The sequence below is a fragment of the Pseudoalteromonas luteoviolacea genome, from assembly GCF_001696455.1.
Classification (GTDB): Bacteria; Pseudomonadota; Gammaproteobacteria; order Enterobacterales; family Alteromonadaceae; genus Pseudoalteromonas; species Pseudoalteromonas luteoviolacea_C.
The window spans coordinates 14735-72405 of the sequence record NZ_MAUJ01000003.1; the positions used below are offsets into that span (position 1 = coordinate 14735).

General features: G+C 41.8%; 53 protein-coding genes and 1 pseudogene (1 of these 54 cut by a window edge). 20 read left to right on the forward strand and 34 right to left on the reverse strand.

Going from position 1 to position 57671, the window contains the following annotated elements:
- The 10 genes from A7985_RS10920 to A7985_RS10965 form a co-directional block, all read right to left on the reverse strand.
- The coding region (locus tag A7985_RS10920) for an Ig-like domain-containing protein (RefSeq protein ID WP_176716728.1) at positions 1-6187 on the reverse strand (6187 nt) is incomplete at its 3' end.
- Positions 6187-7371: a TIGR03032 family protein gene (locus A7985_RS10925; protein WP_081310520.1), complete on the reverse strand. Its 1185-nt coding sequence runs from the start codon at positions 7369-7371 to the stop codon at positions 6187-6189. The genes A7985_RS10920 and A7985_RS10925, both read right to left, overlap by 1 nt.
- Before the next feature lie 58 nt (positions 7372-7429).
- On the reverse strand, positions 7430-8503 hold the full coding sequence (locus A7985_RS10930) for a S8 family peptidase (protein WP_176716729.1): 1074 nt from the start codon (positions 8501-8503) through the stop codon (positions 7430-7432).
- A gap of 90 nt (positions 8504-8593) precedes the next feature.
- Positions 8594-9142, reverse strand: a complete 549-nt coding sequence (locus tag A7985_RS10935) for a phage tail protein (protein ID WP_065790514.1) — start codon at positions 9140-9142, stop codon at positions 8594-8596.
- Between the two features lie 13 nt (positions 9143-9155).
- The gene (locus tag A7985_RS10940; protein ID WP_065790515.1) at positions 9156-9683 is read right to left on the reverse strand and encodes a phage tail protein; all 528 of its coding nucleotides are present in this window, start codon (positions 9681-9683) and stop codon (positions 9156-9158) included.
- 15 nt (positions 9684-9698) lie between these two features.
- The gene (locus tag A7985_RS10945; RefSeq protein WP_063371382.1) at positions 9699-10247 is read right to left on the reverse strand and encodes a phage tail protein; all 549 of its coding nucleotides are present in this window, start codon (positions 10245-10247) and stop codon (positions 9699-9701) included.
- Positions 10248-10276: 29 nt separating this feature from the next.
- Positions 10277-10582, reverse strand: coding sequence for a DUF6916 family protein (locus tag A7985_RS10950; RefSeq protein ID WP_065790516.1), 306 nt, complete (start codon positions 10580-10582; stop codon positions 10277-10279).
- Positions 10583-10642: 60 nt separating this feature from the next.
- Complete coding sequence (locus tag A7985_RS10955; RefSeq protein WP_176716730.1) at positions 10643-11155, reverse strand: GNAT family N-acetyltransferase; 513 nt, start codon at positions 11153-11155, stop codon at positions 10643-10645.
- Between the two features lie 42 nt (positions 11156-11197).
- Complete coding sequence (locus tag A7985_RS10960) at positions 11198-11812, reverse strand: aspartyl/asparaginyl beta-hydroxylase domain-containing protein (protein ID WP_065790517.1); 615 nt, start codon at positions 11810-11812, stop codon at positions 11198-11200.
- Positions 11812-12537 (reverse strand): hypothetical protein, encoded by a 726-nt coding sequence (locus tag A7985_RS10965; protein WP_065790518.1) that lies wholly within the window; start codon positions 12535-12537, stop codon positions 11812-11814. Before A7985_RS10965 ends, A7985_RS10960 begins: the two co-directional genes overlap by 1 nt.
- Positions 12538-13091: 554 nt before the next feature.
- Between A7985_RS10965 and A7985_RS10970 the strand changes: the two genes are divergently transcribed.
- The 7 genes from A7985_RS10970 to A7985_RS11000 all read left to right on the forward strand — a co-directional run bounded on the left by A7985_RS10970 (position 13092) and on the right by A7985_RS11000 (position 23348).
- Positions 13092-16937 (forward strand): TOMM system kinase/cyclase fusion protein, encoded by a 3846-nt coding sequence (locus tag A7985_RS10970; protein WP_081310521.1) that lies wholly within the window; start codon positions 13092-13094, stop codon positions 16935-16937.
- Entirely contained in the window at positions 16938-17177 is a 240-nt protein-coding gene (locus tag A7985_RS10975; protein ID WP_063379090.1) for a hypothetical protein, read from the forward strand.
- 35 nt (positions 17178-17212) lie between these two features.
- Complete coding sequence (locus tag A7985_RS10980; protein ID WP_065790519.1) at positions 17213-18169, forward strand: hypothetical protein; 957 nt, start codon at positions 17213-17215, stop codon at positions 18167-18169.
- Positions 18166-19728, forward strand: coding sequence for a hypothetical protein (locus tag A7985_RS10985; RefSeq protein WP_065790520.1), 1563 nt, complete (start codon positions 18166-18168; stop codon positions 19726-19728). Before A7985_RS10980 ends, A7985_RS10985 begins: the two co-directional genes overlap by 4 nt.
- 788 nt (positions 19729-20516) lie before the next feature.
- A complete protein-coding gene (locus A7985_RS10990; RefSeq protein WP_065790521.1) occupies positions 20517-21194 on the forward strand; it encodes a hypothetical protein in 678 nt (225 codons plus the stop codon).
- Entirely contained in the window at positions 21178-22617 is a 1440-nt protein-coding gene (locus tag A7985_RS10995; protein WP_065790522.1) for a hypothetical protein, read from the forward strand. Before A7985_RS10990 ends, A7985_RS10995 begins: the two co-directional genes overlap by 17 nt.
- Before the next feature lie 125 nt (positions 22618-22742).
- Complete coding sequence (locus tag A7985_RS11000; RefSeq protein WP_065790523.1) at positions 22743-23348, forward strand: hypothetical protein; 606 nt, start codon at positions 22743-22745, stop codon at positions 23346-23348.
- Here the strand turns inward: A7985_RS11000 and A7985_RS11005 are convergent.
- Complete coding sequence (locus A7985_RS11005) at positions 23345-24226, reverse strand: LysR family transcriptional regulator (protein WP_065790524.1); 882 nt, start codon at positions 24224-24226, stop codon at positions 23345-23347. The two genes, A7985_RS11000 and A7985_RS11005, sit on opposite strands and share 4 nt — an antisense overlap.
- A 105-nt stretch (positions 24227-24331) precedes the next feature.
- Between A7985_RS11005 and A7985_RS11010 the strand changes: the two genes are divergently transcribed.
- The 3 genes from A7985_RS11010 (at position 24332) to A7985_RS11020 (ending at position 28174) form a co-directional block, all read left to right on the forward strand.
- On the forward strand, positions 24332-25534 hold the full coding sequence (locus tag A7985_RS11010) for an MFS transporter (RefSeq protein WP_065790525.1): 1203 nt from the start codon (positions 24332-24334) through the stop codon (positions 25532-25534).
- Positions 25510-26040 carry a GNAT family N-acetyltransferase gene (locus tag A7985_RS11015; RefSeq protein ID WP_065790526.1) on the forward strand — a complete coding sequence of 177 codons (531 nt, stop codon included), beginning with the start codon at positions 25510-25512 and terminating at the stop codon, positions 26038-26040. Before A7985_RS11010 ends, A7985_RS11015 begins: the two co-directional genes overlap by 25 nt.
- Before the next feature lie 181 nt (positions 26041-26221).
- The gene (locus tag A7985_RS11020) at positions 26222-28174 is read left to right on the forward strand and encodes a methyl-accepting chemotaxis protein (protein ID WP_065790527.1); all 1953 of its coding nucleotides are present in this window, start codon (positions 26222-26224) and stop codon (positions 28172-28174) included.
- A gap of 298 nt (positions 28175-28472) precedes the next feature.
- Here the strand turns inward: A7985_RS11020 and A7985_RS11025 are convergent, their stop codons facing one another.
- The 4 genes from A7985_RS11025 to A7985_RS11040 form a co-directional block, all read right to left on the reverse strand.
- A complete protein-coding gene (locus tag A7985_RS11025; protein WP_141685330.1) occupies positions 28473-28937 on the reverse strand; it encodes a hypothetical protein in 465 nt (154 codons plus the stop codon).
- 112 nt (positions 28938-29049) lie between these two features.
- The gene (locus A7985_RS11030; protein ID WP_065790529.1) at positions 29050-29571 is read right to left on the reverse strand and encodes a hypothetical protein; all 522 of its coding nucleotides are present in this window, start codon (positions 29569-29571) and stop codon (positions 29050-29052) included.
- 268 nt (positions 29572-29839) lie between these two features.
- Entirely contained in the window at positions 29840-30211 is a 372-nt protein-coding gene (locus A7985_RS11035; protein WP_065790530.1) for a hypothetical protein, read from the reverse strand.
- Positions 30212-30418: 207 nt separating this feature from the next.
- On the reverse strand, positions 30419-30883 hold the full coding sequence (locus tag A7985_RS11040) for a hypothetical protein (RefSeq protein ID WP_065790531.1): 465 nt from the start codon (positions 30881-30883) through the stop codon (positions 30419-30421).
- Positions 30884-32030: 1147 nt separating this feature from the next.
- Here A7985_RS11040 and A7985_RS11045 point away from each other — a divergent pair.
- Entirely contained in the window at positions 32031-32489 is a 459-nt protein-coding gene (locus A7985_RS11045; RefSeq protein ID WP_065790532.1) for a MarR family winged helix-turn-helix transcriptional regulator, read from the forward strand.
- 289 nt (positions 32490-32778) lie between these two features.
- On the opposite strand, the gene A7985_RS11050 is transcribed toward A7985_RS11045, so the two are convergent.
- The 4 genes from A7985_RS11050 to A7985_RS11065 form a co-directional block, all read right to left on the reverse strand.
- Positions 32779-33828 carry a hypothetical protein gene (locus A7985_RS11050; RefSeq protein WP_141685331.1) on the reverse strand — a complete coding sequence of 350 codons (1050 nt, stop codon included), beginning with the start codon at positions 33826-33828 and terminating at the stop codon, positions 32779-32781.
- 6 nt (positions 33829-33834) lie between these two features.
- Positions 33835-34890 (reverse strand): hypothetical protein, encoded by a 1056-nt coding sequence (locus A7985_RS11055; RefSeq protein ID WP_065790534.1) that lies wholly within the window; start codon positions 34888-34890, stop codon positions 33835-33837.
- 291 nt (positions 34891-35181) lie between these two features.
- A complete protein-coding gene (locus tag A7985_RS11060; protein WP_065790535.1) occupies positions 35182-36225 on the reverse strand; it encodes a diguanylate cyclase in 1044 nt (347 codons plus the stop codon).
- A gap of 271 nt (positions 36226-36496) precedes the next feature.
- Positions 36497-37249 carry a helix-turn-helix domain-containing protein gene (locus A7985_RS11065; RefSeq protein ID WP_065790536.1) on the reverse strand — a complete coding sequence of 251 codons (753 nt, stop codon included), beginning with the start codon at positions 37247-37249 and terminating at the stop codon, positions 36497-36499.
- A 114-nt stretch (positions 37250-37363) separates the two neighbouring features.
- Here A7985_RS11065 and A7985_RS11070 point away from each other — a divergent pair, with 114 nt between their 5' ends.
- From A7985_RS11070 to yiaA, 3 genes are read left to right on the forward strand one after another with little or no spacing between them, the layout of a single operon-like run.
- On the forward strand, positions 37364-37711 hold the full coding sequence (locus A7985_RS11070) for a hypothetical protein (protein ID WP_065790537.1): 348 nt from the start codon (positions 37364-37366) through the stop codon (positions 37709-37711).
- 12 nt (positions 37712-37723) lie between these two features.
- Positions 37724-38539 carry a DUF2145 domain-containing protein gene (locus A7985_RS11075; RefSeq protein WP_065790538.1) on the forward strand — a complete coding sequence of 272 codons (816 nt, stop codon included), beginning with the start codon at positions 37724-37726 and terminating at the stop codon, positions 38537-38539.
- Position 38540: 1 nt separating this feature from the next.
- The gene (yiaA, locus tag A7985_RS11080) at positions 38541-39002 is read left to right on the forward strand and encodes an inner membrane protein YiaA (protein ID WP_065790539.1); all 462 of its coding nucleotides are present in this window, start codon (positions 38541-38543) and stop codon (positions 39000-39002) included.
- 35 nt (positions 39003-39037) lie between these two features.
- On the opposite strand, the gene A7985_RS27165 is transcribed toward yiaA, so the two are convergent.
- The 4 genes from A7985_RS27165 to A7985_RS11095 form a co-directional block, all read right to left on the reverse strand.
- On the reverse strand, positions 39038-39262 hold the full coding sequence (locus A7985_RS27165; protein ID WP_370671165.1) for a DUF6557 family protein: 225 nt from the start codon (positions 39260-39262) through the stop codon (positions 39038-39040).
- A complete protein-coding gene (locus tag A7985_RS11085) occupies positions 39175-39501 on the reverse strand; it encodes a hypothetical protein (RefSeq protein ID WP_065790540.1) in 327 nt (108 codons plus the stop codon). Before A7985_RS11085 ends, A7985_RS27165 begins: the two co-directional genes overlap by 88 nt.
- 43 nt (positions 39502-39544) lie before the next feature.
- On the reverse strand, positions 39545-39982 hold the full coding sequence (locus A7985_RS11090) for a GNAT family N-acetyltransferase (protein ID WP_081310523.1): 438 nt from the start codon (positions 39980-39982) through the stop codon (positions 39545-39547).
- 513 nt (positions 39983-40495) lie between these two features.
- On the reverse strand, positions 40496-41476 hold the full coding sequence (locus A7985_RS11095; protein ID WP_065790542.1) for a helix-turn-helix domain-containing protein: 981 nt from the start codon (positions 41474-41476) through the stop codon (positions 40496-40498).
- Between the two features lie 179 nt (positions 41477-41655).
- Here A7985_RS11095 and A7985_RS11100 point away from each other — a divergent pair, with 179 nt between their 5' ends.
- The gene (locus A7985_RS11100) at positions 41656-42822 is read left to right on the forward strand and encodes a serine hydrolase domain-containing protein (RefSeq protein WP_065790543.1); all 1167 of its coding nucleotides are present in this window, start codon (positions 41656-41658) and stop codon (positions 42820-42822) included.
- 328 nt (positions 42823-43150) lie between these two features.
- On the opposite strand, the gene A7985_RS11105 is transcribed toward A7985_RS11100, so the two are convergent.
- Positions 43151-43630: a nuclear transport factor 2 family protein gene (locus tag A7985_RS11105; protein WP_065790544.1), complete on the reverse strand. Its 480-nt coding sequence runs from the start codon at positions 43628-43630 to the stop codon at positions 43151-43153.
- A 130-nt stretch (positions 43631-43760) separates the two neighbouring features.
- On the opposite strand from A7985_RS11105, the gene A7985_RS11110 reads away from it, so the two are divergent.
- A complete protein-coding gene (locus A7985_RS11110; RefSeq protein ID WP_081310525.1) occupies positions 43761-44159 on the forward strand; it encodes a winged helix-turn-helix transcriptional regulator in 399 nt (132 codons plus the stop codon).
- A gap of 10 nt (positions 44160-44169) precedes the next feature.
- Here A7985_RS11110 and A7985_RS11115 read toward each other — a convergent pair whose 3' ends face one another.
- Both A7985_RS11115 and A7985_RS11120 read right to left on the reverse strand, forming a co-directional pair.
- Positions 44170-45237 (reverse strand): Kelch repeat-containing protein, encoded by a 1068-nt coding sequence (locus A7985_RS11115; RefSeq protein ID WP_065790545.1) that lies wholly within the window; start codon positions 45235-45237, stop codon positions 44170-44172.
- A gap of 215 nt (positions 45238-45452) precedes the next feature.
- Positions 45453-45838 (reverse strand): annotated as a pseudogene (locus A7985_RS11120) (thiol-disulfide oxidoreductase DCC family protein).
- A 251-nt stretch (positions 45839-46089) separates the two neighbouring features.
- On the opposite strand from A7985_RS11120, the gene arsH reads away from it, so the two are divergent.
- Together arsH and sigZ are read left to right on the forward strand one after the other, a co-directional pair.
- Positions 46090-46833, forward strand: coding sequence for an arsenical resistance protein ArsH (gene arsH, locus A7985_RS11125; RefSeq protein ID WP_065790546.1), 744 nt, complete (start codon positions 46090-46092; stop codon positions 46831-46833).
- A gap of 47 nt (positions 46834-46880) precedes the next feature.
- Positions 46881-47495: an RNA polymerase sigma factor SigZ gene (sigZ, locus tag A7985_RS11130; RefSeq protein ID WP_065790547.1), complete on the forward strand. Its 615-nt coding sequence runs from the start codon at positions 46881-46883 to the stop codon at positions 47493-47495.
- A 172-nt stretch (positions 47496-47667) separates the two neighbouring features.
- On the opposite strand, the gene A7985_RS11135 is transcribed toward sigZ, so the two are convergent.
- The gene (locus A7985_RS11135) at positions 47668-47961 is read right to left on the reverse strand and encodes an ArsR/SmtB family transcription factor (RefSeq protein WP_065790548.1); all 294 of its coding nucleotides are present in this window, start codon (positions 47959-47961) and stop codon (positions 47668-47670) included.
- Positions 47962-48066: 105 nt separating this feature from the next.
- Here A7985_RS11135 and A7985_RS11140 point away from each other — a divergent pair, with 105 nt between their 5' ends.
- Positions 48067-48981 (forward strand): permease, encoded by a 915-nt coding sequence (locus tag A7985_RS11140; RefSeq protein WP_065790549.1) that lies wholly within the window; start codon positions 48067-48069, stop codon positions 48979-48981.
- A 475-nt stretch (positions 48982-49456) separates the two neighbouring features.
- Here A7985_RS11140 and A7985_RS26470 read toward each other — a convergent pair whose 3' ends face one another.
- Both A7985_RS26470 and A7985_RS11145 read right to left on the reverse strand, forming a co-directional pair.
- A complete protein-coding gene (locus A7985_RS26470; protein ID WP_176716731.1) occupies positions 49457-49624 on the reverse strand; it encodes a hypothetical protein in 168 nt (55 codons plus the stop codon).
- A 56-nt stretch (positions 49625-49680) separates the two neighbouring features.
- Positions 49681-49878, reverse strand: a complete 198-nt coding sequence (locus A7985_RS11145) for a hypothetical protein (RefSeq protein ID WP_065790550.1) — start codon at positions 49876-49878, stop codon at positions 49681-49683.
- A 373-nt stretch (positions 49879-50251) separates the two neighbouring features.
- On the opposite strand from A7985_RS11145, the gene A7985_RS11150 reads away from it, so the two are divergent.
- The gene (locus A7985_RS11150) at positions 50252-51445 is read left to right on the forward strand and encodes a CobW family GTP-binding protein (protein WP_218061290.1); all 1194 of its coding nucleotides are present in this window, start codon (positions 50252-50254) and stop codon (positions 51443-51445) included.
- A 98-nt stretch (positions 51446-51543) separates the two neighbouring features.
- On the opposite strand, the gene A7985_RS11155 is transcribed toward A7985_RS11150, so the two are convergent.
- From A7985_RS11155 to A7985_RS11175, 5 genes are all read right to left on the reverse strand, one after another.
- Positions 51544-52827, reverse strand: a complete 1284-nt coding sequence (locus tag A7985_RS11155; protein ID WP_065790552.1) for a sensor histidine kinase — start codon at positions 52825-52827, stop codon at positions 51544-51546.
- A complete protein-coding gene (locus A7985_RS11160; protein ID WP_065790553.1) occupies positions 52824-54149 on the reverse strand; it encodes a sigma-54-dependent transcriptional regulator in 1326 nt (441 codons plus the stop codon). The genes A7985_RS11155 and A7985_RS11160 overlap by 4 nt, the downstream gene beginning before the upstream one ends.
- Positions 54150-54227: 78 nt before the next feature.
- Positions 54228-56660: an ABC transporter permease gene (locus tag A7985_RS11165; protein WP_065790554.1), complete on the reverse strand. Its 2433-nt coding sequence runs from the start codon at positions 56658-56660 to the stop codon at positions 54228-54230.
- The gene (locus A7985_RS11170; protein ID WP_065790555.1) at positions 56657-57391 is read right to left on the reverse strand and encodes an ABC transporter ATP-binding protein; all 735 of its coding nucleotides are present in this window, start codon (positions 57389-57391) and stop codon (positions 56657-56659) included. Before A7985_RS11170 ends, A7985_RS11165 begins: the two co-directional genes overlap by 4 nt.
- A gap of 14 nt (positions 57392-57405) precedes the next feature.
- Positions 57406-57671, reverse strand: the 3' end of a protein-coding gene (locus A7985_RS11175) for an efflux RND transporter periplasmic adaptor subunit (RefSeq protein ID WP_065790556.1). 991 nt of this gene lie beyond the right edge of the window; the window shows 266 of its 1257 coding nt (coding positions 992-1257); its start codon lies beyond the right edge, outside the window; the stop codon is at positions 57406-57408.

A 57671-nucleotide genomic window follows, 5' to 3' on the forward strand; every position in this document is an offset into this window, starting at 1 on the left:
GCCCACTGGGCGCTGCAGTATCTAACGTGCTATTGGCTGTCGCCGCCGTTGCCGCATTGCCTGCGGTATCCGTTAAAATCACAGATAAGGTCAAAGTGCCATCATTCAGGGCACTGAGATCTAAATTGGTGAGTTGCTGGCCTGCCGATGTCACCGTCCCGTTGCCAGTGACATTGGTGCCGCCATTGCTGCTCGAAATGGTATAGCTGTAGGTTGCCCCCACTTCTGCGCTACTAAAGGTAAAGGATGCCGCGCCTTTTTCAGTGTTCGAATACAAAGTATCGCCAAACGAAACACTGTGACCGCTTGGCGCTTTGGTGTCGACTGTAATGGGCAGTTGTGTCGCGGCGGTATTGTTGTTGCCCGCTGCATCGGTGAAGGTATCTGCTGCAATATCCAGTGTCGCGTTAGCCTCTGAATTCGCCGTAGGTGTAAATAACACGCTGTACTGTGTACTCGATGTGGCACTGAAGTTACTCAGTGTACCGCCGCTCACGATGATATCGGACGATGCAAACGTGCTGCTCGCTTCACTCAGTACAATGCTGATTGTCGCCGTTTCGCCCACTTTTAAGTTGCTGTCCGATGCGCTGAATGTGGTGACCGTCGGCTTGGTTTTATCCAAGGTCGCCGTATCAGTCACCGCTGTTGCCGCGTTACCTGCCGTGTCGCTCACCGTCACTGATAAGGTTAAATTACCATCATTTAACCCGCTGATGTCCGACACATTAACGGTTTGGCCCGCGCTGGTGACCGACCCATTGCCCGTCACCGCCGTACCGCCATTATCACTGCTGAGGGTATAACTGTATGTGGCGCCCACCTCAGCACTGGTGAAGCTAAAGTTCACACCACCCGTCTCTGCGCTGTTATAGCTGGTGTCATTTAAGGCCACACTGTGCCCACTGGGCGCTGCAGTATCTAATGTGCTATTGGCAGTGACTGCTGTCGCCGCATTGCCTGCGGTATCCGTTAAAATCACAGATAAGGTCAAAGTGCCATCATTCAGGGCACTGAGATCTAAATTGGTAAGCTGTTGGCCTGCCGACGTCACTGTACCGTTGCCCGTGACATTGGTGCCGCCATTGCTGCTCGAAATGGTATAGCTGTAGGTTGCCCCCACTTCTGCATTGCTGAAGGTAAAAGACGCCGCGCCTTTTTCAGTGTTCGAATACAAGGTGTCGCCAAATGAGACGCTGTGACCGCTTGGCGCTTGCGTATCAACAATAAGTGATAAACTACTCGCCGCACTAGTCGTATTGCCCGCATTATCAACCGATTGTGCCGATACAGTATGGCTGCCGGCCTGTAAAGTTGAGGACGTAATACTCCAGGTGCCACCAGAAACGGTGGTGCTCCCAATGTTACCATCTAAATTGGATGACAAGTTTATCGTGTCACCGGTCGTGCCCGTACCGGTGATCGTCGGCGTGGTATCATTGGTAATATTATCTGTATTTGAATTACCAGAGTCGCTACTCGAAGATAGATCAGGGCTACTGGGCGCGCTTGGTGCAGTCGTATCTATAGTGACACTCAGGGCATTTGAAGCACTGCTTTCATTATTGCTAGCATCAGTCGCTTTTGCGGTGATGGCATGTGTTGTCGCGGCTAATGCACTCGTTGTTATTTGCCAGTTGCCGCCTATCGCTGTTGCACTGCCAAGTACTGTAGAGCCGCTTTGATCACTGTAGAGTCGAACTGTGCTACCTGACTCAGCTGTTCCGCTAAACGTTGGTGTGGTATCAGAGGTATTGTTATCCGTACTTGAAGCGCCAGTATCTGAGCCAGAGGTTAGATCTGGTGTCGATGGTGCATTTGGTGCGACGTCATCCGATACTGTTACTGTAAATGACTTTTGAAATGTAGTCGTTCCATCATTGGTTTGAATACACACAATGTAGCTACCAGCACTAAGCGCCGCCTGTGTTTGCAAGTTGGAGCTGCTGATTTGGAAACTACTGTTACCCGAGTTCGCGGAACAAGTACCACTTGCGCTGCTACCACTTGTAACAAGGGTATAAGTATGGCTATCGCCACCGTCTACATCTGTAGTAGAAAGACTACCAACGTTTGTAGCCGCAGCGGTTGCTGATTGATTTATTGTGGTAGATGACAGAGCGATGTCTGTAGGTGCATCGTTTTGAGCATTAATCGTCACTACTGCCTGATTGGTGCCCGAACTATTCGCCGTACCATCGTTAAAAGTATAATTAAGTGTGACACTTGATGGAGGACTCTCTGAATTATTTACGTAAGAGATGGACTGAATCACACCATCAACAATTGCAGAAGTTGCACTGGCATTAAATGCCAGTACCAACGTACCCGCAGAATTCGTCGTCACAGTGCCGACATTAGTACCGTTATAAGTAAATGTACTGCCCTGTGTTAGGGTGCCCAATAAATTTAAATTAGCAAATATATCCTGTGCATTCGCACCGCCATTTCTTGATATCGTTAACGAGGCTCCGTTATAGTTACCTACGCCGCCATTAAGCGCATCGAGCTCTGTGTCAGCGACAGTCGCATCATTGTCAATCGCTACTGCAGAGCCGTTCTCTGTGAAAGTGGATAGTCCATTAAGCGAGCTAAAAACAGGCACATCATTTGCTGCAATAAAAGTGATCACCGTGTTGGCACCACTGTCAGAGACGGTAAAATCAAGCCCAGCTCCCGGCGAGCTCGAAAGCGTTAATGCAACTTCAACACTCGCAAAATCTGTGGCATCGGTATCGACTTGTAATGTGCTATTGCCATTAAAACGAACATTGTTGGTTGTTAAACCTGTCACACCTGTGACTGTGACCACATCGCCGACGGCAAGGTCGGCGATCGTGTCTCCGTTTAAGTCCGACGCACTGCCAATAAATGTATCGTTACCACTGTTGCCAGTCATCGAGTCAGTACCTGCACCAGGTCGCAACGTGTCGGTGCTATTACCGCCAGTCAGCGTATCGTTACCTGTCAGATCAGTGGCTGAAATCACTAAACTATCGCCAGCAAGAGCGGATGCATTAATAGTGACACCAGCGTTGATTGCAGAACCAGATGAATTGCTGATGGTTACACTTCCCCCATTTGCAGAGAAGTTATCGGTAATGGTCAATGACGTAACACTATTTGACCCCAGTGAAATATTTTCTACACTCGATACACTAGTAGAACCGAAGTTAAAGGTCCCACCGCCAACAAGATTTAAAGTTTCACTGCCCGCGGCACCATTAATAGCTGTAGAAAAGTCGCTGATATTCTGAGCATCGATGGTCACAGTCGCACCACTTGCTAAAGACAAAGTCCCCACATTGGTAAAACTCCCGCCGGATGTATCCGCGCCATTACTCGCAGATAAGATATCTGCTACCGTGGCTTCACCGGTTAAGCTACCCGTAAAACTTTGCCCCCCGATATCGAAAGTTACGGCGTCAGTTGCAGAGGTTGCATTGACCGTCGTTGTCGCACCAACTGTGACGGTTCTGGTGTTTGAAGAGTCATCACCAATTGTGTAATTTTCAATACCTGAAAGTGTGGTTATATTTCCATCACCACTTATGATAACGGTTTCAGAACCGCCCGCTGTCACAGAGCCGCTAAAATTACCATGTTGACTGGCAGTCATGGTCACTGATGCACCGCTTACTAGCGAAAGGTTAGTCACATTGGAGATTGTCGCACCGCTGATGTTTGCGCCATTCGACATGCTTAACGTATCGGCGTTAGTGTTGTCTCCGGTAAGCGTGCCCGTATAGGTTAATGTGCCAATATCAAAAGTGATTGCATCACTCGTGCTATTTGCTGTCACTGAGTGGTCCGCAGCAGCAACAGTCACAGTTCTTGTGTTGGATGAATCATCACCAATCACATAGTTTTCTATGCCCGAAACCGTTGCCATATTCCCGTCACCGCTGACAGAAATTGTTTCCGTTCCAGCTGCCGTAACAGTGCCCGAAAATTGCGACAACTGAGAAGCACTGATTGTTGCCGATGCTCCGCTAGACAGGGTTAAATTTTCAAAACCCGATACCGTTGCACCGGCGATACTCCCGCTATTTCCGACTGATAACGTATCTGTACCTGTACCGCCCGCGAGCGTGCCCGTTGCCGTTAAAGTTCCAATATTAACCGTGTCATTGTTTGTACTGCCGGTAATATTTTGGCCAGCGGCACCTAAAGTGATTGAATTGGCCACGGACAATATGTACGACTCAATTGCTGAGTTACCCGTTAACCCATCTGTTGCAGCAGATATCGTGATTGTATCCGTGCCTGCTGCCGTAAATGTACTGAAACTATCATGTTGGGCTTCGGTCATGGTCACCGACGCACCTGAGTTTAATTCCAGTATTTCAATATTTGATACGGTCGCACCTGCGATATTAGCCCCGTTTGACAAACGCAATGTATCACCGCTTCCACCTCCCGCATTCAATGTGCCCGTTGCAGTTAAAGCCGCGGCGTTAATCACGTCATTGGCGCTACTACCAGTTACATTTTGCGATGCGCTTCCCAATGTCAACGTCATCGCCGCGTTCAAAACATAAGTTTCAATGTCTGCGTCAGCGGTTAATTCGCCATTACCATTGGCACTGGATATCGTAAACTGATTTGTATTGACGCCATTTATTGTCGTAAAAGACTCATGTTGAGATTCTGTCAGAGTCAGGTTGCCATTGTTTGCCGCATCTAGTGTTTCAAAGTTAGTCAGTGATGTAAGCCCACTGATATCGACTCCATCAGACACGCTAAGCGTATCTGTGCCGCCACCACCATCTGCTGTAGAGCCTGTTGCATGTGAAGTTTGCGCAATGCTCAGCGATTCATTCTCACTGGTAAATAAAATAGCTGGATTCAAATTTGCGCCAGTTGTGGTATTAAACGATGCACCAGAAGAAGTCGTCGATGTGACGTTGGTAACACTCACAGTTGACGTACGCGTAACACTGTTATCAGTGCCATCATTGACAACCACAGTTACAGTCCTCGCCGTCGTATTTGGCGTAGACGATGTGTTGTTATATGTGATTGCATCCAAAAAAGTTTGAACCTGTGCTAAGGTCGCAGTCGCTCCTGTAATCGATATCGTGTCTTGCAAAGTAATATCTGATTTGCCGCTCACGCCATTCAAAGCATTTTGAGCTGCACCGGTTACATTCAAGCCTTCAGACGCGCCATCCTGATCATTTGTGAGTGATACGGTAATCGATTTTATTGTATCTGACTCAGCATCCGTCACGCTGGCACTATTGGTAATACCAACCCCACCACTCCCTTCAGAAAATGCAGACGACCTATTATTGCCACCAGCCGCAGAGTCTAAATCCACTACCGGTGCCGTATTAGCAGCCGTCACCGTCGCTCCCACTTTAAAAGTATAGGTACCCTCATTTGGGTCATTACTGGTTATGGTAACTGTCGCGTTGGGGGAGCCGACGGTTGTTGGGTCAAGCTGGACAACAAAGGTTGTGCTTGTCACGCCATTGAGAGAACTAGAACCTGGCTGGCTCGAAATAGAAAAGTCACTAGAAGCTGAAATACTGACAAGTGGAGAGCCACTTAATGTCAATGTGGATGCTGCTATCACATTTTCAATTGTGAATGTGCGGGTAAAGTTACTACCGCCAGTTTGATGCGAACCAAAATCCGTGTGATTACTCGCGCTTAAAGCCGTGGTCCCAGAAGTAATCGATTGACCATTGCCTTTCAAATTGATGTCAGGGTCAGGAGCAGCCGCGGTACAGTCATCGGTATCCGGAAACCAAACACCTGGACCCGGACCGGCTTCACAACTTGCTTGGCTCCCATAAGCTGTTGTACAACCAAAGCTTACTTGGCAAGAGGCGGCGAGTTCTTTAGCAATGCTCACTTCCCCATTGACCAGCGTGGAATTCATACCTTCACTATCAAGCAGACCTTGCTCCGCTAAAAACGCCAATGTGTCAGTCTTTGCCGCTTCTTGCACAACCGATGGTCTATTTTGATTTTTTATATCAAATATTTGCGATTTTTTCCGCTCGTCCGTGGTCGATTGCCGAAAATACTCAGCATCACCAATTTTAATGGCGTCTAAGCTTGGCACTTCATGAACAGATGTGAAATAGCTATCAGTAATGTTAGGGGAAGCGTTAGCAGCAACGAGAGAAGGGACCATCACGCCCAAGATAGAAGTCGCCATATCAAGCTTTTTCATTACAATACCTCCTGTGTATATTCATACAAATGCGCTGAAATCGCGTCATCACCACTGATCATTTCGGGGTAGTTAGAATTCGGTATAATGCACAGGTCATAGAGCTGGCTTACATCACCTTTGAATTGCAATTTAGATAGGATCTTGCCGTCATGTTTGTTGATTATCCATATACCACACACAGTATCACGCTCAGTGTATGATTTGGTGAGCGGTATATCACTTACGGCTTTGCTTGCTCTCACATGACTGGTTGCCACTAGCATGAGATCACCAAAAAATGTTAGCCCACGGGTAAAGCCAGGTAGGGTACAAACAATGTGCTTTTCGTGTGTTGTTGGATCGAACTTAATCACTTCTCCCGCCCCAGAGTTACACAGATAAACCTCTCCTTCATGGCATCTGGGTGAATGGGGCATAGACAAGCCGCTCAGTAAAATTTCGTTTTTTTCCACGTCCATCAAGGTGCCATTGATCTCGGTTCGCCAAGAGTCTTGATGATCAAGGGTGTTAAATGTGGTGACATACTTTGGTTTTCCGCTTTGCATCGCCATGCCATTTAAGTGGCATCTATCTTCGGGCGCTAGCTCGCTGATAAAATGAGGTTTCCAACGGGCAGTAAAGCCATTTTCGGCAGACAAGGTCGCAAGGCAAGAAAAGCTCGAGTTAACAACCCATAAGCCTTCATCACCCCAAGCTATATCGTGGTTGTTTAGGGTACCGGTGGTAAGCGATGAGCGCTCAGTGAACAGCACATCGCACTGCTTAATTGCATTTATCTGCTCAGCTCTGAGCGTTTTAAATGTCGCAGTATCACGCTGTTCATCGCGCAGCTTACTGGCCAACGAATCGAGGTCATCCAACTGCCCGCTGACCACACTACTGCGTGACATACTACTGGCTTTAAAGTTGACAACCCGATTGACAGTGCTGACCAAAAATCGGTCTTCACTGACACTTAGACCCATTGGGCGAACGAATTTCTTAACGCTACAGCTAAGCTTATTTTCTCTACTTCTGAGCAACATTACGGCATGTGACTGGTAACTTGAAACAGCCAATGAAAAACCAAGTGCTTGGAGAATCTTAGGAAGATTCTCGCTATACTCACTTGCAAAATTTATATCGACGAAATCAGTTTCGTCGCCGGTGCTTCCGTAGCCTTGTTCCTTATACCCTTGCATGTCTATACTCCTTAGCGAACGGCCTACTCTATCCGTTCGACCATCAAACAAGCTTGTTTTAATTTTTATTTTTTAGCCCAATCTCACTGCTCGAAAGGCCACAACCTAACAAGTACGAAATTTCCCCTGTCACCATTGCAGCTGCAGAGGAAGTGCCACGAACGGCCATATTTACAAATTGCTTTTTAAGTAAAAAATCGGCAGGTGCATATAAATCTACACATTTACCATAGTTAGAAAACGCGGCGAGTGAACCATCCTCAGAAAGCGCCCCCACTGTTGTCACTCCTTCAATCTCAGATAGTCTATTGCCAATACAGGCGTCTTGAGCATGATTACCTGCTGATACAACAACAAACGAAATACCGCTATGGTTCAGCCCATAGCGAATAACGTTACCTAAGAGTTGAGAAACTAAAGGTAAGGTCCAACTACTGTTAATGATATCTACCTGCATTTTTTGAGAAACACTGAAAGCCAATATCATGGCTGAGTTCAGTGTACTGACTTGGCGAATCGCCACGAGCTCTGCAATGCCTGTTGAACTTTTCTCTAATCTGGATTGCAATTGAGCCGCAATCACGCCCGCAACCATATTGCCATGTCCCGTGACTGCCTTTTCTTTATTAGGGATAATCCGCTGATTATCAGCATCATATTCGAGCATCACATCGAATGCTGAAAGCCAAGGTTTAGAGAGATCAAAGCCATCGTCAATAATTGCGATACGTTTAGGCTTTACAGAAGAGCGACACTTGAACTCCTTCAAACGTTCAAGTTGTTTGTTTTGAATTTCACGGTGACGGTTTTTTTCTGACTGATGAGTTTTTCGCACTATCGCGAAATCTGGCTGTACAGTGCCAATATAAGGTAAACGTTCGATTCGATTGTAAGTTTGTTTAAAGGCACCAACGGCTGGCGTTACCAGAGCAACTACATCCTCACCAAGTTCAGCCAATACCTGCGTTTTAATGACGCCATCAACTTTATCCAGCTGTTCTTTGTGCTGCTTATCAATTTGGACGACAATTTTTTGGTTTAGGTAAAATTGCAACCCAACATTGCTGTTAAACACACCTTCGTGTTGTGATGTATACAACTCAATACTTTGTTGATAGTTGTGAAACATCATATAGGGTTGCTTGGAGCTATCATATGCGATAGCTCCAAAGCTCATAAGCATTATTAGACAATAAATCAGTTTCACTGTCTGATTGCCCATCTAACTTCTCGGAGGGAAAATACCATCCATGCAAATACAAAATTGTACAGCTAAGTATGGTTGTCTATTTTCATGGGCTTGATTTTGTCCGTTGCTCAAAATCGCTTGCGGATTTAACGTGATATTCGAACCCCCCAAGTCATCTGAACTATAGACTCGCGCCACACCTCCAGTTGTTGCTCTGGCAGCAGATAACAGCCCTGTGCCATTAGACCTGTCAACAAGTCCATCCTTTATTGTCTTACCTGCGTGTAGTTCATGCGTATGCGAAGGTAGCTCACTCTCCATGAGCACCACATCTGGTAAACCCACCCTATTGCCTAAATCTCCTGGAGATAAGCCCGGTCCTGTACCAAACATAGTTGGACTTCTGCCTTGTAAATCAGGCATTTGCATATTAGTTTGACCATTGCCTCCATACGTAGTCCCAATAACAGCAAAGAGCGCTTGATTTTGGGATATATCTACAAACTGCCCATCACAAAATGTATAACCAACCGGAGCGAAAGTGTAAGGCAACATATCAACCTGACCAATAAATGGATCCATTGTAATACTCCTTTTAGTTGCGAGACGGATATAGGCCGTTCATACAAATAATAAAACCGAGATACAGCATCGGCATTCTGTTTTCATGTGCTTCGTCGCCGCCAGTTGTGCCAATCGCTCGGCTGCTAAATGGGTTTGTTTCTAAACCAGCCGTCGAGTCGGGTAAGAAATGCAACTCACTGCCCACATAAGACTGCCCATCTACAGGCGCTTGTAATTCAGAAGTGGCACTTGTCACCTGAACGGTATGGCTATGCGCGGGTAATTGAGACGTTGATAACACCACTTGCTCAACACCAAAGCGCTGGCCTAGCACTCGGTTTGTCAGCCCAGGGCCTTGGCCATCACCCACAGGGATCCGCCCACGCATATCCGGAAGACCGTAAGTGGAACGCCCGTCGCCGCCATAATTCGAACCTAACAAACTAAATAAAGATTGATTGTCTGTTATCGCCTGAAGCTGACCAGCGCAATAAGACCAGTGGTACGGAGAATATACGCCCGCAAACATGCGAATTTCGCCTAAATATGCATCACTCATATTATGCTCCTTGGGTTAATTTCTTGGCGGGTACGCGCCGTTAAGTGCGATGACAAAGCCAATAACCGTCGTTGGCTGAATATTTGTGTGTGGCGCATTGCTTCCGACTGTACCTATGCTTTGAGATGATAAGGTATCTAAACCACCCGAATTCTGCGCATAAAACTTTTTAACTCCGGTGGGAAATTGCGTGTTAGCAGTCGAGATCGTATATCGTGCAGTTGGGTTGGCATTACTAAAAGGCAAAAAGCTATCTCCTTCCAAGGAGTCAACTTGAAAATCATGATTATGGCCAGTTTGTGCATTCGTCAATGTCACTTCTTCAAAGCCACTCTTCTGACCCTGCTGAACTATGCCATACTTCCCCTGATAAACAGGTGCTCGCCCTCGCATGTCTGGCAGGCCGAAGTTCGTTCGAGCGTCTCCACCAAAGGTATCTCCAAGTAGCGAAAATAACGCGGGATTATCATTCACAGGGATGAGCGCACCATTGCAGGCAGCCCAGTGTACTGGTGGAAAGTTAAAGGCAATCATCTGCATCATGCCCAAATACGGATTAACCATAAAAACCACTCCTTACTTTTGACTCGGGATCAGTTCACTTCTTGATTACGCTTACGAGAAATAATGATCTGGTACTTGTCACAGTCATAAATACTCATAAACATTGAGTATTCCCCAAACGCGCTATGTTTAAAGAGGTAATTATCTTGAGGCAGTTGGTTATTAGGGTCTCCAAGTAAACAAATACTGAAGGACGAAAACTCTTCCGTATCAATCCTGCCATTTTCGACCTTGCTTATGGCTAGCTTTCCAACTTGTTGCTCATTTTGTAACGAGAATACATCGACTTCTTCACCAACCAACGAGTGCATCAACTCTTGCGTGACTATTTCCATCTATTGCTACTCTGTGTGTTTAGTTTAAAAAATAGGCTTCAATAGAATTACGAAACCAAGTTAAACGCCAACAATACTTTTCATCGCCGGCGGATACCAAATCATCAATTCATGCGGAGGCTGAACCTCCAATACTTGGAACCCTAGCGATAAATACATACGTTTTACGCCCAAATTGTGACTGACCACAGATAAGGTCAATGGCACTGCTGACTGCGCCGCGCAGTGTTGAAACGATTGAATAATTGCTCGGCCAAACCCATGACCTCGCGCAGCAACCAAAAATCCAATATCTATCAATCGAATTTCATTGTGGCCAAAATCCAAGGTTGCTTTACCAATCGGCTCACCATGCTTTTCGATAATAAAATACATAGCATTGGGATACTGAGCGCCATATCCTTGTGTTTGCGCTTTAAGCTGCATGTCTACAATCGACTCAATGAAGTCGCGTTCTCCATCTATACACTGCAAATCCTGTCTTACTTCTCTGTGCAGCTTTTCAATAAATGGTTTATCGCTCGCTGTAGAAGGGCGAATGTGCAGCCCTTCTGGTATGGTAAATTGCACCATATTCCTTATCCTCTTTTGTGCATTTATTGAGTATATGCAGCTTTAAAATTTTTGCTCGGAACTTTTTATGATCTTTTTCAGCCAATCTTCTACTTTACAGTCAATAACCAAATTGATTCTCGGTTCAGCACCTCGGTTAGATACATAATGTTCTAAATCCGCATTCATATACCAAACTTCGCCGCGCATCATGGGAACTGTTGACCCATTAATGACAAAATCCACCTCATCAATTCCAGTTAATGGCACATGAATACGCGCTTCACCATATTCCAGTGCAACCTGTTGGTCGTTATGAGGTAAGATTTCACTCTGAGGATGCAGTCTCATTAACCTGACTGACTTCAGTGGGCATACAAACTGCGCTAAAAACTGTGCTAACACGGGTAAGCGCTCCATAATCGGTAAAGGTGAAAATGTCACGTTGGTGTGTTCTATAGAAAAGCATTGAAGGATCGGATGGGACTGTAAATGCGCGGTTTGAGCATATAAAGGCAGCACATCCCAAGCCCCGTTATAACATGCCTGATTTACATGCATACACCATTGTGAGTCATCAAGGTTGTTAATTTCAGTATTAATCGCCTCAAAATCACAACTCAAAGGCAACTTTGCAAATGAAAGAATCTGTTCAACGCCTTTGAGCTTTGCATCCATCAAGATAGACCCGTAGTCCTGCCATACACATCCAAGGTATAAACAATATCTTGAAACTTTCCACCCAATAGCCGAATTGTTTGATATCCATCAATAGATGACAAAGTCGTATTCTTAGTAAGTAACTTTGGCCCATAACTAAATTGATAGACGCCTTGCCCATCAAACACTTTTACGTCATTTGTATAAGCGTTCAAAATATGAAGGAAGCCTCGACTATCTGAAGTAATTGATTTAATACCACTTAACTGGTGAGGTAGCTCAACCCCATACTCACCAAATGAATTTAAGAGCTGGCCGTTAAAACCAATCACGTAGATTGAATGCGCATCACCACTGGCCACAAATAAACGCTGATGTTGTTCATCGATAGCAAAGTCTTTGATATGTCCTAGTCTCTTAGGTAAGTGTATTTCCCCTACTTTTTCTCCCAAACTGCCATAAATTGAAATGTGCTTTGAAAGTTCAAATAGGATGTACACTTTGTTTGAATAGCGTCTCGCCACAACGGGGTTTAGTGTGACTTCAATAAGCGTGTTTTGTGGACTTTCTACAAGTGACGTTGGGAAAGTAAACTGTAAGGCGTTTAAGTCACTTTCAGTCAATCTTTGTGTATACGAAACTGCATTTGATTCACCTACCTGAGCCCATACAGACCCTGTTGCCAAAAATGTACTCGCTGCACATACGGACATTGATGACTTTAAAAATGAACGGCGCTTCATAACAATCCTGTATTTTTATTAGTCGATTTACTCGATTATTACAAAATACAAAACAATAATAAATTACACGACATTACACCAACATAAAGGACTATAAAATTACTGAGTAATTATCTACCCAATTAACATTCAACCATACTGAGTGACGAATTATTTGAGTTAGTACGGGTTTACAGCTCAACAATTTACAAAATCACAACCATAAATCACAACAAAAAAAACTTGTTTACATCACCAAATTAACCATGTATACCTAAAAAATAGCTGACATCACAGCGCACAAGGGTTTGGTACAATATAATCAATAATTTTGAAATATAGATCACTTAAACTTTTATTTTGACTGCCCTTTTATTGAATAGTTAATACCAAAATTCGGGATAATCCGTGTGGCACCATTATTTCTTACTAGGCAAAAAATCGTATGTTTTTCAGGTGTCAAATTATTTAGAACTTGTCATCGTCATCCACAGTAAAACGATGTAAGATTCGCACGAACTAACAATAACAATCATTTTCTGGCTGCAGATAATTAACTCGAAGAAATAAGTATCATGTCACTAACTCATTTTTCTGACCCATACATAGAAAACCGCTTCGACTCGGCTCAATATGAGCTCCTTTATAAAATTGGTGAAGGTGGTTTCGGCAAAGTATTCAAAGCTAGAAACAAAAATACTGATCAGACTGTTGCGATTAAATTTCTCGCTCTCGAACCTCATTTAGAAGAAGCAAAAAAGAAACGATATATAGAAAGGTTTAAACGAGAAACAGCATTAAGTGGACAACTAGAACACCCACATATTGTTAGGTTATTAGACAAAGGCCAAGTTGATGAGCACTTACTATTTGGTGTTTTTGAATATATTGAAGGGCAATCTCTGCGCGAATATTTAATGCAAGAAGGCGCTTTGGATGCCGTAAATGCAACCGATATAATGCTCCAAGTGCTAGATGCGCTTATTCATGCTCATAAAAAAGGGATCATCCACCGTGATATCAAGCCAGCAAATATTATGCTTACTCAAGCTGGCGCAAAAACCCATGCAAAAATCCTAGACTTTGGTATCGGAACGCTCACACAAGAAAACAGACATCAAGACTTTTCGACCATCACTTTAACGCAAGAAACTATAGGCACGCCATCGTATAGTGCGCCAGAGCAGTTAAGAGGGGAGCCGGCATCGGAAAAGACCGACTTATATGTTTGGGGCTTGGTTTTGTTAGAGTGTTTAACAGGGATGCCAGCGGTTACCGGTTCAAGTGTTGCGTCTATTTACCACAAGCAATTAAGTGATGTTCATATCCCCATCCCCAGCGCATTACTGGGGCACCCGCTATCAGGCCTTTTACGTCGAGTGTTACAAAAAAATGCCACTGAGCGGGTGATCTCTGGCCAAGAGATCTATTCTGAATTGAATTTGATGAACGTCTCTAACTTAGTCGGTATTCTAGCTGATGTTCAAGCGCAACATGGTTACGACGACAACACAGTTGTGCTAAGAAATGACGACCCAAATAGCCCACTAGCACATGACTATACGACTCTCACAGAGCGCAAACAAATCACAGTACTCGCGCTTAGGTTAAGTGCTAAAAGACTAAATGACAGCGCAAAAGATTTAGATATCATAGATACGCTTTTCAAATCTCAACGCAATCATTGCATTGATATTGCCACCCGTTTTGGCGCATACCACGTAGGTAATCTAGCTGATACGATGCTGTTTTATTTTGGCTACCCAGTTGCCAGTGACAATGATACAAGGCTGTGCGCACGCACCGCACTAGAGGCGATTAGTGAGCTTTCTAAGCGTAATGCATTGATGCAAGAAGCGCATGGTATTCAGCTCAATGCGCATGCTGGAATTAACTCGGGTATTTTTGTGACATATGCAAATGCGGTTCCCGAAGGGAATGTTGCCAATACTGCAATGGAACTTGCGCGCCTTGCTGGTGAGCGCCAAATTTTGTGCTCTGCGGAATCGCGTTCTATTTTAGAACCCTATAGTGATTTTGACTATTTCGACAACATTCAAATTGGTTTATCTTTTGAGCAACTTACTCTATACAACCTCAAAGGTGAAAAACGCATAGAAGCATTTGGCTTTATGCGCGGAACCAAAACTAACCATAAATTGATAGGTCGCCAATTAGAGTTAGATAAAACACTGTCTGTCATTAATGGTGAAAATAACACTCGCATTGCACATATCTATGGCGAAGCGGGTATTGGTAAGTCGAGATTACTGCAAGAGGTCAGAGACAATGCCAGCAAATACCAGCACTTAGTCGCACAATGTTTGCCAGAGCATCAAAACAATGCGCTGTATCCGATTTTAAACCTGATAAGATATTTATTTAATACTGACAACGTCCCTGCTACAGATATCGCGCTGTTATTTAAAGACTTTTTAGAAGAGCATGGGTTAAGCAAAGAAAATATTGAAGCCACAATCCCTGTACTTATGGCTTGGCTTGCTATCCCGCTTCCAGATGAAGCACAAACATCATCTCACTCACCCGATGAACAAAAAGCGCTTCTATTTACGGGACTGAGCGCTTTGCTTCTGTCTCGCAAATCCAGTATCACAGAGTTTAAGCTGTATATTATTGAAGATATTCATTGGTCTGATGCCGTTACTCTCGAATTTTTGCGTCATTTTGCAGGCCAGTTACAAGATGGCAGCGTGATGATAAGTACATCTAGACAATCATGTCCTAGTAGCCTGCATGATTTAACGCTGCTTGAAGTTGAACTTAATAAGCTTACGAACAAAGCTACGACCGATTTCATTGAGCAACTTTTCGAATGCAAACACGTTTCAGAAAATGTCCGCTCTGTGTTGGTCAAGCGTACTGACGGCATTCCTCTATTCATTGAGGAACTCGTGGGCATGCTCAAAGATAAGCGACTTGTACACGAAACAAATGGTTCAATTACGTTTATCAGCCCTGATAGGTTAGAGCAAGTGCCAAGTAGCTTGAGGGAGTCACTACAACAAAAATTAGATAACTTGGTGCATGCTAAAGAAACAGCACAGCTTGCAGCCACTATAGGCAGAGAATTTAGTTATACACTATTGGTTGAAGCATCAACACTCAGTGAAGACCAAATACAGAACGATTTAAATGAGCTATTGGAAAAAGAGCTTATTATACAGCAAAGGCGTGTAGAGACTGATAGCTATATATTTAAGCACGCTTTAGTGAGAGATGCGGCATACGATTCTCAGACCCAGTCCGAAGCGATGGCAAAGCATGAACTGTTCTTGGGCGCGCTTGAACGGTTAGATCTCTACAAAGAGCAGCCATTCATTACTGCTTTTCACTTACAAAAAGTGAAAAAATTTGAAAAAGCAGCAAATTTGATGATCGAATCCTCCAACTCGGCAAAACAGTTATACGCAATTATCGAAGCGGAATCGTTTTTACAAGAAGCATTGAGAATTTGCCTTACTGGAGAGCTTAGTGATTCAGCGCTGTATATAAAAGTTAAAAATGATTTGGCTTCCATTCGTATTGCCGGAAATGGGTGGGTTGACGAACAGGCTAATCATGCTCTGCAAGAAAACTACAAAGTTCTCTCTGAAGACACTGATGCGAAAGAAAGATTCACAACAACTCGTGGATTATGGCTACAGCTCTATGCAACAGGCAAAACTGAAGAAGCCCATGAAATTGCATTAGACCTTTATCATAATGGCACCTGGGTACCAAATGAATTTAAACCTGTCATATACGAAATAATTATACAAACATTGTTCTCAAAAGCTGAGTTTTCTGAGATTTTGCGAATACTCGATGAAATTCCAGACAACTTCTTTAGGAATGACTCAGAAACTATCTCAAATAATTTTGGCTTTTGTTCTGAGCTGGTCTGTATTGGCTTTAGGGCCTTTGCCGAATTACACCTAAGCAACCAACAAAGTGCTGACACCCTCATAGAAATTCAAACACAGCTTGCAGATCAAATCGGCATTATCGATGTATTAGCTGCCACAAACGGCTTTCAAGCTGAGTATCACCTCAACAAGGCATTGCTCTGTGAACAAAAAGCCGAATTTTTAGACTATATCCGTGCAGCTCAATTTAGCGCTCAAACAGGTATAGATCTAGCAAAAGAAGCTAAAAATGAAGGCTGGCAAGGTTATTGCGAAATGCTTCATTTTATAGCCAGTGTTAATGTCGATACGACCGTCGAGCAGTTTGAAGAAGGCATAAAACAATTTTCTGGCTATTTATCTCACCGTGCTTTCTACTACTCTGTATTGGCAAAAATGACCTACTTACTGCGCGGCGAAGTAAACACTCAATTCCTTGATATTGCTGAAGAATCATGTGAAATATCAAGTTCATTCTATGTAAAACCTCAACTAAATACACTAAGGAAAATTTAGATGAAAACTTATCCTAAAGGGTTACTTTCTTTTACCTATAACGCAGCTAACGATCCAGAAGTAAGAGAGCTTGTGCTACAAAACCTACCTCAGGCAATGGCTTTATTTGACCTCTCAGAGTCACAACAAGAGCTAGTTCAAAAAGTAGTTAAAGAGTCGTTTTTAACAGACGACCTTTGGTCACAATATTGCGAAGAGCTTCGCCCTGAAATTGACGATGATATTGCCAAAATCTGGTAATGGAGACAAACGGGGCAATAGCCCCGTATCACCTTATGAATAATCTATCTCAACTACATCAGCAACTATGCAACTCCCATGGCTTTTTGATTAACCAAAATAACCAAGAGGCAACAAAATACTTAGCAGACAAAATTCCACAATTTACTAAAGGTGTATGTTACGAATACAGAGCAGCTGAGCTTAATCACCCATGTGACTTTCTAGTCGCTTATGATACGTCAGAACAAACGATGAGGCAGCTTAGGGAGTTATTCTCTTCAATACAACAGCATCAATCACAGAGTATCAATCACTTTTTAGATTTATACTATGAACACCGCTGTTTAAGAGACATACAATTGATATGGTTAAGCTTTGATTGGAGTAAAAACCATTACCCAGTTATTCCCACTTTCTATATAAGCACACAACATTACAGCTATGTGAAAGGGGAAAAACTCTACGATACCGTACAATACGCGTTATCAACTTTAGCACCTCAATCCCTAGTGTTAGGCAATGCATTAGTTAGAAAGTTAGATTTGGGCAAACTAAACCATATCGGATTTACCTTTGCTAGAGAGAGTTTAAAAACCAAGTTTACAATTACACTTGATTGCGACAAAGTGTTACAACAACTTGAAATGTTAAACTGGCAAGGTTCAGTCAACAAACTCAAACCCATTTTAGACATCGCTTCACAGCTGTCTAAAACTGTTCAAATTAGTATTTCATTTACGGATGTTTTAAGTAACAAAATTGAAGTCGAACTACCATGGGTTAGACAAGCCTCTTCGAATTATGTGGACACTAATTTTATTGATAATGTTATTCACATCTGCGGTGATGATACCAACTACTGTCGGCTGACTGAACTTGCAAAATGGTTAGAAAACAACCCTAACAATAAAGCCTTTTACACCAAGTTCTCAATATTTGAAGACGATAGCTGTAACTTAAAAAGCTACCTCCATTCTAGCCCACAACCGAAAAAAAGGTTATTTGGATGATTAAACCACTTTATCTGTTTTCAGGTGCAGCTATATTAAGCCTGTTCAACACAAATTTGTTTGCGGCACAGCAATATGCAACATTTCCAGATTGGCTAAGTAAAAATAGCTGCGACTATGAAAACCACAGTTTATTTCTACCCGATGACATCACTACCTTACCTTACTTTCCACCAGATGCGTATAACAAAAAAATCTGTAGAACAATTAAGCCTCTGGCTCCAAGTGACAGTGATTACTCAAAAAAGCTATCGTTTCTTACCAATCAATATGACCTATTTTCATGGGCTCAATTTATTACGTTAAACCGAGAAGTAGATAAACAATTTCAGGTCACTGCTACAAACCTGCAAAGTTGCAATAGTGGTGAATGTAACACGCCTATTTGGTTTCATTGGAGAGATACAGACAGTGTTTTCATGGAAAACGGTTGCACACCAGCCAAATGGGATTTTACCAAAAATGCAACTATCAACCCGGCATTAAAGGCAATAAGTCAAGTAGCACCGTCGGGCATGGACATCAGCCAAGCTATCTTAGTAGATCAAAATAAGCAACCCGTTTATTACCAAAAGCTTTTATCACCTAACATCTTTAATTTGGTGACCCAATTTGAAAACCAAAGCGCGCTCGTTAAACCTTATCAACTCTATAATATAGATGGTCAAATAGATTACTTAAAGAGTTATGGGCAAGTCATCGCCAATACTGGCGGATACGTCAATTGCCCTGATGATGTAAACAAAATTTGTAATAACATTCCAGCCTTGGAGGAATACGGCCCTACAGACAATACTGGTGGCTTAACCATAAAAGTGGCATGGAAATTATTAGGTAAAAATGACGACCCAAGTAAATTCATACATACGCAAAAAAGTGTACAAGTCTACGATAATATGGATAAAGGGGAGCAAAGTAAGTCCTCAAAAACAATAACGCAAACTCTAGGGGTTGTTGGCTTCCATATCATGCATAAGACAGTTTCTTCGCCAAATTGGGTCTTTACGACATTTAGCCACCAAGACAACATAGCAGGTAATGCCCCTCTATTTAATGATCGAAATTGTCCTACATGTCCTGTAAACCTTGCAAATGGAGGAAAAACCAAAACACAGGTAACAAGACTGGAACAGATCAACCCTATTACGAAAAAAATTAATAGCTTTGTAAAACAAAAGTTGGCCGCAGAAAATTCCGTTCTTCAGTATTACAATTTAATTGGTACACAATTCTCAACTGATAGCAGTGATCCAGAACGCCAGAGCTTACCAGAGAAAATAGCTAACTATTCTGGCGGGTCTCCTTACCCTGTATTCCTCACCAATGAGGTGCTTGAAACCTTCCTTCAACTGGGTAATACACCAATGGGTAAAGACAATGAATTGTTTTATAAAAGCTCATCCTGTATGAATTGCCATGTCAGTGGTGGTTTTGCAGCAGCGGCAATTAAAAATGTACCTGAAGATCAGCGTAAGACTAGCTATTCAGTTTCGCCCACTGACTTTATGTTTATATTTGAAGATGCACATTGGTTAAACAGCCAAGCATGTCAAATGTAAGTGTGAATAATGCTGGACTGTGTCAACAGTTCAGCATTATTTAGTGCACTTGACTCTAGAATATATCGAAGATATTTTTAAAAAAAATGCATTTCGCAAAGCTTGGATAGTCAAAAGTTTTCCAAACTAAAGGTGTTTAGTTTGCTGGAAGGAAGCCTCAAAATCGGTCAAACATAGAGTATATTTTTGGTAATACTAGTTTTTATAACTTTATCTGCAGTTCAATTTTCCAAGCTAGAGGACTCGTCATAACAAGTCATTCCTAGCAGACAAGTCATATCCAAAAGTGTTAAAAGTGATTCTATTAGGCTGTATGATGACACTAATATTCAACAACTCTCCCAATTTCCACGTGACTTCCTAGACAGTACCTATGCCCTTTTCATAAAAGAAAAAGGTTTAAAATTGAATACAAGCCCTAAACCGCCCCCTGTCTTCTAGTTGAAAATCCCCGAAGCAAAATTTTTACATTCACTCAATAACAAAACTCGTCATGAAATTGGTGTGTGACTATAAAATCATGTTAGACGGCCAAATCGACCAACAAGCCTATTTTTGTATTCAAAAAAACAAGCAACAAGAAATATCTATGTTTGCTGATTTACGTAAAAGTGCGCTTTAACATGCTTTGCAACCCACCCTGTGCATTTATTAACCATTTCATTTACTCGATTGATACCGTAGTGGTGAGTACATATTGAAGCCATCCAAAAAGAGGTAAAAAGCCTAATTTCAATCAGTATAAATAATAGAAGCATACCCGAAAAATAAAATGTAAGGATATAAACATGAATTTCAAATATATAGCGATTGGTCTATCCGCACTGTTAGCAAGTCACGTCGCAAATTCACATGAACAAGTGAGCATAACGCAAAGCAACAAGCTTGGCCTAATGCAGCTGCTTTACAACCAATCAGCTATTCCAGAATTGAGAAAATCTACAAACGAATTGTATAGCAAATTAAGTTCCGATAAAGACGTAGCAAACCACTTACTTGTTGACTACTACATGCCATATTCAGAATATTCAGAACATAACCAAAATGCTGGGATTGATGAGCATTACGGAAAATTCCTTGTTAAAATCAGCGGCCATAAAGACGCAGAACAACATGTAGGTGAGCACCTTGGTAAGATGGCTTTCTCTACGGCTCTGTCTTCAACAACTGCTTCAAGTGAAAAATTTAACATGGATGTCGCTGATTATGGACCCGATTTAGACAATGAGCAAAGGAAAGCGCTCGTATTTGCCCTTTGGGAATTGTCTTTCAACGATGAGTTACGTGGTCAATTATTAAAGACAGAAGGCACGTTAAATAAAGCTGCGTTATTATCTGCTATAGAAGTAAACGGGTACTCTTTGGACTCAACGTCTTCGTCTTGGATAGCGCAACAACTACATACTGGTTCTAAAGGTCAATTAGAAAACTTCCTAGGTTACAATTTATATGCTGCGACTTGGTAGTTCATTACTGCTCTTTGGAATAGCGTTTAGCTGCTCAGCAGCTAAACCATTGCCAAACCATCAACTGCCAGATGTTGATTGCAAAGATTATGCTTCAGTCATGAAAGATCCAAGCCCTTGCTTTCCTGCCGCAATAGGCGGGGGTCAGGTAGGCAACGACCAAGGGTTTTTAACCTACTCACTTAAACAATTTTACGCTATCAATTGGCCAACAGCAGAAGGCAAAACGATAACCAATCCAATCAATCTGAACCAAAGCTACAAACCATTTTGGTTCAATTGGCCAAGTTATGATGCCAATGATGGCGACTTTTATCTGCCGTCCGATAAAAAGCGTATTCAAAAGTTAGTAAATCAGCATTGCATTGGCTCAAATTTACCTCATCGATTTCAAGCATTGCACGATAATACACCTCTGCTAGTTATATCCCCCTCTGAAAACCCTCAGGGTCAGGTGCTTTACGACAGGCAAAAAAAGCCTGTTTATTATAAGACACACATTAATTCAGCTGCTTACCACACTATTACACGTTCATCTGAGAATATTCCGCTAAAGCTACCAACAGGGTCTGAGAGCGTTTCACTGCAAAAACGAGGGGCTATAGTTCTGAAATCAGCATGGAAGTTAGTGGATAGGAAAGATCCTCACACTTACATCACGACACCAGCTTTAATTGTCTCAGCGCACTCAGAATACAAGTGTGAACTAAAAGAACTGGCGCTAGTCGGCCTTCATGTCGCCAGCAAAATGGCACCTTTGAGGTATAGCGAACACTTTTATCAATATACAAATGCAACCAAGCGTACATTGTTAAATGCCTCTTCTTGGTCATGGGCAACATACGAACACAAGTTTAATGCGCCAACAATCAGTGATTTAAAAGACTTATATTCAAGTAAAAACACTTACTGGTCTCTCTTTAATGCTAAAAGTATTGACTTCAACACTGCGACAAAAACATGCTTTAACAGTAGTGGTGACTTCGATATGAGCCTAAAAGCACAAGCCGCTTGTATCTTAAACAACCCCTTACAAACCGACGCTGGTATAACAAGACTAAAGCAACAAAACCGAGACATTAAAATGGAAGAGGTTTCTTTGGCATCTTGTAAAAAGTGTGTGGAGTTAGATCAAAATGGAAATTATGTTAAGCAGTGTGACTACTTAGATAATACCGCTTGCAAACCTGTATTTGATGCAAAAAAGAGTTCATACAAACACTTACAGATACTAAGCAACTACATTTTAGGGGATGTACAGTGGGTCGACTCTAGAGGTGTGCCGAGGCCTATTGTAAACAATCAGGGTGAAGCATTATTGAGGAATACAGCATTAGAGCCATTCTCGTTAGACTCTAACTGTGTTTCATGCCACGCAAGTGCACAAACAGGTGATTTTATGTTCACTCTAATGAACCGCTAAATTATTTACGATCACGGTGACATTTATAAAAATGAAAATTGGGGGCATACTTTATTTTTTCAGCCTCTCCTTTTATTCATTTAATTATGCCAAAATAGCCGCAGACCAGCATTTAAGGACAATATATGAAAAATATTCTTTGCCTGATTACCAGCCTCGGTTTATTAAGCTCTGCAAACGTTGCATTCGCTGATGATTCTGGGTTTGGTGTTTCTGTGTTTGGCGGTTACTCCACCAACCACGATCTAACGACAAGTAAAAACTTTACGATTGATCTTGAGGACAATAGCCACTTTGGATTTTCTGCTGACCGCATAGTGAATAGCACTCGCTACGGGCTATTCTACAGCTTTAATGAAACTGAGTTTGCGGACAATGCTATCGCCAAAGTAGATATGGAATACTTGCTATTTCAAAGTGCCATTGAAAGACCAATCAGCCAAAATATCAACTACTTTATCGGCGCACAAATCGGCGTAAATAGAATTACCCCAAACTTTGCTGAGTCAGATGATTTCTTCGCTTCAGGTTTATTCACGGGTGTTGATTACTCTATCGGCGCAGGATTCCACGCTTTCACAGAGCTACGCTGGATGGCGACCATCGTCAAGAATTCATCGTCTGTTGTTTGTGATGATGATCCACAAACCACCGATAACTGTATCTGGCATTTTGATGGTGACGTATTAAACCAGTTTCAGCTAAGTGCCGGTATCAATTACCGTTTTTAACTGCCCAAGCTGCGTTTAAGCTCATCAATAAAAAGTCGAGTTTTATAGGGTGTGAAGCTGGAGTTGGGATAGTAAGCCCAAAGCTGCTTCACCTCTGACCTTAAGTTAGGCAATACGGGCACTAGCGCACCTTGCTTGATCTCTCTCGCAACGTATTGAGGCGAAATAAAAATAAGCCCCATGCCCTGCACCGCAGCTTTCATCATGGCATCTAAGTGATCCGAAACAAAATTATAATTATTGAAATCAAATAGCGTCCCATCTTCTAAAATAATGCCACCTTTTTTCTGATAATAATTACTCAACAGCATCTTATGAGATGCCAAATCCGCCACAGTTCGGATCTCCTCACACTGAGACAAATAGCTTGGCGCACCAAACAGCATCATTTGATAATCAATTAATCGAGTGCCTTTATGGGCCGCAGAGTCAAACTCCTCATGGTATCGCGTTATCACAAGGTCATGCTCCAAATCTGGCGGGGAGCCTGGCGTCAAAACATTGAGATGAATTGTTAAATCAGGGTATTGCTCCAAAAACCGCTTTATATTAGGCATCAATACACTACTTCCAATCGCCTGAGTCGCTGCAATTTTTAAAGTGCCTTGAGGTTTTAATTCACTGCCCTGCGCCTGCTCTAACATATTTTCGAATTGGTCAACCCACTGCCTTGCATTAGGTAGAAACTGCATACCATTTTCATTCAAGCTCACCTGCCTTGTTGTTCTAATGAACAAAGTTTGCCCGAGTTGCTTCTCTAACCAATCAATTCGTTTGCTCATTGCCGAAGCGGATATTCCCATAATCTCAGCAGCCTTTGTGAAGCTTTCCATATCTGCAAGCACTACAAAGCTGCGCGCTGCGCTTAACCAGTCCACATTAATTCCCCAGAAGAAAAAGTCTTTTAATTATTACCTTATTTTTAGGACATTAAAAGCACGTTATATTACCGCCTACATTTCCCAGTCGTATTCCGGAGAATCATGAATAGGTACATCGCATTGGCCGCTTTATTGACCGCTTGTTCTCAACTAGCGAGCCAAATTTTTATGCCTGTCCTGCCGGATATAGCAGACAGCCTTGCTTTGTCAGCCGGTGCTAGTCAAGCAATTATTATCAGCTTTTTCCTTTCTTTAGGCTCAGCGCAACTCCTTGTCGGGCCACTGTGCGACAAAAATGGCGAACGGCCAATATTTGTCGCTGGCCAAATCATATTAATTGTTGGCACTTTAGTTTGTGCTTTTGCAAATGACGCAAGCAGTTTTATGGTTGGCCGAGTATTACAAGGTGCTGGCTGTGCTGCGCCCATTCTAGTAAGCCGTGCTGTTTTATACTCATGTTTTCAAGGCGCAAAACTTAACAGTGCAATGGGCAGTCTAGCTATTTCAGCAAGCCTTGTAGCACTTATCACGCCGTTGATTGCTGGTACGTTAGCGGCGCAATTCTCATGGCAAGGCATGTCTTTGGTGTTAATTTGCTTTTATATCTGTATTTTTCTATTTGGATTGGCGACGTTCCCAAAGTCCAAAAAACGTGTCATTTCATTAAAGCCCAATGCATTAGTGGAGCAATACAAAAAAATCGCCACAAGTCCCGCGTTCATACCCGTGGCATCGCTAAAGTGGGCGCCAACATTTTTATACTTAACATTGCAGCTCTACTTGCCTTTTTTCTTGCGTAATGAATTTGCCTTTTCTACAGAACAAATAGGACAAGCCATGATGATTGCTATGTCTGGATTATTGGTTGGCTCAACACTTGCCAAATTCATGCAAAAACGTACGCATCATCTAAAAATCGCGATGTATTTATGGCCAGCGCTGCCAATAAGCGCCCTTACCTTTTTGTTTTTTAGTGAACATGTGCACGCTGTCATTTTTGCCCACTGCGCCATCATGTTTATTTTTGGCAGTTACTTTCCCAGTTACATGTATTATGTTGGCCACTTTTATAAATCGCGATCGAGTACAGCAAATGCATTAGTGGGGGCAACCGAATTACTCTTATTTTCAAGCATTGCTTGGCTTGCCAATCAATACATTATTACAGGCCCAAGCTCTATTGCCCTTTTAACGGCGGGGTGCGCAATGCTTGTACTTATTTGTTTAAAAGCACTCAAAAAACAAAGTAATGAAAAAATCAGTCAAAAGGGAGTTAAGTTATGCAATTCGAAACTGCAAGGTTAATTGTTAGGCCTTTACAACAAAGTGATTTAACGGATGTATATCACTCAAGGAAAAACCCAGATACGTCGAAATATATTGGTGACCCTGCAACATTAGAAGATGCCAAGCTGCGTATAGAAGAAGCAACGCAACCTTGGCAGGGTCATGATCATCAAAAAATGATGCTGGCAATCCGGTGCAAAACGACAAACCAGTTTATCGGTGAATTGCTATTTAAGTTCACCCAAAAACAGTGCCATATTGGTGAGATTGGATATCGCCTAAGCTCACAGCACTTGGGGAAGGGCTATGCATTTGAAGCGGCAAGTACGTTTATCTCAAGTTTATTCGACCAATTTGAGCTCAATAAAGTCATCGCAGTTTGTGCGATAAATAACGTTGCATCATGGCGGCTAATGGAAAAATTAGGCATGCGCCGAGAAGCAGAATTGCGCGATAACATGTACTTACAAGGCAGCTACCAAAACAGTTTTATGTACTCTATATTAAGGCGAGAGTTACAATAATGGCTCTTTAAGGCTCATTTGAGCCAGCAGCGCCCCTAAAGTACGCAATTTGTCCTCTCGTATATGCAAAACCATTACCAATTTAGCAATATATCTCATCGTTAAATTTCTTTATATCTCAATTACACAGGTTAGAAAACAGCATCTATACTGTTTAAAAGCCAAGTAGTTGGAGCTATATATGAGAATGCGACAAAAGCTGATCGGCAGCTTTGTACTGACAGTCATTATTCCTATTCTAGCAATATCAATAATGAGTATTACCCGCACCAAGCAGGAGTCGAACACCAGCTTTATTGCAACTTCTGATAATGAAATCAGACAAGTAGAGAACGCATTCATTTTGTTTTTTGAACAAATGAAGAATAACGCGCGCTTTTTAGCGCAAAGCGAAGCGGTGGTGAGTGTCGCGAAAGACACCACCACATATTTCGGCGATGAAAAGATGATGGAGCCAGCCTCTTCAGGACCTGAAGAGGCTGCAATATTTAAACTTTTCGAAAGCTTTGGAGTCACCCATCCAGAACTTTTGTTTGTGTATCTTGGTACACAAGATGGTGGCTTCATCCAGTATCCAGCAGAACCACTAGGTGGTTATGACCCACGTAAAAGACCTTGGTATCAAGAAGTCACCCGATCCCAATCAGATGTTGTCATTACCGAACCCTATCAAGGGGTTACAGGGCAGGCGATGGTATCTATCGCTACAGCGATTAAACGTTCAGGGAGCTTAGTTGGCGTACAATCACTCGATGTGACACTGGCCACTTTGACGGATATTGTCAGTAATATTCAGCTTGGACAAACCGGCTATCTCATGTTGTTAGATGGCAATGGTACGGTACTGGCCGACCCGAAAAACCCCGACAGTAATTTCAAGAATATATCCTCCCTTGATGGCCCAAAATACAAGGCGATTAATAACCCCTCTGACGAAGCCTTGATAAGAATTGACACTGGTGATGCTGTTTTGCAGGCTAGGCTTTATCACTCTAAAGCACTCAACTGGACCTTTGTGGCCCTCATTGAAGAGGACGAGATTCTCTCTTCTGCCTATGCGATGTCATACAATATTGGACTCATTTCTGTCGTCATGCTGGTGTTGTTTATTTTCATTGCTATTGCGCTGGCCAATAAAATTGTATACCCCATCGAAATGGTGTCTGATGGTCTTAAAGAGATTGCACAAGGTGAAGGTAACCTATCGAAACGCTTGCAGGTCATAGGCAATGATGAAATAAGTGAGCTCGCTTCTTGGTTTAATCAATTTCTAAACTCTATTAATGGCCTAGTTAGAGATATAAAAAGCAACGCCAGCAACCTAAATGCCCAAGCGCAACAATCTCATAGCAGCGTAGATGATATTCGTGGTCAGTGTCATCATCAAGCAAGCACGTCTCAGCAAACTGCGGAGCATACACAAGCTATGGAAAATATGGCCATGACCGTTAATGACAATTGCACTCAAGCATTGAGTGAGATATCAAATACAGACAGTCACGCCAAGCAAGGTAATGCGCTTATCCAAAGCACTGTGAGTCAAGTGGCCACACTCAATGATTCTCTTGATAGTTCTGCGCAGGCAATGAGCGAGCTAGAAGGGCAAAGTAAAGACATCACCAATATTTTAGAGGTGATCCGTACAATCGCTGAACAGACCAACTTACTCGCTTTAAATGCGGCAATTGAAGCAGCTCGAGCAGGAGAACAAGGACGTGGATTTGCGGTTGTGGCAGATGAGGTACGTACTTTGGCACAGCGCTCCCATGATGCTACACAAGATATAGAAAAGGTACTCACTAAACTGACAGATCAAACCCGCTCGGTTTCAAAGCACATGACACTCAGTGTTGAGGAATCAAAAACGGCCATTGAGCAATCAGAGCAAGCGCATAGAGCATTTGAAGAGATTGCGAACTCGATAGAAAGGGTAACCCCGATTATTGCCAATATATCTCAACAAGCAGAGCAGCAAGGTGCCTATGCAAGTGACAGTAAAACCCAAATAGAGGGGATAAATCAGTCAATTCAACAAGTCAGTGGTTCAGCCGATTCTTTATATGATGGTGCAAAGCAATTAGTTAAGTTTGCTAACAACTTAGACGAATTGGTGGGGCGGTTTAATGTAGATTAAGTCAGTTGATACACGCCCATTAGGTACGCTTTAATAAGGTTGTTGTGGTTAATAATTCGCCGCAACAACCACTTGGGTTCACAATCTCTGGGGAAAGTCCTTAAGAATCCATGCGCTCATACTTAAAGAGCATGATTTCAAAGCGATCCATAATCAATGACTCTGACCCCATTGATTCCAACAACCACTTGGATTCACAATCTCTGGGGAAAGCCCTTAAGAAACCATGCGCTCATACTTAAAGAGCCTGATTTCAAAGCGACCCATAATCAATGACTCTGACCCCATTGATAAAGTCCTAATAAAAGACCAGTCTAATGAGAAACATAAACAAAACTGGCGCGACGAATATTAATACCAAAAGCTCTAAAATTTGATGCTTAAAAGTGCTTTTAAGATAGTTTGTAAAACTGGTTATTCCATTTTTTAGTTTGTAGAAAAGAGAAGGCTGAACAAATTGAGAAGGTTCAACATGAGAATATCGATAGGTTTTATTCCAAGACTCGTAAGTCTCGACCCGTATCCCACCAAACCGGCGTCGCTCTCCGGCAACACACTTTACATTAGAGATATAGCAGACGGGGTCTTCTGAGCGTTTACCTGTTTCTTGGCACTCCATAAAATATCCGCCGCCCATACCTTCATTGTAAAACTTAACTTTACGTCCTTCACGGTTTACCGCTTTTTTTACACATTCTCGGCAAACCTCTCGTTCAGTATTTAGCCCTGAAGGTTCTCTACAAATTGGACATCGAATCATCATTAACTACCATTAATCGAATAATATGGATGTGCATGACATTTCCACTCGCTTTGCCATTACTGTTCTCTTTTCTATAAATAAAGGCGCACTCGAAGTGATTAATTTTTTACTCTTATTCACATGCTGATGGGCCAATAATTGACTCATTTCTGGTAAATTTCTTGGCCACATTAGGGTATCGAGTTTCAAACTCTTTATAAGTTTGTACACGCTCATCTTTAACTAATATTGATGAGTTATGCGTAGAGAAAATAATATAATTGTTATATCCACCTACATCAAAGTACACATCACCGATATAATTTACAGTTCCCGGCTCTATTGTAAAAGTGCCCAAACAATCTAGATCGGGATCAACTAAGCCAGACCCCTGCATATACAAAACTTGGTCAAGCGCATGTGTTCCAGCTGACATTGGAAATACAAATAACTTTTCACTGCCTTTCATCGCAAAGCTGTAATTATCTAAAATTCTATTTGTATTTCGGGTTAAGAAATTTGCAGAGTGTATGCCAGACATCCTAAATTTTGCGACAACTAACCCTGTATTTTCTTTGAGTGGCTGAGTGGGATCATACGTTTGAGCACACGCTGTTAAAATCAATGACAAAATAACAATCAAAAACCTAGACATTTAAACCTCGAAGAAGAACCTAAAACACAAAATCAATCGTTATATTAACACGTTACAGCCAAAATGTTAACATTCAAGCTGGTCGCTTTTATTCTATCTTATTGAATATTGCATTAGGGTTTAAACCTATCGTCATTCGAGCTGCCAATTGAATCGTGTAAGATCAGCGAGAAGTTAAAGTAATAAATTTACTAGCGGCCAAAATAGGATTTAATAACCATGTACTTTAGTAAATTTGGGGTTGATACCGAACTGGTTAATTCTTAGATTAATCCTCCTGCTCCAACGCACTTTCAAGTGTCGTACAAAACTTATACCTCAAATTACTATTTTTAAAAATGGATGCTATTAGCCCATCATACATATTACTCTTTGTTACATAGACTACCTGCCGACACTGGTTAATTTCCAACCACTTAATCAAATCAATCACTTCATCAATTGAGTCAGGCGTTAATAATGTTTCAGGGGCTATGGTTATCACTAAATTCCAGTCTGAAAATAAGCCATTAAGGACATAGCTCTTAAGTTTGTTGTTGGCATTTACCACCCCCTCAAAATTAAAGCCTCCTTTGAGATTTAAAATCACATTATTTTGAACACAGGTGGTCGACGATTGCCCATGAGGTGCGTTAGGCATAGAGAACTCTCTTACTTTTTACATCAGTACTTGGTGATTAAGTTACTTAGAAGCTAAGTGTAGTACATAGCACTCATCGTACCCTGAGCGTTGATGCCATTTGTAAAATATGCAACATAAAACTAGCACTAAACAAAGAGTCTGAGTCGCCTTAATCCCAAACGCAAGCGTATTGGCCAATTCATTCGTGGTTCTTTTAGGCTCCCATTATTTATCCTTGACCGAGCTACGAACTTTGACATTACGTATACTTAGTCCATCTCTCAAGTTAAGAGACATCAAAGTAATATTTAAGAATCCCGCGATAAGCTCAACACATTGAACTATGTAAAAAGTGCTGTCAAAGCTTCCTGTAACAGCCAGTGTTTTTAAGTATATTGCACAAGGTACAAGGACCAATACACCGTTAGCAGCAATAAATGGCATTCGCCTTTTTTTTCTTCCAATTATGCCACCATGGGCTTTAGGAGCCAGTTTATTGCCCGTAATTCCAGCTATTCCCATCAATGGAATAACAACCCAAATTAAATAGAATATTATTGTTTTCACTGTTTTAGTGTCATCATAGTCACCAAAAGCTTCTGAAATGGAGGTACTTACAAAGAATGTCGAAATTAGCAATAGTGCCGATATTGCCGAAACCGCGTGAACTTTAATTAGTTTTTCTCTCATAACTTACCTCTATTACCTTAGGGACCGATATTTCTAATGACACGAACGACAAGTAGACCTAGTTTGATCTAATGTACTTTTTGTTTGCTCGCAGTTTTGAAGTTTTATTACTTCAGGTATGTACATTGGCTCAAGGGTCATGCTGCAAATCTCTTATTCACTCCCCTTCTATTTCCCGATGCCATTTCCTTACTACACCATTGACCATTTGAGTTTTCAGGAAGCACTTTTCTTAATGTAAGTGCAATGCTTGAAAGCATTTCCGCTGAGTTAAAAACTTTACCCGGCTCTCTCTTTTCTTATGAATTCATAAGCTTGTATACCGCTCAGCCCTGCTATTGCGCATAACTTTTGCCTCTTTTCCACACCGCTTTGTTTTGTTCAACACAACACAAAACAAAAGCATGTGATGGCTTTGCACTTCTTGCCACTTCCTATCGTTGAATTGACTAAAACATAATCAAACAACAATGACACTATACTTAGCAAATGATATATTTGCAAACGCAACATTATCAAAAGCAAGTTTTCCTTATCCAAAGTTATTGACACTTTGTCTTTGGCTACAAGCTTGTCTATTTGCCAGGGTTTGACGAGACTGAGGTTTTTAGTGCGGGTGTAAACCCCTCATTTTTAGGCATGTTGTGATTTTGACTTATCACTCGGCGAATTCTATGAGCTATTCATGACAGTCGCACTGTAGGTATTGGCTCAGTTTGTACCAACAGTAGACAAATTAACTACTTATCTGCGTGATAAAAATGTGACTTACTCGGGCCGTAACCTAATAGGCAATTTAATGGTTGTATTTTTATCGATTGTACCTTTTCGAATGTTTTGCGGTTTATACCCTGTTTCGTTGATATGTGATAATACGCTTAGCTTTAAACAGAAAAGGGGATAAGAGATACAAACCATGAATTCTTTAGTTTTAATAGGAGGGGTTTTTGAACATTTGCGAGCTATAATACCCATAAAATCAAAAGGAAGTCCCTAGCAAAACCCGCGATAATGGGTATTATCGTGTCTACAGTACCAGTGCCCAGCAGAAATTTACACCTAGATTGTTTGCTTTAGCTCTGTTTTTATTAAGTTTATACGTTGTGTTGTGATTGTTTTTACAGCAATCAATAATTAGGAGATAGTTTTGGACGAAGACCAACAACCTGCACTACCTAGACAATCGAGCTTTGGATGGTTGATTGCAGTTTTGAGTGCTGATTTAGCTGCAACTCTTGATGAGAGATTGAAAGAAATTGGGCTCAGCTTAAACGTTTGGCCTTCTTTATTCGCGCTGTGGGAGCAGGACGGTCTAACACAAACAGAATTAACAAATCGATGTAATACTGCACACTACACAACAACTCGCCTATTAGATACTCTTGAAAAAATGCAACTCGTAGAAAGAAGGCCTCACCCAAATAGCAGGCGAGCGCATTTGGTATATTTGACAGAGAAAGGAAAAAATATAGAGCATCAAGCAACAGAGATTGCAAAAAGCGTCAATGCTGAGTTCTTAGGTGATTTAGAATTAAATGAGCAACAGCAGATATTTAGACTAATTTCCAAGGTTATATCAAAGAGACACCCTGACCTGATAAAATAGCCGTGTTTGAACGCCTTCTAACTACGAGTCATGCCACTTAATCGTTTATGTATTTTTATTAGAAGAAAACCAATGCATGCTACCAAAGTAAGCGCGCTCTTTAATACCTCATCTATGCCATATTTATAGAAACGACAACAGCACCTTCTTGCATGCTTGCGCAACTAAGCGTAAGCAGCCAGAGCCCAATAAGTGAAGCAAACGTAGTATGCAACTAGCCTTTAACTTTTAAACGATGAATCCATTGGTATACACAGCTAGCAAACACTGTCCTCTTTGCATTCGAACACTAGTTTTTGGCGCCCGCTAGCTGCTCTAAAAAAGCTAAACTTGCCAACTCTTTTTCACTGGGTGCATAGGGTGTGCGATCTAACTTTGAAATATCTACATCCAATAAAGCAGCTACCGATATGTCACTTGTGCCGTAGCGAGTGCCTTCTCCAGGTACGGACGACATTCGTTCAATAACAAATGTTTTTAATCCTAGCGCAGTGGCACTCTTTGGAATAACACTTTGATGCGCTCTGAGAGTGATGATTTCCCCACCCTCTCCCAATTTACGTTTGCCAACTAAGTGCGCCAGCGGTAACTCACCATCATAGAGGTTTGCCCTAACACGATAAATACCAGCTTCTTCCACATCCATTTGTAGTGAAATCACTAAGTCGCTTTGCTCTATCCTCGTACTAGCAACACCCCGTAATCGCGCACTCGGTTGCATGTATTTGGCATGGGCGACCAAAATCACTTCTTCACCGCTAACATCCGCAATGGCCTTAATACTGATGTCGCCTAAAGGTAATTGCTTAGCCCCCAACTTAGTTTGTGCACGCCCGCCTATCACTTGCATTTCTACACTGTGAATCGTTTTCTTTTCACCTACGAGGCCGACTTGTATTTGTGCTTTTTGAATCCCTTCCCCTTCTACCCATACCTCGACAGGCTCCGGTTTAATAAACCTAAACTTATTTAACGATAACGAAATGGACGCTTCCTCACCGAATAAAGGGGTTGAAACAGGTATAAACTTATTGGGGTTAAGTCTATCTTCGTCATTCACTGTAAGCGGCTGTGAGTATGGTGCAAACTTTAAAGATTCGCGGTAGCCAATCGCAATATTCTGCGCTGCAGTTTCAACTTGCATCTTTTCTATTGGCTCGTTGGGCTTAAGCTCAGCGACTTTGTTTTCACTCACTTCCAGAGCGGCTTTAGATTTATTCTCCACCAGTTTAGTTTCCCCCAGAACCATCGACTCCGCGTTGACATCAGGGGTCATAGAAAACCAGATGATAAGTGCGATCAACGCACTTATCATCATCGACAAAGCCAAAATTCTCATGACTTATTACTCAGGCAATGCTGCAAACATCAACGCAGACATACTTTGGTTATCTGAGTTACGAACGTACGTGTATTGCTTTTTCCACAGCCAAAAGCCTTCATTTTTTGTATAGGTATCAAAGGCAACTCGTTTATTTGACGCGATATCAATCGCCGTGTTCGCAGCAGTTACTTTGCCCTTTGCGTTATCAATAATGATTGAAAGGTGGTCATAATTATCACTCATGAGCATCGGGTAATGATACGGCAAGAAGTGTCTTACCCCTTTGTCTTGAGACGCTACTTTGCCATCTGTCGCAATATTCAAACTACAGCTATCAAAAGATCCTGCCTGATTGGCCCCGCATGCAGAGTGCGTAGCCACAACACTGTCATCTTTACCGGGTAAAAATAGTTTTGTCGCACCTAGGAATAAATCACCGTCGGCCACAAAGCGTAATCTTGGCGTACGGCTATCTGGGAAACTGGCGATTTGACGTGCGTTATTTACTTTTAGGTCGTTTAACACCCCAAGTGTTTCGCCAATTGAACGCCCTAACCAAGCTCTGATTGCTGCTTCTGTAAGTGGGTTAGATGCACCATTTGCAACATTCACAGCAACATCAGCAAGTTCACTTCCTCCTCCAGCACCTGCAACATCAAATGTCGCAACGATATTAAGCGGTTGCAGTCCAGCATTCTCCAACCAGTTTGCTTGATTATCGATAATATATCTTGCAATCAAATCTCCTGTAGAATGCGTCAGTAAAATACACCCAGGTATACATGTACCTTGCTCAGACATCGACTTTAATTTGGGCCACAGATAATCACTCGCGATCTTGCCTTCGACACGTTCAAATGACGGCCAATCGATACGCTCATCTGCAAGCGCGCCCCAATAGTCAGCCCAATAGGCCTCACCATCACTTTCCAATTTACCCGAATCAATGGTAAACAGTTGCTGGGCCTGAAAACCATGAATTAACACGGTTTTGTATGCTTTTGCCTGAGTGTGCGAACTGACACACAGTACAGTCACTAAAAAACTAATAATGAGTATGTGGTTTGATAATTTCACTACTTATGCTCCTATTGTTGTATCCAATACGCCAACACACAACATAACTTCGTGTTCAACTCATCAAGGTTTATCAAGTAAATACTCAAAAATCAAACTTTATAAACAATTTGGTTACTTATTTATTAACTAAAATGCATCTAAAGTTTAATGAAAACTGGTCTAATGTGTTGATTTATAGATGTATAAAATTCAAGCAAAAAAAGTAGGAAATTAGGTATTTTTATTTAGAAAAAATAGTAGGAAAGTTAACAAAAGGCCTCTCAGAGGCCATGAGAAATGACTTTAAGGTTACCCTGCTACTTCAACTCGGTTTCGACCATGGGACTTGGCCAAATACAGTGCACGATCAGCACATTCAACAAGGCTGTGCCAGCTCATCTCTTTACCATATAGTGCAATACCAAAACTTGCAGTAATGTGTTTTAGTACTTCACCCGATTCTTTGTCTTTGATAGATAGCTTTGCGATATCTTCTCGGATTTTATTTGAAAACCCAACCGCTTCACTAATGCTAGAAAATGAAATTAAAATACAAAACTCTTCTCCACCATAGCGATATGCCTGACCTGAGGTTTCTGTATGCAACCTCAGTTTTTGCGCCACCTTGCGTAAAACATCATCACCCCGCTGATGTCCAAATTCGTCATTAAACTGCTTAAAATGATCGATATCGATAAAGATCATCACTTTCTGAAATGAACTGGGCTCATTGCAAAACTTAACGATATCATCGTCAAACTTACCGCGATTATACAACTCAGTCAGTTTGTCTGTACTCGCTTTTGCCTGAGCATCGGTAAGCGTTTCTTGGAGTTGTTTAATCTCGCTGTAAGCAACTTCTAACTTCTTCTGAAAACACAAAGCATTATGCTGCATCACAATGGACTCTTGTGTCAGTTTAGAGACATAGTTCAACACGTCGTTGTATATCTCTGGGCCGGCTTCAATACTTTGCTTTTTTAGCTGGTGCAAACCCACATGGCATTCAGATAACACGGCGGAAAAATCTTCAGAGCGGCTTAAAGTATTGTTAATTTCAGTTTCAACATTATTTAAGGTGTCTTTCACGAGATCAGACATTTCATGAAAGAGCGCAAGATCTTGCTCACTCAAAAACTCATCAAATAATGCTTTGGCTTGTTCGGGAGGGCACGTACTGTGTTCAGCAAGTACCTGTTCTAACTTCTTATTTAATTCAGGTTCTTTTCCCAACACATAGCAATACCAAATCGCATAGTTCATTGGCGACAGCGGTATTTGGTACTTAACCATAAAAGGTACAGCTTGTTTTAAACAACTTGCCGATTGAGCGAAGGAGCTATTTTGTTCCATAAGAGACCCATCAAGCCGTTTCGCACAAAAACGGCGTGTATTATTAATTTTTGTTCTGCTTTGAGAGCCAATAAATTCAATACTAAATAATTAGAAAAAATTAATCAATGTTGTTTTTTACACTCTAATAACAATGGCTAATTTTGTGAAAATTGCATACGAATTAAGTACAAAGAATTACATAAGAATAAATTATCTATAGGTTTTCAACATAAGATCCCATTAAAGGTACTTTGATTGCAAATTATTCAATAAAATAATGGGGCGTTTTTTACTCTTCCAAATTAAGGGGGTTTCTCAACATATTTTTAAATTGGCCTAATTGCCATGGACGCATGGCTAAAAGTAACCCAACCCCCTGTCGCTTGTTGAGCGGCAATTTAATATCCTGCTCGTTAAGTTGGGCAACTTCTTTGGTCAGCTGCTGTAGTCGACGTTTGATGGTAGAAATGGTGGCGTCACTATAGCTGCCCCTTAAATAGAATCGATAGCTATCTTCTTGATTAAAATCCCCCTGAAGAAACTTCCCTAAAACTTGTTGCTCAATGTAGCGCTCTAAAGGCCCTCCGGGGATCCAACTAAAGTCCTGTGCTATTAAAAGCTTGTAATTATTGTTTGGTAAAAGCTGGATCATATTAAGCTTATCAAGCTTTGCTAACAGCCTGACGCACTCTAATTCTTCAATGCGATAATGCGTCACGATATCTTCAAATAACCAGCCATCACGCACACATACCGCGACTAAAAAAAGTTTTGGGTTGTCCATTAGCTCCTGTTCTTGCTGTACCGTTAGCTGGCTAATTTGCGCCTGTTGTGCTTGAGATAATTCAAATAAGTCACACAGAGTAAGCTGTAATAACTCGCAAATGCTCTCTAGTTTAGAGAGCGAAAACTGTTCATTTGAAAACATCCGCTTGATTGTTGCTTCGCTCTGCTCTAGGTGAATAGCGACATCTTTGTAAGTAAGTTTACGCTGTTTTAATAACTGCTTAATGGTGCTCGAGATTAATGGGATCTGACTCATAGTATTAAATATTGATACCTTTGGTTTCTAATATTAATACAATTTATTATTCAGTATACAAATCTGACCAGTTTGTTAGTTTAGTAACCATCAACGAGAAATTGGAGTTTTCACATGTTCAAACAAAAGTTAAAACACACACTGGTAGTAAGCACGACTATAATGGCTATTCAAATGGCACCGCAGAGCTTCGCGTCTGACAATGCCTCAAATGCAAGCTATCATGCCAGTCAGGGAAGCAAATACAGCGCATTGACAATTGGTGATAGCGCGGTAGCAGGTGCGCACGTCTCAACAGCCGTGATTGCAATTCCATTGGCCATTTCTGGTGGATTAGCTATGAGCGCCGGGTCTGCAAGTGTATCCATTGCAGAATCAATGATGAACGCAACGAGCAATAAGCCACTACCAATTTGCGAAGAAGTGGTTATCGCAGGCCCCCCTCCTTCAGAGTCATTGTAGGGAGTCATAGCCATGCGTAATTTCTTATCCTTTGTGCTCGTAGCACTTTCGCTGCACAGCGCTCAAGTACAAGCGGGCAGTACACAAACAGGTGAACCAAAGTTTCAGCCAAAAGAAATAGCTCATTTCGCCAAACAGGTTGAACGCTACAGCGCAGCGAAACGTGCCCATGTTTTTGTTATTGCGCGAGTTGGTCAACCTCAAGACACCTTGCCTAAAGGGGTAGAGTTTACGCATGTTGCACTCGCCGTTTATTCACAAATTACGATGGCAAATGGCGAAGCAAAGCCAGGCTATGCGATACACAATTTATATCAATTACATGATGATCCAGCTAAAAGCAGCTTGATTATCGATTACCCAACAGACTTTTTCTGGGCGGTCGAGGATCTAAAGGCAGGTATTGCAATTCCTACTTTAGCCGTACAAAAACAGTTATTGGAAGCCATCAATAATGATGTGCCCAGCAAAGTGCATAACCCGCGTTATTCACTTATTGCCAACCCTTTTAACAATCAAACACAAAATTGTACTGAGCATACTCTAAACATTATTAATGCGGCCCTTTACAAAACAACCAACATGGCGCAATTAAAAGCAAATACAAAAGCCTATTTCGATCCACAACCACTGTCTGTCAGTCCGTTTAAGCTATTACTAGGCAGTGTGTTTAGAGATGAAATATACAAAAAAGACCACAAGGGCAAAGTGAAGATTGCCACTTTTACGACAATTAAAAATTACTTAGCAAAACATGGTTTGCTAGCCCATTCAGCCATCTTAACACCCGATATGCTGAGTGACGTGAAGAAATCCGAGGAGATTTAATATGGAACAGCCAAATAATTCATTAAACGCACCAAGCAAAGCGTTCAGTATCGCATCTATTGCGGTATTAGTTATCGGTATCGCTACTTATGTTTTTGGCTTATTCAATGCAGATATGCTTTTGAATGAAAAGGGATACTACCTGATTGTTTTAATGTATGGATTATTTTCAGCGGTATCATTACAAAAAAGCATCCGTGATAAACAAGAAAACATCCCGACTTCAAATATCTATCACTTACTCAGTTTAGTGTCAGCAGCTTCTGCAATCTTGTTACTTGGTGTTGGATTATATAATGCCAATCTATTGCTAAGCGAAAAAGGGTTTTACGGTATCGCATACTTAATGAGCTTATATGCGGCTGTTGCTGTGCAAAAGAATGTAAGAGACAAAGAAACAGCAAATCATTTAGTTGCAGAAGAGGCACACGACTCGAAGAGTACTGAGTTGGATACAGAATAAACAACAAGGTCGACCAAGTTTCTGGTCGACCTATCCTAGCAACTGTCTTCAATACTTTTGTGATAATAATTCATTTCCCACAAACAATGCGCCAGAATTTCTTCATATGAAAAAAACACTAAGGTGGATTGTTCAACACGCATTCCCAACCAAATCCGCCAAGGTAAAAAAATTAGGCTAAAGGGCACCTCTTTATCTGCGTACTCGCCATGAAGGTTAAAGTCAAAGTCATCTTGCTCACGGTATAAGGTGCCATCCAAGCCAGATACATCAATAAAAAACGTCCCATCATGCGTGTTTTTGAAATCTTAACACGCCACGACGTCTCTTCGCTGTGCGCCTCTTTAAGCTGCTCAAATATAGCCGCGAAGCACTTTATTTTTTTCTTCTTTATACGCTTTTTAAACTTATTAAAGTAGTAACCATAGTATTCGATAAACAAGGGCTCTACTTGAACCCAAGTCACTTGTTCTACTAGGCACTTTAACTTCTGTCCCATATGTTACTCTAGCAGCACTTTTATTAGGCTAACTTAATATCAGCTAGTTACTTGTATCATATGCCATAATCGACTTGTCACCCTCTTTAGCAATGACGCTAAAGCCGAATTTTTTATAGAGATCGATCAAGTGGCTCTCGCATTTTAAGTTTAATGTTTGACAATCTAATTCAACTGCTTTTTGCTTTGCATATGCCACCAAGGCGCTAGAGATACCTTTTCCTCTGTAAAGGGTATCAACATAAACGCCATCTAACCAAGCTGTTCCACTTTGGAATTTAACCTCTGCGGCGCCAGTCAGTTTGCCATCAATGGCTGTGTAAAACCCTATTTTATTTTTTGTTGATGTCACCAATGCAAGTACATCGCTATACGTTGTTGTTGCATTTTTACTATCCCACTGCTCAAAATACCACTTTGCAATTTGCTCAGCTTCTATAGATTGACCTGTTATTTCTGTGACTACTAATTGAGACATCATGTTCTGCCGATGGCGCTCACGAGATATTCTCTCGAAAAAGCCATATTCCTATTACTTTAATTGTTATTTTTAAACTGTCTTGTGCATTAGACATAATTTTATATACTCCCAAATAGTCAAAGCCTCTTATGTTTGGATAAAAGCGCTTCAACTACATAGCGTATGTCTTGACCAACTCTGGCATCATATAAGACTATGTAGTGCTGCATCTATCTGGGTAAATGGACACGCAAAAACTATGTGCTCTGAACTTCCTAATGCATATACTGAAAGCCCAGTGTACCTAATACCAGCAAGCGATGCATGCTATGTTTTGAAGCGGTAAGATTTATTGACATAGAAAAAATGGGTAACACAAAAGAGAAACGCGCTCATATGAGCGCGTGTTCAGTGCCGTGGCGAAGGGGTGGACTCCAACTGCGCTTAGCGCATTACAAACCCTTCAAGTAGTAAAACGTAGCAACCAATCATTTAGATCACACAAAGTGATTTTTAATTCGATTTTAATAGAAATCACCTATTCCCATTCATGTTTTTTCGGTACTCACTGGGTGACATAGAAAAAGTTGCTTTAAAGCTTTTCGCAAAGTGCCCACCATGCTTGAAACCAACTGACAGTGCTATCTGGGAGACTGGCAGTTCAGTTTGATGTAAAAGCTTTGCGGCTTTATTGATTCTCAGTCTTGCCAAATAGCCATATACCGTGTTGCCATACACTAACTTAAATTGCTTCTTCAACTTGTTATCATTTATCCCTACAACTTTAGCAAGTGTTATGATACTTGGCGGATTTTGCATGTTTACTTCAAGGTACTCCGCAGCTTTGTAAACGGCTAAAAGATCACCATGCTTTATCGATTTGAACCTACTTTTCTGCTGCTCGTACAGCGCAAATAACGCAGTCATTAGTTCAAGCATTTTTGCTTGAATAAGTAACTTCAAACTTTTACTGGGTAGCTCGCACTGATAAATTTGCGTAAGCAAAGACTTTATCTCAGCATTTATAGGGATGCGCACTAGCTTGGGAGGCTCATTGCCCTTGTCAGTTTCACACGAGGTATTCCCTCCTCCCCACACGTATTGGGCTGCTAACTCCCCCATTAACGTCGACCCAAGTGTATAGTTAATAATTTTGCTATGGCCTGCACTATAGCTGCATCCGCAAGTTTGCGAGCCGAGCATAAAAATACAAGCATGTCCCTTAGGCACGACTTGTTGCTCAATCCCCTGTATCTCTATAGAAAGCGTCCCTTCTAGGACAAATAAAGCGCCATACAATGGTCCGCGACCATTGGTCAGTTTTATATCTTGATAAAAATAGAGGTCGCTGATTTGTAGCGTGCTGTTTTCGCTATAGGAAAAACAAAAGCTTTTGCCATGGCCATATTCATCCGGTAAAGCAAAAACACTGTCACAGCTACGTGATAGCTGATCACATGCAGCTACGGGAGGCAAATCAAAACACAAAAAACTGTCCACAGTCATTTCTTTCATCGCTTTACACTCCTTTTCGCTGCGAATCCTTAAAAGCTCCCTTTGCTGACATTTTTACTCCCTTAATGGCCTCCCTGTTTATATTAAATAACCCATTGATATTGTTAAATGTATAAAGATAACAACACGCTATTACCGACTCAGTTTGGTATTGATACCATATCACAGGGAGTAAGATTTTGGATAAACTTGATACAGCTCAGATTGACGGTTATCTATGTGAAAAATTTAGCCCGATTCATCAGGCATTTGAGAGAAACTTTGTACAATTTAGTGAAACGGGGGCTGCTGTATGTATATTTCACAAAGGTAAATTAGCCGCCCATTTATACGGTAGTTATCACTCTCCAAATGGGCCTTGGGCAAACTCAGACCGTGTTGCTTTTATGTCGTGCTCAAAAGCGCTGCTGGCTATTTGCATTCACTTGCTTGCTGCAAGAAAGGTTATTTCCTTAGACGCCCCAGTAAAAACATATTGGCCAGAATTTGCCAATAATGGAAAGCGTAATATCACTATTGATGCAGTACTCAATCACACCGCAGGATTGCCCAGCCATAACACTGGTTCAAGTGGCGATATATTTGAGTGGCAAAAAACAATACACAATATTGAACGTGCTAAACCCATTTTTTTGCACCAACAAAAATTGGCGTATCATGCGCTGACATTTGGTCATATTTTGGGCGAAATAATTCGCAGGGTCGATGGCAGAACGCCCAGTCAATTCTTCAAAGATGAAATTGCGGTGCCTTTCGATATCAACTGCGCCTTGACAAAAGACCCACAATTTACACATCGCGCTATCATCAACACCAAAGCATTTTCTCCGTCTTTGCTGTATTTTATGTCCCATTGGTTGCCCATTATTCCACATTGGAAATGTCAATTTTTCCGACAATGCAATACAGAATACCACCCCAATTCTCTTAGCTGGTCACAAGGCCAAATTCCAGCGGTAACTGGACATGGGTCAGCATATGGCCTAGCAAAACTTTACGCATTTTTAGCACAAGATGGCGCTTTAAATAATCAGCAACTATTACCGCGCGCGCAAGTTCGCAAGCTTAGAGAGCTGAGTATCGCGGGCCGGGAGTTAACAACCAATATGCACTGGAGAATGGGCAGTGGCATTATGCTTAATTCTCCTCCTTTTTGTGACATGGGCCCCAACCAAGAAAGCTTTGGTCATATGGGAATGGGTGGTAGCATCGGCTTTGCAGATCCTAAAGCGCAACTCTCATTTGCCTTTGTGTCAGAGCACTTTCACCAGCCTCACAAAAACGACCCGAGTATCGGGGGAGGGCGTATGCAAAACCTCATCAAGGCTTGCTATCAATGCCTTTAATCTTAAAATAAAGCGCCCGATAGTACCTAAAAAACCCCTTGCCGTTCAGTAAAAAAAACAATGAACTAAAAACAAAATTCCGCGTCATATCATTTAACGCTTTTTAATCAAGCGCTAACCATTAAGGAAAACAAAACTGTGATTATAAAAAGTAAAAAAATGATTCTAGGTACCATCAGTGTGCTATTGCTACTTGGTGTTTCTTATTACGCTTCAATGGAAGATTACCAAAAAGAGAATTTGGCGCGTTTTATGGAACAGGTATTTTCATCAAAATAACAGTTCTCAGGGTGATACAATCAGCGCCTGTGTATCACCTTTCCAAAGATTAAAACACCCCATTTGCGTTTTTAACTTTACCACCAGCAATTAGGTTATATAGTCGCATTGACAAGTCAAGTGCCTGAATCGCGTCCCAATGTTCTACAAGTTTGCCATCGACCACCTTCCAAGTATCAATGATATTCATTCCCTTAGATTCATCTCCCCGATGCTTTGCTTTTAATGTGGCGTGAGAATGAACAATCACATGTTCACCATCGACAAAGACATGCTTAACGTCGTAACTAAACTCCGGCGCTAATTTTGTAAAATCACGCAAGGTGGTCACAACGCCCGAAATGCCATCCGCCATACTTCTATTATGTTGCTTATAAGTGTTTTGAGCATATCGCGCTGTGATCAGATCAAAGTTATGCTCATTCATGAGTAACTGCACAAATTCAATAACCGCTTTGGCTTTTGCTCTATCTGTCTCACTCCAATGCGGCTTAATCAACTTTTCAATATTAATGTTCGGTTTTTGCATTTGGCTTTCCAATTCTATTTTCAACGCCTAATTAGCGGGCTAAATTTAACTTTCAAAATGCAAGTTAAATTATTTGATTGCAAAATGCAAGTGAATTATGATTTGCTCATATTCATCAAAGAGACACATTATGCCGACACGCTCACAATGCCCGATCTCCAATGTGCTAGACCATGTAGGAGATAAGTGGAGTTTGCTGATCATCAGAGATCTGATGTTTTTTGGAAAACACACATACTCTGACTTGCAGAATTCTGAAGAAAAAATGGCGACAAATATTCTTTCTAGCCGACTCGAAAAGCTAGAAAATGATGGGTTGATCAATAAGCAAATTGACCCAACAGATAAGAGGAAAAAAGTGTATAGCCTTACCCCCGCGGGGGTCGATATATTACCTATTTTGATAGAAATGATCATATGGAGTAGCAAACATGCACCAGATCTCAATATTCCAACAGAGCTCGTAGCCAGAGCCCACAACGACCGCTCTGGCTTGATACAAGATTTGACTTCAAGATTGTTAGCGTGACCCCAACTTTTTATTTAAAAACAAGACGTTCTACGGTGGCGGTGGTGCCCGTTGCACCAGCTTCCACCGCGCCGCCCAACAAATAGATTTGTTGGTTTAGCGACACAGCACCTAAACCATGGCGCGTTGACGTCATCGGTAACGACTCTGTGGACCAAGCATTTGACGCAATATCATAACGCCAAATTTGGTCAAAAGTGCGAGTTTTCATTTCACGTTTTCCGTCGTTCACAGTTACAAACTCGTATTCCTCCCCACCAAACGCATAAATCTGTCCATTTATTGCGGCACTGGCGAGCCCCGCGCTGGCTTGAGGCATGGACGCTAATTGATCCCACTGGTTAAGCTGAGTATTATACCGCCAAAGCGTATCTAGATTTTTAAAGTCCAATGTGTTGACTCTTCCTCCCATCACATACCATTGATTGTCCACAACAACGGAGGCGGCAGAGTTACTGGCAATGGGCAGCGGAGCGGCTTGGTGCCACTGACCAGATTTCAATACCCAATGCGCGCTTGTATCCGTCAATTTACCAGCGACTTCGGTGCGGCCACCCGCCACGTGAATTTGTCCATTAATAACAGCATACACCGACTCTCCCATTGGGATCGGCAGCTTAGGACCGCTTGTCCAAATACCAGATTCGTCCTCTAAGGCAAAAACCGAAGACTGAATTTGCCAAGCATCTGATTGGGTCGCGTTGAACCCACCAATCGCGTAAAGTTTATTGTGATTTGTAATTAGCCCTAGATGGTGACGAGGCTCTGGCAAAGTGGGCCCGGTCTTCCAGGCTTGAGTATTGTGGTCAAAAATGTATGTTTTATCCGACGCTTTGAGATGTGCCAATACCGCCAACTCTTTTTGAGTTTGCTCAAAAGCGCCTGCCACGACTATTTTATTGTTAAACACTGCTGGATAGACTTCTTGCAGTGGTGTTGGAAGCATTGCCGAGCGTTGCCATGCGACGCCTTTATCATATGTCTTGTGAGCGATAGTATGTGATTCTGATGAACAGGCTTGAAGCATAAATGCGATTAAGCTGACAATGATTGCTTGGAAGCGATTAAAGTGATTCATGGGTGGCCTCTTTAAAATGCATGTGGCCCTAGTTAATCATAACTCCCCAAATTATATTCTGACTTTTTTCTCATCTTAGTGAATTCATTAATTTATGTATAACTTTTAACTGTTTATATTATTTCAGAACCTGATCATACGTACCAGTATCACTCATGGAACGTCGTATCAAACTTGATTGGCAGTGAGTGAAATGCATGCTTAAAGAAAGCGACCTAGCGTTTACAAACACCGTTTTCACAACGCGACTTTCCCGTGAGCCAATATGAAATACGATACCTGTTTTTCGCGAATAACAAATACAATTGATCCGCAACTGGTTTTATTACAGGCCATCGCAATGGCGCATAGAGCCACCCCATGCCAACCAATTGCCACGCTTTATGCGTTACATCAAGGCCCAAAATTAAATTACCCTCTTTATCTATGGCATGCAAATCGTGTTTGCTTTGTCGGGGTCTATGTTCTCATAACGGCTAAATTCGTCAGAGTAAATATCCACCGTATTAATGTGCTTATGCGTGTCTCTTTTAGTAAGCGCATTCATTTCTTTCACGCAAAGTGGACATGTGCCATCATAAAATATTGTTAGTTCACTCATGCTCATTTCCTATACTTTGGATACTAATACGCGCTTGTGCATCGATAAGATCACCACCTATATCAACTACATGAAGTGTAAGCAATACAGCTGAAAATTGATATCGTGTATTTCAGACTATGGCCGAATCACGAATACGCGTCCACTGGACTAAGCCACTGTCATATAATAATTTAAAAAAAGTGATGATTAATTTCGTCCTTTTATACACCTGCGCGTCTTATTGAGTATTATTAATTTAGGAGACGTATATGAATTACCTGAACAGTGTCGAATTTAACTTGCTTCCACCAACAACACCGTTAAGTACCCACAAGCCTCGTGTATTAATCTTATATGGTTCACTTAGAGAGCAATCCTACAGTAAGAAGGCGGCGCTTGAAGCAAAACAAATACTTACTCATATGGGTGCCGAAGTAAAGCTGTTTAACCCGACTGGCCTGCCGATGTTTGATAATGGCGACAGTGTCATGCATGAGAAAGTACAAGAGCTCAGAGAGCTGGTAAATTGGTCTGAAGCGCAAGTATGGAGCTCGCCCGAGTTGCACGGCAATATGTCTGCGGTAATGAAAAATCAAATTGATTGGATCCCTTTATCACTGGGCGCTGTTCGTCCTACCCAAGGGAAAGTACTGGCGGTGATGCAGGTCAGTGGCGGTTCTCAAAGTTTTAATGCCGTGAACAATATGCGTATTTTAGGCCGTTGGATGCGCATGCTTACTATCCCAAACCAGTCTTCAATAGCCAAGGCAATGAATGAATTCAACCCTGATGGCACGATGAAAGCCAGTAACTATAGAAACCGGGTTGTAGACGTGATGGAAGAGCTAATGCGATTCACATACCTTACCAGAGACAATAAGCAGTTTATGGTTGACCGATACAGTGAACGTCAGGCAGAGCAACAAGCGCTGATCAACAATAGCAAAGGCTTGGCGGATATATTAGAGTCGCCACAAAAAACCAAACCTGTTACCAAAGCAGGATGCTGCTAAACTTTTCAGGCAGCATATTTCTGTGCTGCCGTTTTTGAGATGACGATATGACCATTGAACAAATTTGGGCCCAATACCGACAAAGTTTAAAAGCATTTTTGCACACAAAAGTCGCAAACCCAGAAGACGTGGAAGATTTGCTACAAGACGTATTACTTAAAACCCATTTAGCCATTAAAAACTTACACAAACCAACCAGTATAAAAGCGTGGCTATTTCAAATTGCCCACAACACCGTGGTTGATTACTATCGAAAAAATGGCATGAATAATAATGCCCAACAAGAAGTGTCTTGGTACACCGAGGAGGAGCGTAACGTCAAAAAAGAGCTCGCACAGTGTATAAAGCCTTTTATCCAAGAATTACCCGAGCAAAGTGCCTTTCTTCTTGAGGTCATTGAGTTAGAGGGTAAAACACAAAAACAGCTGGCAAATGAAATGGACGTCAGTTACTCCACCCTAAAATCTCAAGTGCAAAAAGCCCGTAAAGAGCTACACAACGTGTTCAACAGCTGCTGCCAATACGACATAGACAAACAAGGCAACCTGATTGAATACCACAAAAAACGCACTGAAGATATGAGCTCATCAAGCCGTGTTGAAAATGAGACTACTGTTCTTCAAAAAAATAAAGCCAATTGTGCTGACTGTGGTCGACGCTAATTGAGTAAGTCAATAGTCCACGTACTTAAATCCAGGTTAATAACAACAGCGCTATTACGTGCATTGCTTGTCTAAAACTATAAAAGACAAAAAGTTAACCTCTAATGCGTGACCTCTTCAAATAATATTGGCGACAATAAACTTGGTAATCATGCGCTTTTAAGCCTGCCTTTTATTTGGTTTCGTCAATACAGCACTCATCTTGTAAAAAAGCGATGACGGAAAGTAGCTTATCGTATTCAACTGAACAATACAGTACTCGACCTTCCCTTTGTTGCTTTATCAGACCCGCAGATACGAGACTGGAAATATGATGCGATAACGTTGAGTTTGGAATGCCTAACTCATCTTTTAAGGTACCTACACTCACCCCTCTTTCGCCAGCTTTAACTAATCTTTTAAAAACCAATAATCGGGTTGCATGGCCTAACTCTTTAAATGCCTTAGCTATTTCTTCAGTTGTCATAATTAATGTTCTCCAAAAACATTTCGATATTACTAGAAATATATTGACACGTCCAATAACACGCCCTAACATTTCCACATTACTAGAAATATAGAGAATTTAAATATGTCTATAAACCAAGAAATGATAGTCAGTACTATCAACATGTTTGCCTTTTTAGCTGTAGAACTCACCCTACTTTTTTTGCTTATTAGTTATATCGTTGGCGTTTTGCAAGTGTACATACCACCTGCAAAAATACAGAGCATTTTAAGCAGTAAAAAGGGTAGAGGATATTTTGTTGCTGGCTTTCTTGGCGCAATTACGCCATTTTGCTCATGCTCTACGATCCCTTTTTTAAAAGGGCTTCTTCGCGCCAAGGCAGGGTTCGGAACCATGATGGTCTTCTTGTTCGCCAGTCCCTTACTTAACCCGATTATTATTGGTTTGTTTGCAATTACGTTTGGAGTAAAAGTCACGCTCTTTTACTTTGCGATAGCAATGGGAGTTTCAATTATTGCTGGAATAGCACTAGAAAAGCTCGGGTTTGAAAAATATGTCAAACCGGAAGCGTATGTCGAACCCGATAAAAAAGGATGTGGAACGACTTGTGGTAGCAATACCCAACCTGAAAATAGATGGTTAAAAATTTGGAGAAGCACTTGGGAAGATTTTAAAAAGGTACTGCCTTATTTATTCGGAGGCATCGCCCTAGGTTCACTTATTTATGGCTTTATGCCAACTGAATTTGTAGCGAGCGTAGCCAGTGAGAGCAACCCTTTTGCGATTCCTTTTGCGGCAGTAATTGGCATTCCGCTGTATATTAGAGCAGAAGCAGTCATCCCATTAAGTGCTGCACTGGCAGCAAAAGGAATGGGGCTTGGCGCGGTAATGGCATTGATTATAGGAAGTGCCGGCGCAAGTTTAACGGAAGTGATACTACTTAAGTCAATTTTCAAAAACAAAATGATCTGGGCATTTCTATTTGTGATTTTATCTATGGCGATTAGCGCTGGGTTTTTATATCAGTATCTCTTTTAATTTCGATAAACGCGCTCTTTCTGAGCGCGTTAAAAGTATGAGCGAGTCGTAAAGACTTCAAAGTTAATAGGTATTTAAAAGCCCATGAAATTCCATGAAAAAAGAAAACTATAAATACAGAGCAAACTTATCGATACACAAAGGACAACTGCAGATCTATGACTTCTCATCAGTCTTGGCGCGCTTACTACCTCTATCGTACAAGAAAAAATGCACAGCAAAACGCCGATTAGTATGAATATATCTGTCGCATTCTTCTCAACCAGATAAAAAGGAACATCTTGTGCCCAAATACCACTTTGTGGCGAAGAAAATGGGCGAATCACGTAACTAATCAAAGTTGCCATAGTCTGCGAAGCATTGAAATTTTCATAGCTCACCTTAGTCATAAACATCACTAGCAGCGACATTGTCGCCGAGAACGAGCTGAGCAATTTCCACGGTGTCTAACTAAACATAGTTAAAACTTACTTATCTAACTTGCACTTTTTTTTCGGCCAAACAGCTTTAACCAAAATGCGCCTTCAAACACAAAGCCAAGAATAATAAAGCCAAAAAGGCCTGCGCTATTTCCATAGCTATACGCACTAATTGCGCAAATCAATAACACCAAAGCAATTAATATTCGATATACAACACTCATTGTTCATTTCTCCCTTATTTGTATAAACATCAGTTTATATCTGATATACGTTATTATCATACATATGCATGCAATTGCGCTGCAAATTCTTTTGGTAGCTCAAACACGCGAAATTGTCCGTCAAATTGACACTTAAACTTTGGTCTGTTCGTTTTTACAATACATAACGACGTCCGCTGCCTATCAGTCGGTAAATCATCATGAGGGGACCAGTGGCAGTCTTCTATCGGGTAGCAAATATGAAACATGCTCATACTTCTCTCCTTTAAGCGTAATCGTGCTCCGAGATCCAACTTTGTGGTAAATTAAAGCTACATTACCGATTCGTAATATTATTTAGATTTGTTCACTGTTTATAAATTTCAAGTATTGCAAAGACGGTAAGTAAATTTAGATTCGCGCACAAAACACTTTTATCTGGCAATATTCTAGTGAGGCAAGCCTCAGAAACCCCAAATGCCAGTCAAAAACCAAATGTAACCAAACAAAATAGCTATCTTAACTACAGGTACATCGATTTATGTTATAACATATCGATTTTAAACCCATTCCAATCCAACACCACCTCGTGTCTTTTGAACAGTCAGTTTCTAAGAAACCGGTTTTTGGTGTAATAAGGTAAAGTTGATGTCAATTCCAGTTACTATTTTACATGGCTTTTTAGGTTCAGGAAAAACCACACTGCTGCGTAGTCTCCTATCTCAATCAGCTAAATGCGGTGTTATTCCAGGTGTCATTGTCAATGACATGAGCGAACTTGATGTAGATGGCGTCCTCATCAAGAACACCGAGGTCTTCGACGATGACAGCAATCACTTTTTTACCATAAGTGGCCACAGTATAAGTAGTGCAAAGGGTCTAAAAGAGCTTAAACCGGCTCTAAAGACTTTGAAAAAACAAGCGCAACTACCGTGGCTCCTCATTGAAACTTCAGGTAGCAGCCACCCATTGCCATTAATTGAGTTTTTTAAAGGTAACAAAGACTTTGCTTTAAAAGGGGTCGTGACTTTGGTCGACGCCACTTGGCTCAAAGACGATTATCAGTTTGCCCAATCCCTTATGCCAAAATGGCAAGAGAACTTAAGTAATCAGATACGTGGGATAGAGAACTTACTCGTAGAACAAATCCTGTTTTCAAACCAAATATTTTTAACCAAAACCGATAAGATCACAGACAAAGCGGTAGAGCAGATTGCGCAAGCTATTCACCCGATTAACCCCTACGCTGCCATCTCAGCGACTGCTTGGGGTAATATGGACGTGGCACAATTTCATCAATTACCTGACTACAACTTCTTTTTAGTTGAACAGTTGATCACTGAACTTCGCAGTACCGTGAACGCTCCTCTTACGCTCTCAGGCAAAGAGAATCAAAAAATAATCTCCAAAGTCATTAAAGACGATAGGCCATTTCACCCGACTCGCTTATGGGAAGTGTGCCACAAGCACCTTACACATGGTGTATTTCGCAGTAAAGGGTTCTTTTGGTTACCTACACGAGATGACATGTCTTTGCTTTGGAGCCAAGCAAATGGCAGTGTCGGATTAGAAGTCATCGGCTTTTGGCGTGCACCGATATTAAAAGACGAAACACAAGATCTTGAACAAGCGCACTATGATATCCTTAAAAAGAAAATCGATAAGATTGATAGCCGATTTGGTGACAGGCGTTGTCGTCTCACGGTTATAGGTCAAAAAGACGAAGCCTCGAGCTTTGTTAAAGCCTTAGAAGCCTGCTTTTTAACTGACGAGGAACTCAACTTTTGGCGAAATGGCGGTTCTTTCGAAGATCCTTGGCCAACGAATGTTGCTAAAATTTAACGCATCTTTGGCTGCAAACGCATCAAACAAGCAGCGCTGAAAATAAACAGTGCTGCTTGAGACACCGTTTAATTTGACTATTCATATTTCGTTCGAAACTATATCGGCAAACATATCCGTGCAACAGCGCCCTGCTTGTCTTGACGGTTTTCGAGTGTTAACTCCCCAGCTTGACCGCGCACAATCTCTCGGCTCAATACCAACCCAATACCATTGCCTTGGTCTTTGGTAGAGTAAAACGGCACAAACAAGTTATCTGATTGACTCACGCCATGACCATTATCAATGACATCTAAACACCAAAGCTTGTCACTGCGGCCAATTGCCAAAGTAATTTCACTTTCTCCGGCAAGACTATTCGCTTGCTCTGCATTTTTTACCAAGTTCAACAACGCTTGTTCAAGTTGTTCCACATCACAATAAATGGATGGTGTACCTTCAAATAACCGCTTGACGTTCACCTTTGGAAACAAAGCTTGCAACCTGTCACTCAATCCGACTACGCAAGTAGACACCTTATCAGGTTTGGGCAATTGCGATAATTTAGAATAGCTGGCCACAAATCCGAGCAAGTGCTCAGAGCGCTTTTCAATCACATCTAGCATGGTATCTCTTAACTCCGCTCCGCCTTGGACGGGAAGCGCTTTAAGAGATTGGGCCATTGAGTATATTGGCGTCAGCGAGTTTCTCACTTCGTGATTAAGCACGCGTACAAGCTTTTGCCATGCCTCTTGTTCGTTACGCCTTAAAGAGAGCTCAATTGATACGTATACCATCAAATGGTATTTTCGCCCACCTCTGTATAACTCATGTTCAACCACTTTAAAACGCTGATTATTATGACTTACCTGCCATTTGCCATTGTTGCGCGCTAATTTAAGGGCGTGAATATCACACCCCGTAATTTGACAGCCTTCATAAAAGTCTTTGGCTGCCCCATTGAAGTGATAAACCTGGTAGTGATGATCGAGCACTAATATCGGTAGCGCCAACTCATTGATAAAATCAAAAACAAACGCCTCATTTTGGGCGTACTCATAACGTTTATTTTGGATCCGCTGTGCAATTGTTTTTAAGTCACTTTTTAAGTTTGCAATACTACCTTGTCGATATTGTGCTAGCTGCCATACGGTAAACTCTTCGTTGGCAATGCTGTCGAGCTGCACAGCAATTCTGCCAATCGTATTAAAGACACTTTGATACGCTTTGTATAATGCAAATATACTGGGGAACAGAATTACCATCATCAGCGTCAAAAATTCTAGCCAGTCCAAAGTGAAATGAAGCGCAATGCCAATCACCATGATTGCGACGGTGGCTATCGGCACAACAAATAATTTAGTCAGGTTTGCCTCGAGTGAATTAGATGAAAACCTCATCATATTTCTTTCACTTGAATATTAAACTTTTCAATTCGACGATATATGGCCGACTTACTCAATCCTAAAAATTCACCTGCTTTCACTACATGCCCATCGAAATGACTGATGGCCTTGGCGATGAGCTTTTGCTCCGCTTGTTCCAAACTCATTAAAGGCAACGTACCCGATTCTTCCCCATGGTTTTCAAGCACAATGTCATGGGCATCTATCGTGTTTTTGTCTGCCATTATCACGGCGCGCTCTAACACATGTGATAGCTCTCTGATATTACCAGGCCAATGATACGACAACAGTTTATTACAAGCCTGTTCACTTAAAGTTAGTTCAGCTAAACCATATTTTTTAGTGTGTGACGTCACAAAAAATGCCGCAAATTCAGGCAATTCAGACAGACGCTCGCGCAAAGGCGGAAGCTCAATTACCAGCGTATTCAATCTAAATAGTAAATCCCGACGGAAGATGCCTTGTTCAATGAGCTTATTCAAATCCGCATTAGTTGCAGATATGATCCGCGCATTGCTTGTGAGTGTGGCAGAACCGCCTACTTCTTCATATTCACCACTTTCGAGCACGCGCAGCAACTTAGCTTGCAACGTTATCGGCAGACAACCCACCTCATCCAAAAAGAGACTGGCATCATTTGCTAGAGTAAAGCGCCCTTTTCTATGCGCTTTGGCATCTGTAAACGCCCCTTTTCGATGACCAAATAACTCACTTTCGAACAAGTTTTCTGGTATTGCCGCCATGTTAATGCTCACCATAGCTTGCGTGTTGCGCTGGCTATGCTGATGAATATAGGCCGCTAGCATGCTCTTGCCGGTCCCATTTTCCCCCGTGATCAACACATTGGCATTGGTTTTGGCAATACGCCGAGCTTTTTCAAGCAGCTGCTTATTATTCGTTTCAAAAGCAAGAGGAGATGTTTCGCTTTCACGATTGTCGTCACTAACCAGAGGCAGTAGCTTCTGAACCGACTCTAGCAAACGGGTATTTTTCCATGGCTTCTCGATAAAGTCACACGCCCCGTACTGCATCGCTTGAACAGCCAAGTCAATTTTTGCCCAAGCGGTTATCACAACCACTGGAATGGTATAATTCAACGATTTTAATTGCGTCAAAAACGCCAGCCCTTCCTGACCCGAAGTCGTGTCTTGACTGAAATTCATGTCTAGCAATATTAGGTCAACTTGATTCTGTCTGATGGACGCAATGGCAGAGTCTGGGTGATCGGCTTCAATACAACGATAGCCATGAGATTCCAACACAATACGCGCACTTAAGCGCACGTCAATTAAATCATCCACTATTAAAACTGTTTTCATATTTCCTTACTGACTCTGTGATTTCACCGGTCGGCCTTGTGAAGCAGAGACACATGGGAGTACCTCTGCTACCGTATTTTATTCCTGACGCAGTGACGCCATTGGTTTAGCCCGCAGGACTTTGCTCATTGGATACAAAGTTGCAAACAAAGCAAACCCCAATATACCAATACACACACCCGATAACCATAACGGATTGAGTAGCATATAATCCTGAACTTGCTTTCCAAACAACCTATAACCTAAGACACACAAGGTCACCGCACAACCAAACGCAACGGCAAGCGGGACGATGGTATCTTGGTATAACTGTTTATAGAGTTTTTTGTTTTTCGCGCCCAGTGCCATGCGAATACCGAGCTCATAACGGCGTAGCCCCAAGTTATAACTCAAGACCCCGTAGATACCTATGCCCGCTAAAAACAGGGTAAAAAGCGCCAACATGATACAAAGGTTACGCGTGATGCGTTCCATATAAGTCATCAAATCGTATTCTTTTTCGAAGTCAGTCAACCTCCAAAGCCCAGCTCGCTCATCTACGGTATGTGCAGCTTGGAAAACGAGCTCGCGATTGAGGACTTTTCCTTCTTCCATTTTAACAATATACGGAAATGCGTAAGCCTGTGATGCCCACCAAAAGTGACGACCTCGGTGTTTGCCAAATGATTTCGGGTGATTGAAGTTTTCAGTTATCCCAACCACTTCCACGGGGTTATCAGGATCAAAACTTAAAAACTTTTCACCTAATAAACTACCACCGGGTTTAAGTAGGTCGTTAACAGCTTTAGTCACTAAAAACTCGTGCTTCTCTCCGCGCAGTGCCGCTTCACTAAAAGTACGCCCTTCAATGATCTTAAGGCCCGTCATATCAAAGTAGTCTTGCCCAACCCACGCCTGTGGAATAAACACGCTTTCTTTACCTGACATATCTGTGACCGTACTCGCACGAATATTGTACTCTACGGGACTGCCACCATGGCCGACCTTGGTAACACCTTCGATTTGATATAATGCTTGCCGATATAACTCTATGTATTTATAACGCGCGCTTAATTCCTCATCCAATCCAGGTACATAAATTTGCACCGCATATAAATTATCGATGTCACTACCCAGCGGTCTATGCAGCGTTTCAAGGCTTTTGCTTAACACCATGGTTGAACCAATCACCAGGCAAGAGGCCACAAAGAGCTGCACCGCAATCATGACTTTGACAGTTTTACCGCTAATTTGGCTAACGGCCCCTTTTCCTGATGACTGTACTTGAGACCTTAACTGCGAGAAGTTAATTAATCGACTCGAAACCCACGAAAATAGCCAAGCAAACACGACACAACATAATAAAGCACTCGCCAATACCATAAAATCAAGCGACAAGCTGGACACCAACGGTAAAAATCCCATGCCTAACGATTTAAAAAGCTTAATGCCCCACGCTGCCAAAAAGAGGGCAATCACAACTGACAACACCATAAGTACTGATGTCTCAAGTAAAATACTTTGAAAGATCACCCGACGTTTAGCACCAAGCACAGCTTGCAATGCAAGTTGTTTGTGCTTTACCACAGCGCGCGAGACGAATAAATTACTGACATTAAGCAATGCAATTAACACCAAGCCAACGACCCCAGCAAACAGTAAAATAGCCAAGTAATTATTATCACCCAGCTCCGCCTTTCGAAAACTTGTGACAATAGGCACCAAATCCACAATATTTGGAAATGCTTCTTTCCATTGTGCTTTTATTGCGAGCAACGATTGGTGCAATTGCGCTTGTGCAGAACTGATTGTCTCCCCTTCTTTTAAAACACCCACCAATTTGAGCGTGCCAAAAAGGTTGTACCAAGGACTTGGGTTTTCTTCGTTGTAGTAACGATTGTCTGCACTGAATTTAAACCAAATTTGCCCTTTACCTTTATTAAACATAAACGGGTCACTAAAGCCTTTTTCTACCACGCCGACGATGGTGAACTGCGCATCATTGGTCTGTATCGTTTTACCTATCACTGTATTTTCGCCATCGAAATACTTTTGCCAGAAGTTGTAAGATATAACTACTTCTTGGCGCTTTTCGCCCAAATGACTCACAGCATCAGTATGTCTACCAAGTAGGATAGGCATTTTAAATAGCGAATAGTATTCGTCGGATGCAAAAGTGACCTCAACCTTAGGCTGGCCCGGTAAATTTCTGATGATCTTCTGACCTGAAATAACCGCCGCGGCCTTTTCGAATACTTGGTTGTTTTTATACCAATGCTCTATAGACTGGAAGCTTTGATATCCTGGGCTGTTCATATCCTCATAGACATTGTCTTGCTCAACAATCACTAAGCGCGTTTCATTTTCAACGTTAAGCGGTTTAACAAAATAACTGCTAACAAGACTCATCACGACAAAAAAGCACGCCAACGTGAGCGACAAGGTTAAAACAATTGCGCCAGAAAACCCTTTTGCCTGTCGCAGCGACTGCACTGCCAGCTTCAATTGATTGTTGAAACGGATTAAGTTCATAACACCTCCTCCGCTTGGTAGTCTTTGGCTTGCTGCTCTACAGATTGGTCCTGCAGTACTTCACCATCTAGCAATTTAACTTGTCTCTTCGCATAGCCAGCGTAGCGCGGGTCATGCGTTACCATACAAATGGTCGTGCCTTGTTCATTTAAGTTGTCCAAAATTGCCATGACGGCATCGCCATTTTTTGAATCTAAGTTACCTGTCGGTTCATCCACCAGCAATATGCTCGGCTCCCCCGCAAGCGCACGAGCAATGGCAACTCGCTGCTGCTGACCACCAGATAATTGATTGGGTTTATGCTGCGAACGGTGAGCAATTTCTACTTGTGATAGGGCTTTATTCACTCTGTCCGCAATTTCTTGCTGACTTAACGATTCTTCTCGGTAGATTAAAGGGAGGGCAACGTTATCAAATACACTCAGCTCATCAATCAAGTTGAATGATTGAAATATAAAGCCGATATGTAGATTTCTGAGTTCAGCCAAAGTGTCCATATCGAGGCTTTGCGTATCAACGCCTTCGATTTTATAACACCCTTCGGTAATGTCATCGAGTAGTCCCATCAAACTTAAGAGGGTCGATTTTCCGCAGCCAGATGGGCCGCTGATTGCCACATAATCGCCTTGATGAATACTTAAACTAATATCGCTCAGTGCCTGTGTTTCGACACCGCCACTGACATAGACTTTTGATACATTGATTAACTCGATTACAGGTGTGTTAGCCATGATTGATTCCTTTATTACTGGTGATTTATTGTTATTTGCGCGAGATGTTTAAAATCAGACATATCCGAAATTACGACTTGCTCGCCGGCTTTGACACCTGATCGAATTTCGATGGCGTTGCCTGCGAGTTTACCAAACTCCAATTGAGTTTTAACTAATTGATTTGTGTCAGGGTTAAGAACAAACATTGCGCTACGGCTCTGTTCAGAGATGTAACTCGGCTTTTGAATAGAAAGTGCCGATGCTCGTTTTTCAGTGATCACTTTACCTTCTATGGATA

Coding starts and splice junctions, on each gene's coding strand:
- A7985_RS10925 (WP_081310520.1), bottom strand. CDS start 7,371: ATGCAAGGGTATAAGGAACAAGGCTACGGAAGCACCGGCGACGAAACT.
- A7985_RS10930 (WP_176716729.1), bottom strand. CDS start 8,503: ATGATGTTTCACAACTATCAACAAAGTATTGAGTTGTATACATCACAA.
- A7985_RS10935 (WP_065790514.1), bottom strand. CDS start 9,142: ATGGATCCATTTATTGGTCAGGTTGATATGTTGCCTTACACTTTCGCT.
- A7985_RS10940 (WP_065790515.1), bottom strand. CDS start 9,683: ATGAGTGATGCATATTTAGGCGAAATTCGCATGTTTGCGGGCGTATAT.
- A7985_RS10945 (WP_063371382.1), bottom strand. CDS start 10,247: ATGGTTAATCCGTATTTGGGCATGATGCAGATGATTGCCTTTAACTTT.
- A7985_RS10950 (WP_065790516.1), bottom strand. CDS start 10,582: ATGGAAATAGTCACGCAAGAGTTGATGCACTCGTTGGTTGGTGAAGAA.
- A7985_RS10955 (WP_176716730.1), bottom strand. CDS start 11,155: ATGGTGCAATTTACCATACCAGAAGGGCTGCACATTCGCCCTTCTACA.
- A7985_RS10960 (WP_065790517.1), bottom strand. CDS start 11,812: ATGGATGCAAAGCTCAAAGGCGTTGAACAGATTCTTTCATTTGCAAAG.
- A7985_RS10965 (WP_065790518.1), bottom strand. CDS start 12,537: ATGAAGCGCCGTTCATTTTTAAAGTCATCAATGTCCGTATGTGCAGCG.
- A7985_RS10970 (WP_081310521.1), top strand. CDS start 13,092: ATGTCACTAACTCATTTTTCTGACCCATACATAGAAAACCGCTTCGAC.
- A7985_RS10975 (WP_063379090.1), top strand. CDS start 16,938: ATGAAAACTTATCCTAAAGGGTTACTTTCTTTTACCTATAACGCAGCT.
- A7985_RS10980 (WP_065790519.1), top strand. CDS start 17,213: ATGAATAATCTATCTCAACTACATCAGCAACTATGCAACTCCCATGGC.
- A7985_RS10985 (WP_065790520.1), top strand. CDS start 18,166: ATGATTAAACCACTTTATCTGTTTTCAGGTGCAGCTATATTAAGCCTG.
- A7985_RS10990 (WP_065790521.1), top strand. CDS start 20,517: ATGAATTTCAAATATATAGCGATTGGTCTATCCGCACTGTTAGCAAGT.
- A7985_RS10995 (WP_065790522.1), top strand. CDS start 21,178: ATGCTGCGACTTGGTAGTTCATTACTGCTCTTTGGAATAGCGTTTAGC.
- A7985_RS11000 (WP_065790523.1), top strand. CDS start 22,743: ATGAAAAATATTCTTTGCCTGATTACCAGCCTCGGTTTATTAAGCTCT.
- A7985_RS11010 (WP_065790525.1), top strand. CDS start 24,332: ATGAATAGGTACATCGCATTGGCCGCTTTATTGACCGCTTGTTCTCAA.
- A7985_RS11015 (WP_065790526.1), top strand. CDS start 25,510: ATGCAATTCGAAACTGCAAGGTTAATTGTTAGGCCTTTACAACAAAGT.
- A7985_RS11020 (WP_065790527.1), top strand. CDS start 26,222: ATGAGAATGCGACAAAAGCTGATCGGCAGCTTTGTACTGACAGTCATT.
- A7985_RS11025 (WP_141685330.1), bottom strand. CDS start 28,937: ATGATGATTCGATGTCCAATTTGTAGAGAACCTTCAGGGCTAAATACT.
- A7985_RS11030 (WP_065790529.1), bottom strand. CDS start 29,571: ATGTCTAGGTTTTTGATTGTTATTTTGTCATTGATTTTAACAGCGTGT.
- A7985_RS11035 (WP_065790530.1), bottom strand. CDS start 30,211: ATGCCTAACGCACCTCATGGGCAATCGTCGACCACCTGTGTTCAAAAT.
- A7985_RS11040 (WP_065790531.1), bottom strand. CDS start 30,883: ATGAGAGAAAAACTAATTAAAGTTCACGCGGTTTCGGCAATATCGGCA.
- A7985_RS11050 (WP_141685331.1), bottom strand. CDS start 33,828: ATGAGAATTTTGGCTTTGTCGATGATGATAAGTGCGTTGATCGCACTT.
- A7985_RS11060 (WP_065790535.1), bottom strand. CDS start 36,225: ATGGAACAAAATAGCTCCTTCGCTCAATCGGCAAGTTGTTTAAAACAA.
- A7985_RS11065 (WP_065790536.1), bottom strand. CDS start 37,249: ATGAGTCAGATCCCATTAATCTCGAGCACCATTAAGCAGTTATTAAAA.
- A7985_RS11070 (WP_065790537.1), top strand. CDS start 37,364: ATGTTCAAACAAAAGTTAAAACACACACTGGTAGTAAGCACGACTATA.
- A7985_RS11075 (WP_065790538.1), top strand. CDS start 37,724: ATGCGTAATTTCTTATCCTTTGTGCTCGTAGCACTTTCGCTGCACAGC.
- yiaA (WP_065790539.1), top strand. CDS start 38,541: ATGGAACAGCCAAATAATTCATTAAACGCACCAAGCAAAGCGTTCAGT.
- A7985_RS11085 (WP_065790540.1), bottom strand. CDS start 39,501: ATGGGACAGAAGTTAAAGTGCCTAGTAGAACAAGTGACTTGGGTTCAA.
- A7985_RS11090 (WP_081310523.1), bottom strand. CDS start 39,982: ATGATGTCTCAATTAGTAGTCACAGAAATAACAGGTCAATCTATAGAA.
- A7985_RS11095 (WP_065790542.1), bottom strand. CDS start 41,476: ATGAAAGAAATGACTGTGGACAGTTTTTTGTGTTTTGATTTGCCTCCC.
- A7985_RS11105 (WP_065790544.1), bottom strand. CDS start 43,630: ATGCAAAAACCGAACATTAATATTGAAAAGTTGATTAAGCCGCATTGG.
- A7985_RS11110 (WP_081310525.1), top strand. CDS start 43,761: ATGCCGACACGCTCACAATGCCCGATCTCCAATGTGCTAGACCATGTA.
- A7985_RS11115 (WP_065790545.1), bottom strand. CDS start 45,237: ATGAATCACTTTAATCGCTTCCAAGCAATCATTGTCAGCTTAATCGCA.
- arsH (WP_065790546.1), top strand. CDS start 46,090: ATGAATTACCTGAACAGTGTCGAATTTAACTTGCTTCCACCAACAACA.
- sigZ (WP_065790547.1), top strand. CDS start 46,881: ATGACCATTGAACAAATTTGGGCCCAATACCGACAAAGTTTAAAAGCA.
- A7985_RS11135 (WP_065790548.1), bottom strand. CDS start 47,961: ATGACAACTGAAGAAATAGCTAAGGCATTTAAAGAGTTAGGCCATGCA.
- A7985_RS11140 (WP_065790549.1), top strand. CDS start 48,067: ATGTCTATAAACCAAGAAATGATAGTCAGTACTATCAACATGTTTGCC.
- A7985_RS26470 (WP_176716731.1), bottom strand. CDS start 49,624: ATGAGTGTTGTATATCGAATATTAATTGCTTTGGTGTTATTGATTTGC.
- A7985_RS11145 (WP_065790550.1), bottom strand. CDS start 49,878: ATGAGCATGTTTCATATTTGCTACCCGATAGAAGACTGCCACTGGTCC.
- A7985_RS11150 (WP_218061290.1), top strand. CDS start 50,252: ATGTCAATTCCAGTTACTATTTTACATGGCTTTTTAGGTTCAGGAAAA.
- A7985_RS11155 (WP_065790552.1), bottom strand. CDS start 52,827: ATGATGAGGTTTTCATCTAATTCACTCGAGGCAAACCTGACTAAATTA.
- A7985_RS11160 (WP_065790553.1), bottom strand. CDS start 54,149: ATGAAAACAGTTTTAATAGTGGATGATTTAATTGACGTGCGCTTAAGT.
- A7985_RS11165 (WP_065790554.1), bottom strand. CDS start 56,660: ATGAACTTAATCCGTTTCAACAATCAATTGAAGCTGGCAGTGCAGTCG.
- A7985_RS11170 (WP_065790555.1), bottom strand. CDS start 57,391: ATGGCTAACACACCTGTAATCGAGTTAATCAATGTATCAAAAGTCTAT.